Genomic DNA, 57,143 nt, shown 5'->3' on the forward strand with positions numbered 1-57,143 from the left:
TGTACCGGGTGTCGGTGGCGGGCTGCCTCGGCGAGCACCAGCAGCACCTCGGCGTCGGGCGGGGTGGGCTGCCGGACCGGCCCGGTGACGTCCATGGTGACCAGTAGGGCGTCGATGCGCCGGGCAAGGGCGGCTGGCAGTACCCGGCGCAGCTTGGCGGCGGCGTTCTCGGTGGCCGCGTGATCGGTGACCAGTCCCGCGCTGCGGCCGGCGGCAAGGCCGAGGGTGATGGCGATGGCCTCTTCGTCGGTGAGCATGAGCGGCGGCACCTTGTATCCGGGTGCGAGCCGGTATCCGCCGTAGCGGCCGCGGCGTGCCTCGACCGGGATGTCCAGGTCGAGGAGGTGGGTTACGTAGCGGCGGACGGTGCGTTCGTCGACGCTGAGCCGGCGGGCCAGGTCTGGGACGCTGAATGTGCCGCCCGACTGGAGGATCTCCAGCAGGGCGAGGACCCGGGCTGTCGGCCTGGCCAAGGAGATCCTCCTAATCCGGGCGGAAACTGTCCGGTATTGAGCGTAGCGTGCCGGGCATGACGACATTCGTACTGGTCCCGGGGTTCTGGCTCGGCGCCTGGGCCTGGCAGTCGACGGCCGCTGAACTGCGCCGGCACGGCCATGACGTGTACCCGATCAGCCTGACCGGCCTCGGGGAGCGGGCCCACCTGGGTCGTCCCGACACCGACCTCGACGTCCACGTCACCGACGTGGTCAATCTCCTGCGCTACGAGGGCCTTCGCGACGTGGTACTCGTGGGGCACAGCTACGCCGGTAGCGTCGTCACCGCGGCTGCCGACCGGGTCACCGACCGCGTCGCCCAGTTGGTCTATGTCGACACCGGCCCGCTGCCCGACGGGGTGGCCCAGGTCGAGTTCACCCCGCCGGCCGAGCGCGAGCGCAACGCGGCATTGGTGGCCGACCACGGTGCGGGGTGGCGGCTGCCGCCGCCATCCTGGACCGACGTGGCCGCCAGTGTGCCCGACGTAGATGACTCGATCGTCGCGTTGCTGCACGAGCGGTCGGTCGACCAGCCGTGGGCGACCGCCACCGCCCCGGTCCGGCTGACCGGGGCATGGGAGAGTCTGCCCAGACTCGGCGTGCTGTCGAGCTTCACCGCCGAGCAGGCGCAGGGAATGGCGGCGACAATGCCGCTGTACCGCCACATGGCCGGCGACGTGTGGCGCTTTGAGGAACTACCGACCTGGCACTGGCCGATGCTCAACCGGCCGGTCGAGCTGGCCGCGATCCTGCACCACGCGCCGTTGACGGCGTAACCGCCGCTGCCGGGTGACCAACCACCAGCTCACCCGGCAGCGGTGAGCGGTCGACGACGGAACCGAACGACCCGGCCATGCCACCCACGGCGACGTCCTCAACTCGGCTAGATCCGGACGCCGCCGGGTCGACCATCATGACTGACTGTCGTTGATCGCAGAGCAAGCTCGGCCGTGATACCTACCGGATTCCTGCTGAGATCACCCGACGCGCGACGGGCCAGGCGGGGGAGCCCTCCTCAGCGGCAGGGCCGGATCAGCCGCCGTGCCAGGAACGCCACAGGGACGCGTAGACGCCGTCGGCGGCGACCAGGTCGTCGTGCCGGCCGATCTCGGTGATCCGGCCGTCCTCCAGCACCGCCACCCGGTCGGCGTCGTGCGCGGTGTTGAGCCGGTGCGCGATGGCGATGACCGTCCGGCCGGCCAGCACCGCGCCGAGCGCCCGTTCGGTGCGCCGGGCGGTCGTCGGGTCCAGCGCGGCGGTCGCCTCGTCGAGGATGAGGGTGTCCGGGTCGGCGAGGACGATCCGGGCCAGCGCCAACTGCTGGGCGTCGGCGGGGCCGATCTCCCGCACCCCGTCGCCGAGCGGGGTGTCGAGACCGTCCGGCAGGTCGGCGTACCAGTCGGCACCCACCGCGGCCAGTGCGGCCCGCAGTTGGGTGTCGGTGACGCCCGGCGCGGCGAACGCCAGGTTGTCGCGCAGCGAGCCGATGAAGACGTGGTGTTCCTGGGTGACCAGGGCGATCCGGCGGCGTCGTTCGGTCGGGTCGAGGTCGGTGACCGGGACCCCACCGAGGCTCACCACACCCTGGTCGGGCACGTCGATCCCGGCGAGCAGCCGGGCCAGCGTGGACTTGCCGGCACCGGACGGGCCGACCACGGCGATCCGTTCCCCCGGGGTGACCGTCAGGCCGATGCCGTGCAGCACCTGCGGGCCGTCCGCATAGCGGAACGTCACCCCGCGCACCTCCACCGCCCGCCCGGCGGGCAGGGCCGCCCGGCCGCGTGGCTCGGGTGGCACCTGGCCGACACCGAGCACCCGGGCGAACGAGGCGATGCCGCGCTGCGCCTGCTCCACCCACAGCAGCAGCCGGTCCAGCGGGTCGATCGCCTGTTGCAGGTAGAGCGCGGCGGCGACCACCTCACCCAGGCTGACCCGCCCTCGCGACAGCAGGAAACCCCCGGTGAGCAGCACGGCGGCGATCGGGATCGGATAGCTGCCCTCCACCACCGGAAAGAACACCGACCGCAGCGCGAGGGTGGCCCGCCGGGTGGCCCAGACCGCGCCGATGCGGGCGGTGCCGTGGGCGACCCGGTCATGGCCCAGCCGCAGCGCCTCGATGGTGCGTGCGCCTTCGGCGGTCGTGGTCAGCGCCTCGGTCAGCTCCGCCGTCGCCGCCCCCTCGGCCAGGTAGGCCGGGGTGGCCCGGCGCAGATACCGGTGGACCGCCGCCCAGATCGACGGGAACCCGGCCAGCGCGACCAGGCCGAGCAGCGGGTCCAGCAGGAACACCGCGCCGAACAGCAGCGTCAACTGCGTTCCCGCGATGACCAGCACCGGCACCACGTCGCGCAGCATCGTGCCCACCGTGGACACGTCCACCGAACTGCGGGTGGCCAGGTCACCGGTGCCGGCGTGCTCGACCACCGAGACGGGCAGTCCGAGCAGGCGGGTCACGAAGTCCTCGCGGAGCCGGGCCACGGCCCGTTCACCGAACCGGTGCCCGGCGTACTGGGCGTAGCGGGCGAGCAAACCCTGAGCCAGCACGCAGCCACCGATGGCCAGCGCCAACCGGTCCACCGCGCCGGCACCCGAGCCGGCCGCGACCTCGTCGACGATCCGACCGATCAGCCACGGTGCGGCCAGCCCGGCGAGGGCGGCGGCGCCGTGCAGCACCAGCACGACGACGACCGCCTGCCGGTCGCCGGCGAGCACGTCACGGGCGGCCCGCCGGACCACCGTCGGACCCGCGACCGGAAGCTTCGTCATCGGACGGGCCGTCCCGCCGGGGCGTCGTCCGTACCGCTGGTGCGCGACACCAGGTGTCGGTAGCCCGGGTCGGCGGCGAGCAGCGCGGTGTGCGGGCCGCTGCCGGTGATCCGGCCACCGCACAGGTGGGCGACCGTGTCGACGTGGCCGAGCAGCACCGGCGACGTGCTCAGCAACACCGTCGTCCGGCCGGCCCTGGCCTGGCGCAGGCGCTGCGCCACCCGGGCCTCGGTGTGCGCGTCCACCGCCGAGGTCGGGTCGACCAGGATCAGCACCTCCGGGTCGGCGAGCAGGGCGCGGGCCAGCCGGACCCGTTGCCGCTGGCCGCCGGAGAGGGTACGGGCCCGGTCGCCGATCGGCGTGCCGAGGCCGTCGGGGAGCCCTTCGGCGACGTCGCGGGCCGACGCCACGTGCAGCGCCGCGCCGATCCGGGCATCGTCGACGGTCCCGTCGGCGCCGGCGAGGATCTGCCGCAGGGTCCCGGCGAAGAGGTACCCGTCGTGGTCGGCGACCAGGATCCGGGCCCGCACCTCGTCGAGCCCGACGCTGGTCAGCGGCACCCCGCCCCAGGTCACCTGGCTGGTGACGTACCGGCCCAGCCGGTCGGCCAGGGCCACCGCGTCGGCCGGGTCGTCGGCGGCGACGCCGACCAGCTGTCCCGGGGCGACCGTCAGGCCGGTGTCCGGGTCGTGCAACCCGGCCGGGCCGGCCGGGGCGGCGCGGGTCGCCGGACCGCCCACCGGGTCGGGGGTGAGCCGGAGCAGGCCGACGATCCGCCGGGCGGCGACCCGGCCCTGGATCAGCTGGTAGCTGCCCTCCAGCAGGAACCAGACCGGCACGATGAGCACCGCCACGTAGCCGTAGACGGCCACCAGTTGCCCGATGGTGATCCCGCCCTCGGCGGCCATCCGGGCGGCCAGCCACACCACCGCCGCCAGGAAGACCCCGGGGACGACTGTGGTCAGCGCGTCGATCCAGCTGAGCACCGCACCCACCCGGTACCCCTCGGCCCGCAGCCGCTGCGAACGGGCGGCGTACCGGCGGGCGAACAGGTGCCGACCGCCCACTCCGGCGAGCACCCGCAGCCCGGCGACGATGTCGTCGGCCCGGGTGGTCAGCTCACCCTGCTGCTGCCGGTAGACCGACTCGGCCCGCTCCAACCGGCGCAGCAACGGGCCGATGACCACGGCGATCACCGGCACCCCGAGCAGCGTCACCAGCGCCAGCACCGGGTCGATCGACCAGAGCACCACGGCGGCCACCGCGTACGCCAGCACGGCCCCCACCCCGGGGCCGGTCAGCGTGAGCACCTGCGAGGTGCGCACGATGTCGTATCCCCCGACGGTGGCGACGTCACCGGCGGCGAGCCGGCGGGGCAGCACCGCGCCGATCCGGGCGAGCTGCCGCAGCAGGACGGCCGCCGAGCGGGCGCTGGCGTCCTCCCGGATGAACGTCATCGTCCGGTGGCGCATGATGCCCGCCCAGGCCAGCGCCGCCCCGGCGACGACGATCGCGGCCACCCAGCCCAGCAGCGCCCCGGTGTCACCGGCGCGCAGCCCGTCGTCGATGGCCCGGGCGATCAGCAGGGGCCGCACCGCGAGCCCCACCATCCAGACGGTGCCGAACAGCGCGCCGCGCAGCACCCGCCACGGCTGACAGCGGACCAGCCACCAGATGTACCGCAGCGGCCCGGCCGTGTCCGGAGTGCCCGGGTCCTGGTGGGGCAGGCGTGGGGGCATCGATCCAGGCTAGTCACCGGCGGCCGGGCGCACCGGCCCGTCCGGCCGTCCGGCGCGGTGGCGTACGCCTCAGTCCGTCGGCGGCGGTGGCGACATTGACGCGGCGGACGGTGACCGGACAAGCTCCTGTCCTCGGATCTTCGACGGCGGACCGCCGTCGGCGGCACGGCACGGCGGGGGAGAAGCGATGACGCGGCGAGCGGGAACGCGCGCACGGGCCGGCTGGCCGGCCCTGCTCGCCGTGCTCACGATCGTCCCGGGTGTCGCGTCGGTGGCCTTCCCGGGCACGGCACGGGCGGCGGCCCCGACGACCGTGTGCCAGATCCGTGACGAGCGGCTGACCGAGATCTCCGGGATGGTGGCCACCGACTCGGGCTTCGTGCTGGTCAACGACGGCTCGGACGAGGCGTCCCGGCGGCGGATCTTCTTCCTCGACGCCCGGTGCGCGGTGGTGCGTACGGTGGCCTTCCCGTCGCGGCCCCGCGACACCGAGGACCTGGCGGTCGGCGCGGACGGGACGATCTGGGTCGCGGACATCGGCGACAACGACCGGACCCGGTCGACGGTGGCGCTGTGGAAGCTGGCCCCCGGGGCCCGCCGGCCGGTGCTGCACCGCCTGACGTACCCCGACGGCCCGCACGACGCGGAGGCGCTGCTGCTCGGCGGGGACGGTCGACCGGTGGTGGTGACCAAGCAGGGCGGCGAGGCCGGCCTGTACGCCCCGACCGGGCCGCTGCGGGCCGCCGCGACGGTGCCGTTGACCCGGGCCGGGCAGCTCCGGTTGCCGGGCACCACGACCGCGAACCCGTACTCGTTCTTCGGGCGTCGGCTGGTCACCGGCGGGGCCACCGCCCCGGACGGTCGTCGGGTGGTGCTGCGCACCTACGCCGACGCGTTCGAGTTCGACGTCACCGACGGCGACGTGGTGGCCGCACTGACCGGCGGGACACCCCGGGGCGTCGCGCTGCCGGACGAGCCGCAGGGCGAGTCGATCACCTACAGCCGGGACGGCCGGTCGCTGCTCACCGTCTCCGAGACCGCCGGCCAACCCCCGGGCACCCGGCCGACGGTGCTGCGCTACGCCCGGCCACAGCCGTCGGCGACCCCCTCGCCCGCCGGTTCGTCCCCGTCCGCCGGGTCGCCGCCCGCCCCGGCGGTGTCCGATGGGTCGCCGTCGGCCCCGGACGCGACCGCCGCCGACCCCCGGGCCGGCGGCGGTGGCGTCCGGTCGCTGCTGCTGGGGATCGGGGGGATCGGCGTCGGCCTGCTGATGATCGCGCTGGTCGCGGTCGGGCGGGCGCGGCGCACCCGCCGCTGACCCGGGACGGGCGACGGCCCGACATCCGGGTGGGGGATGCTGGACCCGTGCAGATCACCATCCTCGGGCCGCTCGCGGTCGACGGCCGGCCGGTCCGGGGTGAACGGCTCGCCGCGGTGATCCGGGCGCTCGTCGACGCCCGGGGCCGGGCGGTCTCCACGCCGCTGCTGGTGGACGCGGTGTGGGACGGCGCGCCGCCCGACGACGCGACCGGCGCGGTGCAGGCCCTGGTGTCCCGGGTACGCCGGCTCGGGCTGCCGGTGGCCGCCGTGCCGGGGGGCTACCGGCTGCCCGTCGACGAGGTCACCGTCGACGCGGTACGGGCCCGGTCCCTGGTCGAGCGGGGGCGGGCCGCGCTGCGCGCCGGTGACGTGCCGGCCGCCCGGGACACGGCAGATCGGGCCCGGGCCCTGTTCCCGCAGGTGCCGGCGCTGGACACCGCCGAGCACACCCGGCTCCTCGCCGACGTCGTCGCGCTGCGCGCCGAGACGGCACTGGCCGGCACGGGTCCGTACGACGAGGAGGATCTGCGTCGGCTCGTCGCGCGTACCCCACCCGACGAACCGTCGGCCGCCCTGCTGGTCCGGGTGCTCGCCGCCCAGGGGCGCGACGCCGAGGCCCAGGAGGTGATCGAGCGGCTGCGGGCCGAGTTGGCCGACCGCTACGGCACCGACCCGTCGCCGGTGATCACCCAGGTCCACCTGGCGTTGCTGCGCGGCGAGTTGACCACGTCGTCGGGCCGGGTGCCCCAGGCTGGGCCGACGCGCAGCGTCCTGCCGGCGGCGTGGCGGCGGCCGGTGACCGCCCTGGTCGGTCGGGAGCGCGACGTCGAGACGGTGGGCGCGGCGCTCGCCGAGGCGGCCCTGGTGACGATCGTGGCGACCGGCGGCGCGGGCAAGACCCGGCTCGCCGCCGAGGTGGTACGCCGGGCGACGGCAGTCGGCCGGCCGGCCCGGGTGATCGAACTCGCCGGCCTGCGGGCGCCCGAGGAGGTGCTGCCCACCGTGCTCGCGGCCCTCGGCGGGGCGGACACCACGACGGTCGGCGTCGGCACCCTGGGCCTCGATCGTCGGGTGCTCAGCCCCGAGGAACGGTTGCGTGCCCTGGCGCCGGATCTCGACGGTCTGATCGTGCTGGACAACTGCGAACACGTCCTGGACACGGTGGCGGCCGTCGTCGCGGACCTGGTTGCGGTGACCCCACCGGAGGTGGCCGTGCTGGCGACCAGCCGGGCCCCGCTGGGCCTGGCCGGCGAGCGGGTCCACCGGCTGACCGCGCTGCCCGACGCCGACGCGCTCGCGCTGATCGAGTCCCGGGCCCGCGCCGGTGGCGCGGTGTCCACCTGGGACACCACCCGGGTGCGGGCGCTGTGCCACCGGCTGGACAACCTGCCGCTGGCCCTCGAACTCGCCGCCGCCCGGCTGCGGCACATGCCCATCGACGACGTGCTCGCCGGGCTGACCGATCGGTTCGCGCTGCTCGACGCCGCCCTGCGCGGCCTGCCGGAACGACACGCCAGCCTGTGGGCGATGGTCGACTGGAGCCGGGAACTGCTCGCACCCGCCGAGCGTGACCTGCTCCAGCGGGTCGCGGTGATCCCTGCCCCGTTCACCGCCGACCTCGCGGCCGCCGTCGCCGCGACCCCCGACGTCCGACGTGGCCTGGCGACGCTTGTCGAACAGTCCCTGCTGACCCTGGTCGAGGGGGACGGGCCGCCCCGCTACCGGATGTTGGAGACCGTCCGCGAGTACGGCGAGGCCCGCCTCGACGCGGCCGGCGACCGCCCTGCGGCGATGGCCGGCCTGGTCGGCTGGGCCCGGGAACAGGCGGTCGGGCTCGCCGCCCGGTTCACCGGCCCCGACCAGCTCGACGCGTTCGACCGGTGCGCCGTCGAGCAGGACAACCTCGTCGCCGGCCTGCGCTGGGCGCTCGGGCACGACGACGAGCCGGCCATCGTGGACATCGCCACCCCGCTGTTCCACCTGTGGGCGGTGCGGGGCCTGCACCTGGAGGTCTCCGGGTGGGCCCGGGGCCTGCTGCACCTCGACGTCCCCGACCGGCGACGGGGTTCGGCGATCCTGTCCGGCCGGGCCAGCGGTCGGCCGCTGCCCGACGCCGACCGGCTCGCCTGGATGTGCCTGCTGATGATCGTCAACGCCGGTATCAGCGGCCCGGTCCGGCTCGCCGTGCTCGCCCGGCGGGCGCTGCGCCGGCTGCTGGCGGAGCGACCGGGGGAGATCTCCTCCCGGCATCGGGTGCTCAGCTCGGCGCTGCCGGCGTTCGACCGGTTCGACCTGGCCGAGTCGCTGCCGGCCACCACCGCGCTGATCGCCCACCCGGACCCGTACGTGCAGGGGTTCGGCCTGTTCGCCCGCGCGGCGATCCAGGACAGCGGTGGTGTGCCGGACACCGCCGTGGTCGACGCCGAGCATGCCTACCACCGGTTCGAGGCGGCCGGCGACCACTGGGGGATGGCGATGGCGGCACAGGCTGTCGGGCACGGCCTGACCGCCCGCGAGGGCAGCCGGGCCATCGAGTGGCTGGCGTGCGGCGTCCACCACATGGAGTTGATCGGCGCTACCCAGGACGCCCGGGGGATCCGGGTGCTGCTGGACGTGCAGCTCGCCCTGGCCGGCGATACGGCGGCCGAGCGGCGGCTGGGTGAGACCGCGGTGCCCGGGCAGGGGGAGGAGTTGGACACCGCGCAGGCGTCGCTCGGGTTGGCCCGGCTCGCCTGGAAACGCGGCCGGTACGCCGAGGCGCTCGACCACGCCGACGCGGTGGTCCGGGCGTTGGCGGGCTGGGCCGGCCCAACGCCGCAGCCCCGGGTGGTGCTGCGGGTCGCGGTGGCGGTGCTGCACCTGCGGATCGCCGAGGTGTGGCCGGCCGCCGGGCGTGCCGTCGACGCCCGGGCCGCCGGGTTGCTGGCCCAGGCCGGCGGGGAAGCCCTGTCCTCCCGGGACCTGCCGGTGATCGGGACGTGGGCGTTGGGTGGCGCCGAACTCGCTGCGTACCGCGACGAGGACGAGACCGCCCGGGAGTTGTTCGCGCTCGGCACCCGGCTGGGCAGCAACTCGGCGACCTTCTTCCCGCCCGGCGTCGGCGAACGGCTCGCCGCCGCCCTCGGTGGCGAGGAGCGGCGGGAACCGTTGCTGGCCGGGTGGCGGGCGCGACCGCCCATCGCGGCCACCGCCCGCATCCGTGAGCTGATGGACGACCTGCTCGGCCGGGTCACACCCGCCGGCGGTACGCGCGCAGCGCCAGGGGCATGAACACCACCACGAAGCCGGCGCACCACAGCAGCGTCCACCACACGTGGTCGCCGACCGGGGTGCCGAGGAACAACCCGCGCATCGCCGTCACCAGGTGGGTCAACGGGTTGACCGTCACCACCGCCTGCATCCAGCCCGGCAGGGTGCCGGCGGTGACGAACACGTTGGACGCGAAGCTCAGCGGCATGATCAGCGCGAACATCACCCCCTGCACCGCGCCCGGCGTGCGGACCTTCATCCCGACGTAGACCGGCAGCCAGCTCAGGCAGAGCGCGAACAACACCGCGAGCAGGCAACCGGCGAGCGCCCGCAGTGGGCCGGCCTCGATCCGGAAGCCGAGCAGGTAGCCGATCGCCAGGGTCGACACGGTCACGATCACGTACCGCACCACGTCGCCCAGCACCGCGCCGAGCAGCGGTGCGGACCGGGGGACGGGCAGGGACCGGAACCGGTCGAAGATGCCCTTGGCGATGTCGGTGTTGAGGTTGACGCCGATCGCGATGCACCCGGTGGCGATGGTCTGCGCCAGGATGCCGGGCAGCAGGTACTGGAGGTAGTCGTGGGTGGAGCCGGCCACCGCGCCGCCGAAGACGTAGACGAAGATGACCAGGAACAACGCCGGTTGCAGGGTGACGTCGATCAACGCCTCGGGGGTACGCCAGGTCTTGATCAGGCTGCGCTTGGCCAGCGCCAGCGAGTGCCGCACCAGGCGCAGGGGTCGGGGGTTCGCCACGACCGTGGACAGTGTCGGACCCGTCCTCGGCGGGGTACCGGTCAGGGTGCTCATGCGGCGGCCTCCGTACGGGTGGTGGTGTCGTCGTCGGCCGCGGTCCGGCCGGTGAGGGTGAAGAAGACCTCGTCGAGGCTCGGCAGGTGCAGCGAGAGTTCGGTGACGGCGATGCCGGCGGTGGCCAGCCGGGCGACGCTCTCGGTCAACGCGGAGTCGTCGGTGACCGGCACCGCGAGCACGCCCTTGCGGACTTCGTCGGCGGGTGCGCCGGAGCCCACCCGGGACAGGATCGCCGCGGTCGGGGCCAGGTGCGCCGGATCGGCCGGCCGGACCTCCAGGGTCTGGCCGCCGACGACCCGCTTGAGCCCGTCCGGGGTGTCGTGCGCGATCACCCGGCCGTGGTCGATCACCGTGATGGCGTCGGCGAGCGCGTCGGCCTCCTCCAGGTACTGGGTGGTGAGCAGCACGGTCGCCCCGTTGGCGACCAGCGAGCGGACCACGTCCCACATGTCCTCGCGCTTGGCCGGGTCGAGGCCGGTGGTCGGCTCGTCCAGGAAGATCACGTCCGGCGAGCCGACCAGGCTGGCGGCCAGGTCCAGCCGTCGGCGCATGCCGCCGGAGTAGGTCTTGGCCGGCCGGTGCGCGGCGTCGGTCAGGTCGAACCAGTCGAGCAGTTCGACGGCCCGCCGCCGGGCACCGACGCGGCCGAGCTCCAGCAGGGTGCCGAACAGCTCCAGATTCTGCTGCCCGGTCAGGTCCTCGTCGACCGAGGCGTACTGGCCGGTGAGACCGATGGACTGTCGGACCCGCTCGGCCTGGCGGACCACGTCGAGACCGTTGATCCGGGCGGTGCCGGCGTCCGGGGTCAGCAGCGTGGACAGGATGCGTACGGCGGTGGTCTTGCCGGCCCCGTTGGGGCCGAGCACCCCGAGCACGGTGCCCCGGGGCACGGCGAGATCCACCCCTTGCAGCGCCCGGGTGCGCCCGAAGGACTTGACCAGGCCCTCGGCCTCGATCATCAGTTCAGCTGTCATGCCGTGCAGCGTGCGCCGGTCGGCCGACACCACGCCGACACGGCACCGACACCCGCTGACGCCGGCCCGGGGGATGGCGCGGAGACCCGGGGGGATGGTGCGGCGGCCCCACCGCGGGGCGGTGGGGCCGCCCGGGCGCGGGTCGGTCGGTTCAGCAGCGGCTGATCGTCGAGTTGGTCAGGGTGACGTTGCTGATGGTCAGGTTGTCGGCGCAGGGGTTTTCCACGATCCGGTTGTTGACCAGGGTGAAGTTGCGCAGGGTGAGGTCCCGGTTGCCGGGGAACTCGGTGCGTTCGGCCAGCCGCACCTCGCCGCCGCCGCTGATCGTGCCGCCGCTGGTCGCCAGGCTCACGCCGTAGCAGTTCTCGATGAGCACGGCGTTGTTGCCGGTGTTGGCGATGTCGATCCGGTCGATGATCGCGCCGCCGGACTCGGAGACGCAGAACACGCCCCGGCCGCCACCCCAGGCCCGGACGGTGCCGACCCGGATGTTGGTCGGGTAACTGTCGCCGATCCGGCCGTTGCGGTTGGCCATCCGGAACGCGGCGTACCCGGTGCCGGTGCCGGCGTTCTCGGCGTCGACGGTGGACACCGTGGCGTTGATGGTCTGGTTGAGCAGCAGGCCGGACTCGCCGACGTTGCGGGCGGTGACGGTGCCGATGGTCAGCCCGTCGACGCCGTACGTCTCCACCGCGTGCGAGCTGGCGCCGGAGACGTACACGGTGTCGATGCGGACGTTGCGGGTCCACTGGCTGGTGTCGCCCCGGTTGTCGATGCGGACGCCGAGGCCGGCGGAGAGCCGCATGTCGAGTTGCCCGAGCACGACGTTGGTGACGTTGCGCAGAAAGATCCCGTAGAGCGGCGTGCCGGTGAGGGTGAGGTGCTGCACCTCGACCTGGGTGGTGCCCCGGGAGTAGACGGGCGCCTGGTCGCCGGAGCCGGTGCCGGTGACGTTGATCGTGCCGCACACGTCGAGGGTGGTGTAGCTGGGCAGCGAGATGCGGGAGTTGGCACTCATCGTGCCCGAGCCGCGGACCACCACCCGTTGCTTGCTGGTCCGGCCGGCGGTGAGGCTGTTCACCCCGGCCTGCACGGCGGCCCGCAGGTCGGTGCCGGTGTGCACGGTGGTCCCGCCGTTGCGGACGGTCCAGGTGCCGCCGCTGAGCACCGCCTCGGCCTGGAAGGCGCCGCTGCCGCAGTCGGCCGTGCCGCCCGGCCGGGCCAGCTGCCACTGCTGGTTCGCGCCGTCGACATCCTGGTACTGCGAGATCATCGCCCCGTCGGCGGTGGATCTCTCCCACACGTCGAGGGCCTTGCCGGAGTGCCGGTTGAGCAACCGGACGTAGCCGCCGGCGGAGTCGACGAGCCGGAAGTGTTGTCTGGTGTTGCCGCTGGTCGCCGGGTTCTGCACCAGGGCGGTGCCGTCGAGCGCGTTGGGCAGTTCCAGAACCTTGCCGCTGTGCGCCGAGCGGATCTGGTAGTAGCCGCTGCCGACGTCGACGAACCGCCACTGCTGCACGGCGAGATCGTTGCGGGCGTACTGGTTGATCGGGGCGCCGTCGGCGGTGGACCAGCCGTACAGGTCCATCGCCTTGCCGCTGTGCCGGTTGACGAGCACGTAGCTGGCCCCGGTGTCGACGGTGGCCGCCGAGGCGGCCGGTGGGGCGACGGCGGTGGCGGCGGCGACCAGGGCGAGCGTGCCGGCGGCGAGCAGGCCGAGCCGCCGGGGGCGGGAACCTCGGGTGCGGGTGGCAGGTGGCATGGGACTCCCTCGGGGACGGTGGGGCGCCGGGACGGGCGGTTCCCGCCTGCACCATATCGACCCATATGGATGTGCGGCAAACCCTCTCCGGCCCGGACCGCCGGTGGGACCGCCGGGTCGGGACACCGGTCCCACCGCCACGAGAACGGCCGGGCCGGCGACGGTGGCCCGGCGACGGCGCTGTTATCGTCGGCGGCTGGGCGGCGACTGGGCCGCCCGTACGGATGCGAACAGGTGGTCGCCGTGACCCGGGCCCGTACGCTCGTCCCCCCGGTGTTGCTGGGTCTCGTCGTCGGGGCGCTGGTGCTGTCCGGCATCCGACCCCACGACCGGCTGACCTGGCTGTTGGAGACGGTCTGGGTGATCGTGGGGGTGCCGGTGGTGCTGCTGGTGTGGCGGCGCTTCCCGCTGAGCACCCTGCTCTGCTGCCTGCTGGCGGTGCACGCGCTGATCCTCATCATCGGCGGCCATTGGACCTACGCCCGGGTTCCGCTCGGCGACTGGGTACGCGACGCGCTCGACCTCTCCCGCAACCCGTACGACCGGCTCGGCCACTTCGTGCAGGGCTTCGTGCCGGCGATCCTGGTCCGCGAGATCCTCGTCCGGCGCTCCCCGCTGCGGGGCAGCCGCTGGCTCGCCCCGCTGGTGGTCTGCGCCTGCCTGGCCTTCAGCGCGATCTTCGAGATGATCGAGTGGTGGTCCTCGGTGGCCGGGGGCTCCGCCGCCGACGACTTCCTCGGCACCCAGGGCGACGTCTGGGACACCCAGTGGGACATGTTCCTCGCGCTGGTCGGCGCGGTCACCTCGCTGCTCCTGCTCAGCCGGTGGCACGACCGCCAACTGCCGGTCGGGACACCCGTGCGCCCGGCCCCCGCCGTCCCGGTGCCCTGACCACCCCCCACCGCAGGACGGCCCTGCACCGCCGCCGGTCAGGGCCACACCGCCGGCGGGCCACACCCCGGGCCACGACCGGCCGGCCCCGGTCACGGCCCCCGGCAGGTCACCGCCGGCCGGCCCGGTAGGTCACGGCCGGCCCCAGCTCACCGACCGCCGGGTTCACGAGTCACCGACGGTCGGGCCAGCTGTCGAGGACGGTGGTGACGTCCAGCGGGTGCGCCGGGTCCGGAGCCGGTCGCGGTGGTGGCGTCGGTGTCCGCGCGAACCGGGGTGCCGGGGCCGGTTGCGTCTCGTCGCCCACCCGCACGAACGTGCCCCGGGCGGCGTTGTGCGGATGGCGGTGCGCCTCGGTGGGGACGAGCACCGGTGCGACACACCCGTCGAGGTCGGCGAAGAGCGCCGCCCACTCGTCGCGGGTGCGCTCGGCGAACCGGGCGGTGAACCGGCGGCGTAGCTCCGGCCAGCCGACCGGGTCGTACTGGGCGGGCAGGCCCGGGTCGTCGGCCAGGCCCAGTCCGGCCAGCAGCGCGGCGTAGAACGCCGGCTCCAACGCGCCCACCGCCACGAACCGGTCGTCGGCGGTGCGGTAGGTGTCGTAGAACGGTGCGCCGCCGTCGAGCAGGTTGCCGCCGCGCGGCGCGGACCACCGGCCGGCGGCGACCAGGCCGTGCAGGAACGCGGTGAGCAGCGCCGACCCGTCGACCATCGCGGCGTCGACCACCTGCCCGAGGCCGGAGCGTTCCCGTTCCAGCAGCGCGGCCAGCACCCCGGTGGCGAGCAGCATCCCGCCCCCGCCGAAGTCGCCGAGCAGGTTCAACGGGGCGTGCGGGCGCTCGCCGGGGCGGCCCAGCGGCTCCAGCGCCCCGGCCACCGCGATGTAGTCGATGTCGTGCCCGGCGCGGGCGGCCAGCGGGCCGTCCTGGCCCCAGCCGGTCAGCCGGGCGTACACCAGTCGGGGGTTGCGGTCGTGGCAGACCCGGGGCCCGAAGCCGAGCCGCTCGGCCACCCCCGGCCGGTACGCCTCGACCAGCACGTCGGCCTGCTCGACCAGGCGCAGCAGGTCGGCCACCCCGGCGGGGGACTTCAGGTCGAGGGCGGTGACCCGACGGCCCCGGTGCAGCGGGCCGGTCGTCGGGGCGGCCAGCCGTCCCGGGCCGGGGTCGCCCGGCCGGTCGACCCGTACCACGTCGGCGCCGAGGTCGGCCAGCACCATGCAGCCGAACGGGGCCGGCGCGAGGCTGGCCAGCTCCACCACCCGCACCCCGGCCAGTGGCCCGGCGGTGGGCGGGCCGGCGTCAGAGGGCACGGGCGATCAGCTCCTTCATGATCTCGTTGGTGCCGCCGTAGATCTTCTGCACCCGGGCGTCGGCGTACATCCGGGCGATCGGGTACTCGGTGGTGTAGCCGTAGCCACCGAACAGCTGCAGGCAGCGGTCGACGACCTCGCACTGCCCCTCGGTGAGCCAGGACTTCGCCATCGCCGCGGTGGCCACGTCCAGCTCGCCCCGGTCGTGCCGGCCGATGCAGTCGTCGAGGAAGACCCGGCTGACCCGGGTCCGGGTGGCGCACTCGGCCAGCACCATCCGGGTGTTCTGGTGGCCGATCAACGGCTTGCCGAAGGCGGTGCGTTCCTTGACGTACGCGGTGGTCAGCTCCACCGCCCGCTGCATCGCCGCGACCGCCCCGATGCCGATGACCAGGCGTTCCTGGGGCAGTTGCCGCATCATCTGGCCGAAGCCGAGCCCCTCGGCCCCGCCGAGCAGGTGGGTCGCCGGCACCCGTAGGTCGTCGAAGAACAGCTCGGCGGTGTCGTTGCCGTGCAGCCCGATCTTGGACAGCAGCCGGCCCCGCCGGAAGCCGGCCAGGTCGTCGCCGACCTCGCAGACCAGCAGGGAGATGCTGGCGGCCCGCTGCGCCGGGTCGGTCTTGACGGCCAGGATGAGCAGGTCGGCGAGGCCGCCGTTGCTGATGAACGTCTTGGCCCCGGTGACCAGGTAGTCGTCGCCGTCGCGGACGGCCCGGGTCCGCATCGCCTGGAGGTCGGAGCCGCCGTCCGGTTCGGTCATCGCGATCGCCCCGACCAGGTCGCCGCGGCACAGGGCGGGCAGCCAGCGCCGCTGCTGTTCCGCGCTGCCGTAGGCGACCAGGTAGCCGGTGACGATGCCGCTGTGCACGCCCAGCCCGAGGGTGCTCTCCCCGGTGTGTGTCTGCTCGTGCAGCAGGACCGCCTCGTGGGTGAAGCCACCGCCGCCACCGCCGTACTCCTCGGGCACGGAGAGGCCGAGCAGGCCCAGTTCACCGGCGCGCCGGTAGTGGTCGCGGTCCGGGTGGCCCTGCGCCAGCAGCCGCTCGGTGTGCGGCAGCACCTCGCGGGTGAAGAAGCTGCGGGCCAGTGCGGCGAGGTCGTCGTGCTCGGGCTCGCGCCACGGTGAGGTGTAGTTGTCGAGTCCAGGCGTCGGCATGGATACACCCTCACGCCCTGTTGGCGGCCTGTCAACAATCCTTGATCACTCTCGGGCGGCGGCCACCCCGCAGCGACCGTCGCCGATCGCTGCGCCCGGCTGGCGGGACCGGCCCGACCCGGGGCGCACGCCGCTGACCGGCCGATAGGGTCGATGGGTGAGTGTCGACACGGAATCGCCGCGACGGCGGCTGGAGCCCGACGCCCGGCGGGGACAGATCCTCGCCTGCGCGGTGCGGCTGTTCGGCGTACGCCCGTACGCGGACGTGTCGACCACCGACATCGCCCGCGAGGCCGGGGTGGCCCGGGGCCTGATCAACCACTACTTCGGCACCAAGAAGCAGCTCTATCTGGAGGTCATCCGGGTGATGGTGACCGTCCCCGAGGTGGCCGTCGAGCGGTTGCCGGCCGGTGACCTGCGCACCCGGGTCGATGCCAGCGTCACCTGGTTCCTCGACGTGGTCTCCCGGCACCGCACCTCCTGGCTGGCCGCGGTGACCGCCGGGGGGATGGGCCACGACGCCGACGTCGCCCAGGTGCTGACCGGGGCCGAGGAGGTCGCGGCGGACAGCGTGCTCGTCGCGGTGGGGCTGGCCGACGTCACCGCGTACCGGGCCGAGTTGCGCGGCATGATCCGGGCGTACGGCGGGCTGGCCACCTCGACCGCCCGGGAGTGGCTCCAGCGGGGCACCCTGGACCGGGGTCAGGTGCACCTGCTGCTGACCGCCACCCTGCTGACCATCGTGGAGCAGGTCTTCCCGGCGATAGTCGGCAACCGTCCGGGGTGGGCCGCCGGCTGCTGCGGGGCACCCGGTCGGCGACCCGCACCCGGGTCGAATCCGGTTGCGTGACGACCGGTGGCTCTGAGTGGTTGCAGGCCATGTCGAGCCCTGAGGCAGCCAAGGTGGGGGCTTTCGGTCACGCCGTCAGCCCCCTGAACCACTGAGTTCACCGCCCGCGTCCCCGCAGCCCGTGCTGCCGGAGACCGTCGCGCGCACCCCTGGGCGCTGACCGCGTGGTGACGAGACGTCTTCCCGTTCTCTCCCACCTCGGAGCTCCTCGCGCCCCTGTCGCTCTACCTGCTTGCCCTGGCGGTCTTCGCCATGGGCACTCGGAATTCATGCTCGCCGGCCTGGTGCCGGACATCGCCACGAGCCTCGACGTGTCGGTCGGGGCCGCCGGGCTTCTGACCTCGGCCTTCGCCGTCGGGATGATCGTCGGCGCGCCGCTGATGGCGGCGCTCGCGCGCCGCTGGCCGGCCCGGACCAGCCTGCTGGGCTTCGTGCTGGCCTTCGCCGTGGCTCACGTGGTGGGCGCTCTCACCACGAGCTTCGCGGTGCTGCTCGGCACCCGGGTGGTCGCCGCCCTGGCCAACGCCGGCTTCCTCGCGGTGGCACTGAGCACGGCGGCCACGCTCGTCGCCGCCGACCGGAAGGGGCGTGCGCTGGCGGTGCTGCTCTCGGGGACGACCGTGGCCGTCATCGCCGGAGTTCCTGGCGGTGCGTTGCTCGGCATGCTGCTGGGCTGGCGGGCGACCTTCTGGGCGATCGCCCTGCTCTGCCTGCCCGCCGCCGGTGGGGTCGTCATGGGCCTCCCGGCCCGGGTCGCAACGAGCCCTCGGGGCGCTCCGGTCGGCTCGTCCCTTCGGGGCGAGATCGCGCAGCTGGCAAGGCCCAGGCTGGTGCTGGTCATGCTGGTCGGCGCCCTCGTCAACGCCGCCACCTTCGCCACGCCAGCTGTTTCCTGGTGGCGATCGCCCTGCTCGTCGTCCTGCCGCTCCGGCGTTTCGGGGCAACCCGCGTTCGCCAGCCGGCTCCTTCGCCGGCCTTCGGGACGCCGCGGTGGCGACCGACCGGATGCCGGCGGCCAGGTCCTGGTCGGCCAGGGCCCAGCCGCGCGCCCGCACCTCGCGCAGTTCCCGGTCCAGCTCGGCGCGTTCCGGCTGCCAGCGGGCGGCGATGCCGGAGCGGCCCGGGACGGCCAGCACGGCGGTGAGTTCGGCCGGGGTGAGGGCCGGCACTCCATGAGCGTGCGGTTACCCGTCGTGGGCCGGGGCGGTCCCGGGTCGTGCCAGCACCGACCGGGCCGACCTCGCCTTCGGATGACGCACGACCAGGCAGAAAGAACGGTATGCCGACTTTACTGTTAACAAACTTTAATTTACGGTGGAGTCAATCGCCTGACGTCTATCCCCGCGGAGCGGCGCAGGGCAGCCGGTGCCCGTCCCCATCGTCCGACGACCGCCCCCAGCTTCGAGGAGTCCCCATGCGTCGAACCCTCACCGTCCCCCTGGTGGCGACAGGTGCCGTCGTCACCTCCCTGGGCCTCGCCGCGCCCGCCCAGGCCCACGGCTACGTCTCCGCCCCACCCAGCCGCCAGGCCCTCTGCGCCCAGGGGAAGGTGCCCGACTGCGGCCAGATCCGGTACGAGCCGCAGAGCGTCGAAGGCCGCAAGGGGTTGCGTAGTTGCAGCGCCGGGATCACCCAGTTCGCCGTCCTCGACGACGACGACCGGGGCTGGCCGGCCACCCCGGTCGGCAGCACGGTCACCTTCACCTGGGTGAACACGGCCCGGCACGCCACCAGCAACTGGGAGTACTTCATCGGCGGCACCCGGGTCGGTGTCGTCGACGGCGGCGGCCGGCAACCCGAGGCCACCGTCTCGCACACCGTCAACCTGGGCGGTTTCTCCGGCCGGCAGAAGATCCTCGCCGTCTGGAACATCTCCGACACCGCCAACGCCTTCTACGCCTGCGTGGACGTGCAACTCGGCGGCGGTGGCCCGACCCCGAGCCCCAGCCCGACGCCGACCCGCACCCCGGGCCCGACCCCGACCCGGACCACCCCGCCCCCGACCACCCCGGCCCCCTCGCCGACCGTCGGCGGCACCTGGGCCGCCGGTCGCAGCTACCAGGTCGGCGACCTGGTCACCTACCAGGCGGTGAGCTACCGGTGCCGGCAGGCGCACACCGCGATCCCGGGCTGGGAACCGCCGTACGTGCCCGCCCTGTGGACCCAGGTCTGACCGGAGTCGACCGTGCCCGACCGACGATCACCAGCCGCGCTCCTGCCTCGGCGGGCGGGTGTCGGGGGTCCACCGTCCACCGTTGACCGCTCCCGCCCCGGCCGCCACCGACCCCGCGGTGTGCCGCGACGCCTGGCCGTCGTGGTCGCCGCGGTGCTGCTGCTCGCCGGGTGCGCGCCCGCCGCATCCCCGGCCACCCCCGTGCCGTCCCCGTCGAACGGGTCAGGTGCGTCGACCGTGGTCGGCGGACTCGACCGGGTGTTCCTGCACGCCATGACGGCCCACCAGGAGCGGACCCTGGCCATCGTCCGGGTCGCGCCACAGCGGATTCGGCAGCCGGGACTGCGTACCCTGGTCGCCGCCGTCGAGGCGACCGAGACCGACGAGGTCGCCCAGGCCCGCGAGTGGCTCCGCGCCGCCGGGCCGGACCCCGGCGGGCACCGGCACGAGCATCCCGACCCGAGCGGCGCACCCGACCCGGTGTCCCGGCTGCGGGACACCCCGGCCGCCGGATACGACGCCGTCCTGGTGGCGGTGCTGGTGGCGCAGCAACGGCAGGCGGCGGAACTGGCCCGGGCCCACCTGGCGCTGGCGGCCTCCCCGGCCGTCCGCGACCTGGCCCGACGCATCGACGAGTCCCGTACCGCGCAGATCCGCCTGCTCACCGCGCTGCCGGTCGCCCGGGTCACACCCTGACCCGGGCCCGGCGGCCGGTGGACGCCTCGGCGTCGTCGCCATAGCGCAAGCGGCTGATTTCACCACCCGTACGGCCAGCGGGTGGAGTCGTTCGGCCAGCCCGTCGGCATCGATGTTCCTCGTGTTCCTCGGGCCCCGGTATAGTCCCGTCGATCCCCATTGGAGTGTCGCAGGGAAAGCACGTGATCTGCGTGATGGCAGCCGGGCTGGAGAATGTGGTGTCCGGCCCACCATTCGTCGGACGGCGGTCGGAGGTCGCGCGTATCCGCGCCGCTCACGTCGACAGCGTGCGCACCGGAACGCAGGTGGTCTGCGAGGTGGTCGGCGACCCGGGAATCGGCAAGACCCGCCTGGTGCACGCCGCGTTGGCCCGCTGCGCGCCGACCCTGCCCCTCGTCGTCGGCACCGGTGTGGAGGCCGAGCAGGGCATCCCGTTCCACGTCTTCCGGCACGCCTTCGGCGCCGCCCGGCCGCCCCGTGCCGACCCGCGGCGGCACCCCGGCGGCGGGGCCGAACCCGACGGTGCGCTGCTGCCCCGTGTCGCCGGCCCGGTCGACGTGCGGCTGTTCCGCACCTACCAACTGGCCCGTCGGTTGCTCGCCCTGGCTGCCCGGGACGGGCTGACCCTCGTCCTGGACGACCTGCACTGGGCCGACGTCTCCTCCATCGGGCTCGTCACCCACCTGCTGCGCTACCCGGTGCCCGCACCGCTGCTGCTGATCCTGGCCTACCGGCCCCGGCAGATGGCGACCGCGATGCCGTTCGGCCCGCCCGACACCGGCGTCCCCGCAGGCGGGTGTCGGGAGCGGATCGAGCTGGGGCCACTCAGCCTCGCCGAAACCGTCGAGATGTACCCGCAGGACGACCCGGGCGAGCTGGACGAACGCCATGACCGGGCCGCCGGCAACCCCGGCTACCTCGCCGCGCTGGCCGTCGTCGAACCGGCCGGCGGCGACCGGGACGCCCCGTCGACCGGCCCGCCCCGGCTCACCGACCGGGCGGTGGCCACCCTGCGCGCCGAATGGGCCGGCCTGCCCCCGGCCGACACGGCGTGCCTGCGCGCCGCGGCCGTGTTCGACACGCCGTGCGCGGTGGAACTGCTCGCCGAGGTCGCCCAACTGCCGGCGCAACTGGCCGGCGAGTCCGCGTGGCGGCTGGTCCGTCGCGACCTGCTGCGGGTCGTCCCGGCGACGGCACGGTTCACCTTCCGACATCCGGTGCTGCGCTCGGCGGTCCGTCAGGACACCGATCCGGCCTGGCGGGTCGAGGCCCACCACCGGGCACTGACCGCGCTGCTCGCCCGGGGCGCGCCTCCGGCGGAGCGGGTGGCACAGGTCGACCAGCTGCTCGGCCTGCCCCACGACCGGCCGGTCGAACCGTACGTCGAGGTGCTCTGCCGGGCCGCCCGGGAGATCCGCCGCGATGCCCCGGAACTGGCCGTCCGCTGGCTGCGGGCGGCGTTGCGCGCACTGCGGCCACCGGCCGGCTCCCCCGACAGCCGGCACGACGTCACCCTGCTGCTGGCCCGGATCACCGGGGAGGCGGGGAACCTCGCCGAGAGCCGGACGCTGTTGCGGGAGGTCGTCCCCGAGCTGCCCGTCGACCCGACCGGCCGTCGGGCCGCCGCCGTCGCCCAGTGGGTCCGGGTGGAACGGCTGCTCGGCAACTACGCGGAGGCCGCCGCGATCAGCCGCCGTGAGCTGATCGGCATGCCGACGCCGACCGCCGGGGCGTACCAGCTCGCCACCGAACTGGGCGCCGTCGGCATCCTGTCCGGCCACCCCTCGCCGGTGCCCGGCGGTGCACCCGACGGCGAGGCCAGCGGCATCGACCGGGCCGGTCTGCTCGCGGTACGCGTACTCGCCGCCGCCCACGACGGCGACGTCGACATCGCCCGCGGGCTGCTCGCCACGGGTGTGCCGATCATCGACGCGCTGCCCGACCGGGACCTGCGCGACCATCCCGACTGCCTGCTGGCGCTCGGGCTGGCCGAGCTGTTCCTGGAGCGACCCGCCGACGCCACCCGGCATCTGGACCGGGGGATCGCCCTGGTCCGCGACGCCCACCGCGACGACGGTCTCTGCCAACTGCTGCTCGGTCGGAGTCAGGTGGCCTACCACCGGGGTCAGCTCGGCACGGTGATCGCGTTGGCCACCGAGGCCGGGGCCGTCGCCCGCCGGATCGGCAGCCGCTCCCTGCTCAGCTTCGCGCTCGCCTTCGAGGCGCAGGGCACCGCCTGGCGGGGCGGCCCCCGCGACGACGAACGCGCGGTGGCGTTGGCCCGCAGCGCGGTGGAGCTCGCCAGTGACCTGGACAGCTGGTCCGGACGTACCGCGGCGACCGCGTTGGCGACCGCGACCCTGCTCGCCGGCGACCCGGCCACCTGTCGGGAGATGCTCACCGACGCCGGTGGGGACGGCCGGCTGACCCGCCTCCAGGCGTCCCTGCGTCCGATGTGGCACGAAGTGCTCTGCACCGCCGCGCTGGCCGCCGGGGACCTGCCCGAGGCGCAGCGGCGGGCCCGGGCCGCGTTGGCGGCCGCCGACCTGATCGGTCTGCCGGGGCAGCGCGCCTTCGCCGAGTCGGCGTACGGGGAGGTGCTGCTCGCCCAGGGGGAAGTGTCGGCGGCCATGCCCTACCTGCGCGCCGCGGCGGACCGGTTCCGGGCCGCCGGCATGGTGCTGCGGCACAGCCTGGCCCTGGTCTCGATCGCCCGGGCGTCGGAGGCGGTGGACCAGGGCGGCCCCGCCGCCGCCCGGGCCCGCCACCGGGCACTGGAACTGGCGGCCCGGTGTGGCACCGAACGGGTCGCCCTGCGGCTGGCCCGACCGTTGCGGGCGCTCGCCGAGACCGCACTGACCGACCGGGAGTGGCACATCGCCCGGCTGGCCACCACCGGCGTCACCAACCGGCTGATCGGCCGTCAGCTGCACATCAGCCCGCGCACCGTGGAGGCGCACCTGACCCGGATCTACCGCAAGGCGGGGGTGGAGTCCCGGTCCGGTCTGGTTGCCTGGGTGTCCCGTTTCGATGACACCGACCGGTGACCGGGTGGCGGTGTGGACGACCGTCCGGTGCGTCGTCGCCGGCCCCGTGCCCGGGCCCGGGTCAGCCGTTGTCGCCGGACGGCTCGGGGCCGGGCTGATTCTCCAGCAGTTCGGCGACGTGCGCCTCGGCCTGGCTCTCCACGGCCAGTCGGAACGCCTCGGTGAGCACGTTGACCACACCCTGGGTCAGCAGGATCGTCTCCCGGTCGGCGTCGGACCACGACGGGCGGGACCCGGCGCCACCCAGTTCGGGGGCGAGGGCCAGCATCCGGGCGGTGACGGCCGCGACCAGCTCGTCGGCGAGGGGCTTGACGCTGTCCAGCACCTCGCTGAGCGCCTGCAACGCCGGCACCGTGCCCATCCGCACCCGGTGCAGGTCCAGCGCGGCCCGCAGCGGCCGGGGCCGTACGGTGCGGACCGTCCCGTCCGGGGCCCGTCCGATCACCCCGTGCCGGGTCAGCGCATGGGTCAGCGCGGGCCGTTCGGTGGCCAGCCGTTGCAGCATCGCGGTCAGTCCGTCGGGTGCCTCGTCGCCGTTGCGCACGCCGAGCATCGCCTCGATGGAGACCAGGTTGAAGCCCTGCCGTTGCAGGGTCAGGATGGCCTCGAGGCGGCGGACGTGCGTGTCGTCGTAGAGCGCGACCCGACCTCGGCGCACCGGTGGGGCCAGCAGCCGGCGGGCCTGGTGGGCGCGGATGTTGCGCGCCGACATCCCCACCTTGCGGGCGAGCTCCTCCACGGTGTATCCGACCGCGGTGCCGGCGGTAGCCGGCCCGGTCGTCACCCGGTCGATGGTCACGGTGGCCTCCGCAGGCGTCGGGGACGGGGTACGGCGACCTGCCGGCCGGTTGCGGCGGACGGCGGGCTCCCCGGGGCCGAGCGTATGGCCGGGTAACTACCGGGCGACAGGAGGGGAACCACTACTTGTCCGCACCGGCGATCAACCACTATCCTCCGTGATTGCGCGATCACTGCCTTCCGTATTGCCCGGATCTCGCCGCTACTGCCCCGATCGCCGGGCCGACCGGTCAGCCGGCGTGGGCGGGCGCGGTGAACGGCAGCAGCACCCGGAACACGGTCGACCCCGGCACGGTGTCGACCCGGATGTCTCCGTGGTGCTTGTTGACCACGATCCGGTACGAGATGTCCAACCCCAGCCCGGTGCCCTCACCGACGCCCTTGGTGGTGAAGAACGGTTCGAAGATGCGCGGCCGGACCGCCTCGGGAATGCCCGGTCCGGTGTCGGCGACCTCGACCGTCAACAGGTCGCCGGCCCGCCCGGTGCGCAGCGTCAGCACGCCGTCCGCGCCCATCGCCGACAGGGCGTTGTCGATCAGGTTCGTCCACACCTGGTTCAGTTCCGCCGCGTACGCCGGGATGGGCGGCAGGTCCCGGTCGTACTCCCGGACCACCCGCACCCCGGGTGGGATCTTCGCCTTGAACATCACCAGGGTGGCGTCGAGCAGGTCGTGCACGTCCACCACCTGGTGCGGGGCCCGGTCCAGCTGCGAGTACTGCTTGGCCGCGCCGACCAGGGTGGAGATCCGGGTGACCGCGTCGTCGATCTCGGCCATCAACTGCTCGGTGTCCAGTGTGTACGACAGCCACCGCACCGCCGACTCCATGTCCTGCGGGCCGACCACCTCGCGTACCTGCTCCAGCCAGCCGGTGTCCAGGCCGGCGGCGACCAGCGTCGGCGCCAGGTCCCAGCCGGCGGTGACCTGGTGTTCGTCCAGCCAGTCGGCCAGCTCGTCCTCGGCGTCGCTGGCGGCCATCGGGGACAGTTGCGGCGCGCGGGCGGCCCGCTTCACCGCCTCCTCCTGCAACTCCACCAGGGTGTGCAGCCGGCGGCCGTCGAGCCGGCCGTCGGCGATCATCGCCAGCTTGTGCCGCATCCCGGCGACCCGGTCGCGGAGCGCGGAGGTGGCCCGTACGGCCGCGCCGGCCGGGTTGTTCAGCTCGTGGGTGAGCCCGGCGGACAACGAGCCCAGGGCGAGCAGCCGTTCCCGTTCGCCGATGATGGTCTGGGTGTCCCGCATCCCGAAGAACAGCCCCTCCAGCAGGTGCATCGCCATCGGGAACCAGGTCCGCACCGCGTGGGCGAACGTCTCGGCGGGCAGCACCAGGAACTCGGCGTCGGTGATCGCCCGCAGGGTGTTCAGGTAGACCTGGTCGACCTGCCCGCCCAGGTACGCCTGGGTGGCTCCGCCGTACACCCCGCGCTGGTCGGTGCGGTTGACCTCCAGGTCGTCGCCGTGCACCCGCCGACTCATCGACACCGTGCCGGACAGCAGGGTGAAGAAGCAGCTCGCCGGCTCACCCTCGGCATAGACGACGGTGCCGCCGGCCCGCTGCTCGACCCGGCCGTGCTCGGCCAGCCAGTCGAGCTGTTCGGGGTCGAGGGCGGCGAAGAGGAACAGCTCCCGTAGCTGGTCCGGGGTGAGTCGTTCGTCGGTGTCGCTCACTGTGCCTCCAGATAGCGGTGTACCAGCGAGACGGCCATCGCGCCCTCACCGACCGCCGAGGCGACCCGCTTGACCGACGAGGCCCGCACGTCACCGGCGGCGAACACCCCCGGCAGGCTCGACTCCAGGTGGTACGGGTCGCGGGCGAGGGTCCAGCCGGGTGGTTTCCGGCCGCCCGCGGTGAGGTCGGGACCCGCGACGATGAAGCCCCGCTCGTCGCGGGCCAGCACCCCGTCCAGCCACTCGGTGCGTGGCTCCGCGCCGATGAAGATGAACAACCAGGAGGCGTCCACCTCGCGGACGTCGCCACTGCGGGTGTCGCGCAGCCGCAGCCGTTCCAGATGCCCGTCACCCGCGCCGCCGACCACCTCGGTGTGCGGGTGCACCACGATCCGGTCGTTGCGCTCCAACTGCTGGATCAGGTACGACGACATCGACGCGGTGAGGTCGGCGCCCCGGATCAGCAGGTGCACCCGGCTGGCGTACCGGGAGAAGTGCACCGCCGCCTGGCCGGCCGAGTTGGCCCCGCCGACGATCCAGACGTCCTGGTCGACGCAGCTCGGGGCCTCGGTGGACGCCGCGCCGTAGAACACCCCCAGACCGGTCAGGTCGGCCAGACCGGGCGCGTCGAGCACCCGGTAGGACACTCCGGTGGCGAGCACCACCGTGTGCGCGGCGATGGTGCTGCCGTCGCCGAAGTGCAGCAGCCGGGCCGCCCCGGCGCTCTCCAGCCCCACCACCTCGCGGGTGCTGAGCAACTCCGCACCGAACTTCAGCGCCTGCCGGCGGGCCCGGTCGGTGAGCTGGGCGCCGGACACCCCGTCGGGGAAGCCGAGGTAGTTCTCGATCCGGCTGCTCTGCCCGGCCTGGCCGCCGGTGGCCCGCCGCTCCACCAGCACGGTGCGCAGCCCCTCCGAGGCCCCGTAGACGGCGGCACCGAGCCCGGCCGGCCCGCCACCGACCACCACCAGGTCGTAGAAGTCGGCTGCCGGGGCGACGGTGAGCCCGGCCACCGCGGCCAGTTCCGCCTCCGTCGGGGCGACCAGCGCCTTGCCGTCCGGCGTGACCACCAGCGGTACGTCGGTCGCGTCGGCCCCGGCGGCGGCGAGCAGCCGGCCGCCCTCCGGGTCGTCGGTGAGCAGCCAGCGGTAGGGCACCAGGTTGCGGGCAAGGAAGTCCCGGACCGCGAACGACGGCGCCGACCAGCGGTGCCCGACCACCCGGATCTCGTCGCTGGCCTGGTCGGGGCTGGCCGCCCAGGCTTCCAGCAGGGTGTCGACCACCGGGTAGAGCTTCTCCTCCGGCGGGTGCCACGGCTTGAGCAGGTAGTGGTCCAGGTCGACCACGTTGATCGCGTCGATCGCCGCGTCGGTGTCGGCGTACGCGGTCAGCAGCACCCGGCGGGCGGCCGGGAAGAGGTCCATCGCGGCCTCCAGGAACTGGATCCCGTTCATCTCGGGCATCCGGTAGTCGGCCAGCAGCACCGCCACCCGTTCACCGCGCAGCTTGATCTCCCGCAGCGCGTCCAGCCCGCCGGAGCCGGAGTCGGCCCGGACCACCCGGTACCGGTCGCCGTACCGGCGGCGGATGTCCCGGGCCACGGCCCGGGAGACGGCGGGGTCGTCGTCGATGGTGAGGATCACCGGCTGTGCCATGGTGCCCATGTAAGCACAGCCGGCGGTCCGGGCCGCCGCGCCGCCGATGGCGGTCCGGCGGCGGGTGTCCGTGGCGTTATCCGTTGGCTTTCCTCGGGGCGCGGCCTATGGTGGGCCTCATGTCCCTGGCCGTTCGACTGCGCCGTCCCGCCGCCACCGGTTCTCCGGTGACGGCGGTCGTGGTCGGCCGGTTCGAGGCGGTGGTGCCCGGTGCGGCACAGTCCGCCGTGGTGCCCACCCAGGGGCGGCCGAGCCCGATCCCCGCCGGGCGTGGCCCACCCGGAGAAACGCTCCTCCTCCGGATCGGCCACCAGGGCGAAGCCATTTCGGCTTCGGCCCTTTTTCTGTTTCCGTCCCTTTTTCTGCCCGTCGTTCCCCGCTTCCCGAAGCGCGGTGCCCCGAAAGGACACACCATGAGCACCGACCTGCACCACCAGGCCGAACAGCACCGGCTGACCATGCTCCGCCAGGCCCTCACCGATCAGTTCGCGACGCAGACGGCCCGGTTGACCGAGCTGACCGCCGACACCGGCGACCCGGCCGAGGCGCACACCCGGGGCGCGTTGATCGCGGCCACCCGGCAGAGCCTGGACCACCTGGCCGCAGCGCTGCGACGGCTGGCCGAGGGCGGCTACGGCCGCTGCGAACGCTGCGAGGCGGCGATCCCGGCGGAACGGCTGGAGGTGCTGCCGCAGGCCCGATTCTGCGTCCCCTGCCAGCAGAAGGCGCACGGCTGACCGGCCGTCCGTAGCCGGCGGTGGGGCGTGACGGGGTCGGGGACCCCATCCGCTGATTGCCCTTTCCGATCGATGGCCTCGCCGGTGGCCGGCCTTTCCGATCGACCGCCTCGCTGGTGCCGGGCCGGCACCAGCGAGGCGGTCGCCCCGGCGGGCGGCTTCTTCCCCGGCCTCCCGGCAACGGTGTCCTGCCGGGAGGCCGGAAGGAGGCTCGGAACCCCACTGCGCCCCCGCCACGATGCCGGGGAACCCACCCACCGGCCGCCGGGCCCGACGACCGCCCCACCAACCACCTAGCTACCTAGGATGTGTTACGCGAGGTGACCCCCGGAGCGTGGTACGAACGGGTACGGTGCTCGCCGTGACCGCAGACGATCACCGGGCGGCCGGCCCGGTCGCCGTGCTCGCCAATCCCACCGCCGGCCGGGGCCGCCATCGGGGTCTGCTGCCCCGGGTGCTCGACGGCCTCGCCACGGCCGGTCGGCCGGTGGAACTGCTCACCGCGCACACCCCGGCCGAAGCGGAGGCGGCCTGCCGCGCGGCGGTCGCCGCCGGAGCGTCCGCGCTGGTCGCGGTCGGCGGTGACGGTACCGTCCACCAGGCCCTCCAGGTGGTCGCCGGCACGGCCGTGCCGTTCGGCCCGGTGCCGGCCGGCACCGGCAACGACTTCGCCGCCGACACCGGGTTCCCGGCCGACCCGCTCGCCGCCGTCGAGGTGATCGCCGCCGCGCTGCGCGCCGGTCGCACCCACCCGGTCGACCTGGCCCGGATGTCCACCGCCGGTGGCGCCGACCGCTGGTACGGCGCGGTTCTCGCGGCCGGCTTCGACGCGATCGTCAACGAGCGCGCCAACCGGATGCGCTGGCCGCGCGGCCCCCGCCGGTACGACCTGGCGATCCTGGTCGAGTTGGCCCGGTTGCGCCCGCGTCGCTACACGCTGCGCCTCGACGGCACGGAACACCACGTGGACGCCGTGCTGATCGCCGTGGGCAACTGCGCCAGCTACGGCGGTGGGATGCGGATCTGCCCCGCCGCCGACCCCACCGACGGGCTGCTGGACGTGGTGGTCGGCGGCCGGTTCGACCGGCGCACCCTGATCCGGGTCAAGCCGCGCATCTACGCCGGCACCCACGTGGCGCATCCGCTGGTGCGCAGCTACCGGGCCCGTACCGTCGAGGTGGCCGCCGAGGGCATCACCACGTACGCCGACGGCGAGCGGTCCCTGGACCTGCCGGTGCGGATCACCGCGGTGCCCGGGGCGGTGCGGCTGCTGCGCTGAGCGGCCCCTGCGGCGGCAGCGCTGATCGGACCGTCCACCGGCGGCACCGGTCTGGGCAGGGCAGGACCGCCCCACCCGCCGGCCACCTACCCGCCGGGAGGGGCGGCGACGCGCGGGGCGGCGGCCCGGACCGCGCCGATGCTGGCGACGACCACCAGGCCGATCGCCAGCACCTCGACCGGGTGCAGGTCCTGGCCGAGGATCAGCCAGCCGGCGAGCGCGGCGAGCGCCGGCCCGAGGCTCATCAGCACCGCGAAGGTCGAGGTGGCCAGCCGGCGCAGGGCCAGCAGTTCCAGGGTGTAGGGCAGCACCGAGGCGAGCAGCGCCAGCCCCGCGCCGAGCGCGAGCACCCCCGGGTGCCACAGCCGGGCCCCGGCGTCGATCAGCCCGAGCGGCAGGGTGAGCACGGCGGCCAGGGCCAGGGCGAGGGCCAGCCCGTCGGTGCCGGGGAACCGGCCGCCGACCCGCGCGGAGCAGACGATGTACGCGGCCCACAGCGCGCCCGCCCCGAGCGCGAGGGCGACGCCGACCGGGTGCAGCCGGTCGAATCCGCCCTGGCCCAGCAGGACCACCCCGGCCAGCGCCAGCCCGGCCCAGCACCAGGCGGTCCACCGGCGGGCGGTGAGCACCGACAGGGTGAGCGGCCCGAGCACCTCCAGGGTCACCGCCAGGCCGAGCGGGATGCGTTCGATGGCCTGGTAGAAGACCGAGTTCATGCCGGCCAGGGCGAGCCCGAAGGCACCGACGGCGAGCCAGTCGGCCCGGTCGTGCCCGCGTAACCGGGGTCGGCACACCAGCAGCATGAGCAGGGCCCCGATGGCCAGCCGCAGGGTCACCGTGCCGGCCACCCCGACCCGGGGGAAGAGCAGCGCGGCGACGGCGGAGCCGAAGTGCACCGACAGCGCCCCGCCGAGCACCAGCCCGACCGCCGCGGTCCGGCCGGAAGTGTCGATCATGGGGATGGCAGGACCAGGTCGAGCACGGCGCCGAGACCACTGGGACGACCAGGGCCGGCGGCCGGCAGCACCAGCACCCCGCAGCCGGCGGCGACCGCCCCGGCGTCGGCGGGGGTGTCGCCGACCATCAGGGTCCGCTCGGGGTCCACCCGGAGCATCCCGCAGGCCCGCAGGAAGATGCCCGGGTCCGGCTTGCACCGACCCACCTCGTACGACAGCGCGTAGGCGTCGATCAGGTCGGCCAGCCCCCAGGCGGCGAAGAACGGCCGGAGGTCGAAGCCGATGTTGCTCACCACCGCCACCGGAATCCCGGCGGCCCGCAGCGCGGTCAGCACCGGCGCGGTGTCCGGGTAGGGAACCCAGCCCTGTGGCACCAGCACCCGTTCGTAGAGCGCCTCGGCGAAGCCCTCGATGCCGGCGTCGACCGTCTCGGCCAGCCCGGTGTAGGCGGCCCGGTGGGCGTGCTCGTAGAGATCCCGGTCGGCCCAGAGTTCGGCCAGTCGGGGCGGCACCCGGGCCGGCAACGGACCGCCGGCCCGACCGGCGGTGAGCAGCCGGTCGGCCAGCGCGGTGGCCCGCATCCGCTCCAGGCTCACCCCGCATGTCGCCGCCGCGGCGACCACCCAGTCGTGGGCCTGTTCGACCTGGGCGAGGGTGCCGTGGAAGTCGAAGAGCACCGCCTCCACGGGGCGGCGGGACGCACCCGCGGGGGTGGCGTCCCCGACGCCGTTCGAGGCGTCGGGCGGTTCGGCATGATCCGGCACGTCGTGCACCCTACCGACCCGCCCCGAGCCCGTTGCCGGACGGCCTTGGCGGGTGGTCGTCGGTGGTACCGATTAATCTTGCTGACATGTCGAGCCCCGCCGAGCGGTACGCCGAGGCACGCCGCCGGGCTGCCCAGGCCGCCCAGTTCCCGGCCCTGGAAGAGTTCGCCCTCGACCTGGGGTTCGATCTCGACGATTTCCAGCGCGAGGCGTGCCAGTCCCTGGAGCGGGGCAGCGGGGTGCTGGTCTGTGCCCCGACCGGGGCGGGCAAGACGGTGGTCGGCGAGTTCGCCGTACACCTGGCGTTGCGGGGCACGCCTGCGGCGGTGTCGGCGGCGGCCGACGAGCCGGCGACGCCACCGGTGCGGCGCAAGTGCTTCTACACCACGCCGATCAAGGCGTTGTCCAACCAGAAATACCACGACCTGGTGCAGCGCTATGGTGCCGCACAGGTCGGCCTGCTCACCGGCGACAACGCGATCAACGGGGACGCCCCGGTGGTGGTGATGACCACCGAGGTGCTGCGCAACATGCTCTACGCCGGCTCGGCCACCCTGGCCGGGCTGGCCTACGTGGTGATGGACGAGGTGCACTACCTGGCCGACCGGTTCCGGGGCGGGGTCTGGGAAGAGGTGATCATCCACCTGCCCTCCTCGGTCACCCTGGTGTCGCTGTCCGCGACGGTCTCCAACGCCGAAGAGTTCGCCGACTGGCTGGTCACCGTGCGCGGTGAGACGGCGGTGGTGGTCAGCGAGCACCGGCCGGTGCCGCTGTGGCAGCACATGCTGGTCGGCAAGCGGATGTTCGACCTGTTCCACGACGCCGACGCGGCCCGCAAGCACGACGTGCACCCCGAGCTGTTGCGCTACACCCGGGACCAGACCCGGCGGCTGGAGCTGGGGGAGGGGCGCAGCGCCGGCCCCGGCGGCGGGCGGCGTGGCCCGCGCTGGCGGGGCCCGATGCGCCCCGACATCGTCGACCGGCTGGACCGGGAGGGGCTGCTCCCGGCGATCCTGTTCATCTTCAGCCGGGCCGGCTGCGCCGCCGCCGTGCAGCAGTGCCTCGCGGCCGGTCTGCGGCTGACCTCGGCGGAGGAACGGGCCGAGATCCGCCGGGTGGTGGAGTCGCGGGTCACCGCGATCCCCGGTGAGGATCTGACCGTGCTGGGCTACTGGGAGTGGCTGGACGGGTTGGAGCGTGGTCTGGCCGCCCACCACGCCGGGATGCTGCCGGTGTTCAAGGAGGTCGTCGAGGAGCTGTTCGTCCGGGGTCTGGTCAAGGCGGTCTTCGCCACCGAGACCCTGGCGTTGGGCATCAACATGCCGGCCCGGTGCGTGGTGCTGGAACGGCTGGTGAAGTTCAACGGCGAGGCCCACGTCGATCTCACCCCGGGGGAGTACACCCAGCTCACCGGGCGGGCCGGCCGACGGGGCATCGACGTCGAGGGGCACGCCGTGGTGGTCTGGTCGCCGGAGACCGACCCCCGGCACGTGGCCGGCCTGGCCTCCACCCGTACCTACCCGCTGCGGTCGAGCTTCCGGCCGTCGTACAACATGGCGGTGAATCTGGTCGGCAGCGTCGGCGTCGAACCGGCCCGCGCGCTGTTGGAGTCGTCGTTCGCCCAGTTCCAGGCGGACCGGTCGGTGGTCGGGCTGGCCCGCCAGGTGCAGCGCAACACCGAGACCATCGACGCGTACGGCGCGGAGGCGGTCTGCCACCAGGGTGACTTCGACGAGTACTTCGCGTTGCGGGTGGCCATCGCCGACCGGGAGCGGGCCATCGCCCGGCAGGGGCAGACCCAGCGCAAGGCCGCCGCGGTGGCCGCGCTGGAGCGGCTGCGGGTCGGTGACGTGATCCGGGTGCCGTCGGGGCGGCGGGCCGGGCTCGCGGTCGTCCTCGACCCGGCGACCGGGGGGTTCGGTGAGCCCCGGCCGCTGGTGCTCACCCAGGACCGGTGGGCGGGCCGGGTCAGTCCCGGCGACTTCACCACTCCGGCCGAGGTGCTCGCCCGGATCCGGGTGCCCAAGCACTTCAACCACCGTTCGCCGGCCGCCCGCCGGGATCTCGCCGCCGAGGTCAGCGGCACCGGGCTGGACCGGCACGGTGGTCGTCGGGGTGGGCGCTCCCGGCAGGCCGCCGGTGAGGATCACCGGCTCAGCCAGCTCCGCACCGAGCTGCGTCGGCATCCCTGCCACGCCTGCCCGGAGCGGGAGGAACACGCCCGCTGGGCGGAGCGGCGACGGCGGTTGGAGAACGACACCGAGGAGCTGCGGCAGCGGGTCTCCGGGCGGACCGGTTCGTTGGCCCGGACCTTCGACCGGATCGTCGCGTTGCTGACCGCGCGGGGTTACCTGTCCGTCGAGGGCGGTGTCACCGACGCCGGGCGGATGCTCGGCCGGATCTGGACCGAGGCGGACCTGCTGGTCGCCGAGTGCCTACGTCGGGGTGTCTGGGACGGTCTGTCCCCGTCGGAGTTGGCCGCCGCCGTGTCGGTGGTGGTCTTCGAGGCCCGCCGGGACGCCGACGAGCGGGCGTCGCTGCCGCGTGGGCCGGTCGCCGACGCGGTCGACGAGACGCTCACGTTGTGGAGCGAGATCGAGGCCGACGAGGCACAGCGCGGCCTGACCGTCACCCGCGAGCCGGATTTCGGGTTCGCCTGGCCGATCTACCGGTGGGCACGGGGGGAGACGCTGGCCAAGGTGCTCGCCAGCGGGCACCAGATCGACGGCGAGATGCCCGCCGGTGACTTCGTCCGGTGGGCCCGGCAGGTTGCCGACCTGCTCGGTCAGCTATCCGACTCCGGCGGTGCGCCGACCGAGCTGCGGGCCACCGCGCGGCAGGCGATCGCCGCCGTGAACCGGGGCGTACTCGCCCATTACACCTCCACCTGATCATCACTTTCGGTCACCGGAGGGCGGTGAATCGACGCATCGGAAGGTCACCGTGACGGCACCCGCCAGAAAACCGGGGGGTCGATGTTGCGCCTGCTCGGAGCCTCCCCGATCATTGCTCGGGCGCGGTCTCCTACGCGCCGGTAATGAGTGGGGGGAAGGCCGCCGTGGCGGAGATCAATCACTTTGAGTACGGGTGGATCACACCCGCCCTGAGTTACGCGCTGTCCGTGCTCGGTTCGTTCCTCGGTCTGGTCTGCGCCGGGCGGATCCGCACCGCCACCAGCTCCGGCCAGAGCGTCTGGTGGGGCCTGCTGGCGGCGTGGGCGATCGGCGGCACCGCGATCTGGGCGATGCACTTCATGGCCATGCTCGGCTTCGCGGTCACCGGCACCCGGATCCGGTACGACGTCCCGCTCACCGCCGCCAGCACGGTGATCGCCGTCACCGCGGTCGGGATCGGCCTGGCCATCGTCGGCACCGGCCGGCTCGGCGCGGCCAAGGTCCTCGGCGGCGGCCTGTTCACCGGCATCGGTGTCGCCGCCATGCACTACACCGGGATGGCCGCGATGCGGCTCAACGGTGACCTGGACTACGACGGCGCCCGGGTGGCCCTGTCGGTGGTCATCGCCGTCGTCGCGGCCACCGTGGCGCTGTGGCTGGCGATGACCGTCCGCCGGGGCCTGGCGATCGCCGGCTCCGCGCTGGTGATGGGGGTCGCCGTCAACGGTATGCACTTCACCGGCATGAGCGCCCTGTCGGTGCACCTGCACGGGCAGCGCGGCGAGGTGAACGGGGCGGGGGTGAGCACCCTGCTGGTGCCGATCGTCCTTGCGGTGATCTTCGTGGTGGTGGGGCTGGTCTACGCGTTGCTCGCCGCCCCCACCGACGACGACCGGGCCGCCGCCGCCTACCTGGACGCCCGGCAGGTCACCCCGCCGGCCGCCGCCCCGGAGCCCGCCCCGGACCCGGTGGGCCTGCGCAGCCGGTCGGCCACCCTGGGCCGCCCGGGCACCCCGTTCCCGTCCCGCCGGGACGTCCCACCGCCGCGCTGACCGGGTCCGTCCGTCCGGCTGGCGAGCCGGACGTGCGGGTTGCCGGGCCGTGCGGGGCTGGCGGCCCGGCCGGGACGGTGCGGCCCGGTGACCCAGCCCTGACCGGCCGGGTCACCGGTCAGGGCTGGGTGGCGAGGGCGTCGACCAGCCGTCGGCAGGAGCCGGCCAGGTTCCACAGTTGCGCCAGCTCCAGTAGCCGGTCCGGGTCGACCGGTGCGGTCGGCAGCGCGGTGGACAGCGTCGGCAGCGGCACATCGGTGGCGACCCGGACCACCTTCGGGGCCACCGCCAGGTAGTCGCGGGCGCCGTCGAGCTTGGCCCGCAGCCCGGGGGCGAAGCCGGAGCCCGGGTCGTCGAGCGCGGTGAGGATGCCGGGCAGGCCACCGTAGCGGTCGATCAGCCGGGCGGCCGTCTTCTCGCCCACCCCGGGGACCCCGGGCAGCCCGTCGCTCGGGTCGCCGCGCAGTGCGGCGAAGTCGGCGTACCGGTCGGCGGGCACGCCGTAGCGGGCCCGGACCGCCGCGTCGTCGCAGTCGTCGAGCTTGGCCACCCCGCGACCGACGTAGAGCAGCCGGACCCGGCGGGCGTCGTCGATGAGCTGGAACAGGTCCCGGTCTCCGGAGACCGCCTCCACCGGACCGGGTTGGGTGACCGACAGGGTGCCCAGCACGTCGTCGGCCTCGTAGCCGGTCGCCCCGACGGCGGGGATGCCGATCGCGGCCAGCACGTCGAGGATCACCGGCACCTGGGGGGAGAGGGTGTCGGGCACCTCCTCACCACCCTCCGGGGCGACCCGGTGCGCCTTGTACGACGGCAGCAGCTCCACCCGCCAGGCGGGCCGCCAGTCGTGGTCGAACGCGCAGACCATCCGGTCCGGCCGGCGGGTGCGGACCAGTTGGGCGAGCATGTCGAGGAAACCGCGCACGGCGTTGACCGGCTGGCCGTCCGCGGTCCGCGCGGCCGACTCGGGCACGCCGAAGTAGGCCCGGAAGTAGAGGCTGGGGGCGTCGATCAGCAGGATCGGGGGTTGGTCTGCCACGCCCGACAGCCTGGCACAACCCACCGACGAGAGGGGGGATGACCGCCCCCGCCCCCGCAGCGCGCTGCGGACGGCGTCGAGGTCGTCTCCCGTACCCGGCGGGGCCGGGTCACCAGCGCACCGGCGCGGTGGCCAGGAACGCGCCGAGCCGGTCGGCGATCAGCTCGTGGTCACGCCGGGACGGGTGCCACCGGCAGCCACCGTGGTCCAGGCCGGTGCTGTCCTGGTACCAGTAGCGGACCCGGTCGTGGCGTTCCCGGACCACCTGCTCGGCGGCCTCGGCGAACGCGGTGGTGGTCCACTTGCTGCGCGGTCACCACGATGAGGGTGTTGCGGCCGCACCGGGCCCGCAGCCGGTCGAGGAAGCCGTGGTAGGCGTCCCGGTAGGCGCGACGCAGGGTCTGCGGCGTCCACGCCTCGTCGCGGACTGGACCAACGCCACCGGGCTGCCGCGCCGGTCGGGTCCACGGCCCGGCCCTTCCACGGGCGGTCCTTCCTGGTGCTCGACGCGCCTCGCCTCGCCGCCGCGCTGCGGTCGGCGGTCGTCGACCCGGCCCTGCGGGACCGGCCGCTGGTCGGGGCCGTGGACCAGTACGTCGACAGCGTGGACGTCCTGACCCACCCCGACCGGGCCCGCCGGGTCGCGGGGGCCGTCACCGGCTGACCGGCGACGGCGGTCGTGCCGCTGCTCCGGCCGGGGCAGCCGCCCGCGCCACCCCGGCCGGAGCCGACGGTCAGCCGGCCGTGCCCCGGATGCGGGTACGGATGAACTCGCCCGACTCGGTCAGCACGGCGGTCCCGGTGAAGTCGGTGCCGGCGCAGGTGCCCTGCCGGAAGACCGAGTTGCTCTCCGGTCCGTCGGAGTAGCTCCACATCGCGTAGCTGACCTTCAGGCTCTTGAGCAGGTCCAGCCAGGCGGTGGCGCTGTCCAGGTCGTTGGGGCCGTCCCCGGTGAAGGTCTGGGTGCCGAACTCGCTGACGAACAGCGGCAGGCTCCGGGCGGCGCGGGCCACCGTAGCGCGTTGCAGGTCCCGGTGGGACGCGGCGTAGAAGTGGAAGGTGTACATGATGTTGGCGGCGTCGACCGGGTCGTCGAGCACCTCGGTCTCGTCGGCGCCCTCGGAGACGCCGAGCGAGGAGAATCCCCGGGTGCCGACCAACACCACACTGTCCGGGTCGGCGGCCCGGATCACCGGGATGACCTGCTCGGCGTAGCTCTTGATGTCGGCCCAGCCGACCCCGTTGGGCTCGTTGGCGATCTCCCAGAGCACGTTGGTCCGATCGGCGTGCCGGGCGGCGACCTCGGCGAAGAACGACTGGGCCCGCTCCAGGTTGAACCGGGGGTCGCCGGGGGTCAGGATGTGGAAGTCGACCACCACGTAGAGGCCGAGCGCGCTGGCGGCCACCACGGCCTCGTCGACCTTGCGGGTGAAGCCGGCCGGGTCGGTCTCGAAGCCACCCTCCTGGACGTACATGGCCACCCGGACGAAGTCGGCCCGCCAGTCGGTGCGCAGCGCGGCCAGCGAGTCCGGGTTGAGGCAGTTCGGAAAGAACTGGAGGCCGTGGCTGCTCATGCCGCGCAGCTGGATCGGCTCGCCGGCCTCGTCGCACAGATTCACCCCGCACACCCGCAGCCGGCCGTGCACGGCCACCGGGGAGCCGGCGGGCGCGGTGGCCGGTGGCCCGGCGGTCGGCGATTCGGTGGTCGTGGCGTCGGCGGTGGCCGGTGGCCCGGCGGTGGCGACCGGGCCCGCGGTGGCCGGCGGCGTCGGCTCGGTGTCGGCGCTGGCGGTGGGGATGGCCAGGGCCGCCCAGCCGGCGACGAGCGCGGCGAGGGCCACCCCCGTCGAGGTCAGTACTGCGCGTCGGTGCATCGGAGACTCCGGTCGGGCTCGTCGGGACCGGGGAAGGCACCCGGTGGTACGCAATCGCCGCAGCCTCGGTTCACCGGATCGCCGTCGGTCCCCGACCACCGGACTGGGCCGCGGCCCAAACGACCGTTAAGCTGACGGGGTGGCGCCCGACGACGGGCAACGGCTCACCACCACCCCTGGAGCTCATCGCAAAATGACTGTCGACCGGATCCTTCCCACCGACGAGGCCCACGACCTGCTCGCCCTCGCCACCGAACTCGCCGACCGGGAGCTCGCGCCGAGGGCCGTCGACTTCGAGGAGCGCGCCGAGTTCCCCCGGGAGGTGCTGCGCACCCTGGGCCGGGCCGGCCTGCTGGGTCTGCCGTACGCCGAGGAGCACGGCGGCGCCGCCCAGCCGTACGAGGTCTACCTCCAGGTGTTGGAGATCCTGGCCGGGCGCTGGCTCGCGGTCGCCGAGGCGGTCAGCGTGCACACCCTGTCCTGCTACCCGCTTGCCGAGTTCGGCACCGACGCCCAGCGCACACTGCTGCCGGACCTGCTGGGCGGGGAACTGCTCGGGGCGTACTGCCTCTCCGAGCCGCAGGGGGGCTCGGACGCGGCGTCGCTGACCACCAGGGCGGTCCGCGACGGCGACGACTACCGGGTCACCGGGGTCAAGGCGTGGATCACGCACGCCGGGGTGGCGGACTTCTACAACGTCTTCTGCCGCACCGGCGAACCGGGCCCGAAGGGCATCTCCTGCCTGCTGGCCGACCGGGACACGCCGGGCATCGTGCCGCAGGCGGCCGAGCGGACCATGGGACTGCGCTCCTCGCCGGTGGCGCAGGTCGCCTTCGACGACGCCCGGGTGCCGGCGGACCGGCTGATCGGCGGCGAGGGGGCGGGGTTCACCATCGCGATGTCCGCGCTGGACTCGGGGCGGCTCGGCATCGCCGCCTGTGCGGTCGGCCTGGCCCAGGCGGCGCTGGACTACGCCGTCGGTTACGCCCGGGAACGGCAGCAGTTCGGCCGGGCGATCATCGACTTCCAGGGGCTGGGCTTCCTGCTGGCCGACGCGGCCACCCAGATCTCCGCCGCCCGGGCGCTCACCCTGGCCGCCGCCCGGCTGCGCGACGCCGGCCGGCCGTACTCGATCGAGGCGGCCAAGGCGAAGCTGTTCGCCACCGACGTGGCGATGCGGGTGACCACCGACGCGGTGCAGGTGCTCGGCGGGTCCGGTTACGTCTCCGACCATCCGGTCGAGCGGTACATGCGCGAGGCGAAGGTGCTGCAGATCGTCGAGGGCACCAACCAGATCCAACGGCTGGTGATCTCCCGGGCGTTGGCGAAGGACTAGCCTGTGCCGGTGACCTTTCCCCGGATCACCATCGACCCCGAGGTGATGGGTGGCGCACCCTGCGTGCGGCAGTCCCGGATCCCGGTGGCGACCCTGCTGGCGATGATGGCGGAGGGGATGTCGGTGACGGACATCCTCACCGATCTGCCCTTCCTCGACGAGGAGGATCTGGCCGAGGTGTTGACCTTCGCGGCGGACGCGGTGCGCGACCGGGCGGCCCGCTGAGCGTCACATCCGGCGGGACGTCGTCGCCAGGGGAGCGCTCCACCGGGTAGGTTGCACGCGTGGAGGAGATCGACCGTGCCATCGTCGCCGCGCTGACCGCCGACGGCCGCCTGTCGTACACGGACCTGGCGGAGAGGGTCGGCCTGTCGGTCTCGGCCGTGCACCAGCGGGTCCGCCGGCTGGAACAGCGCGGCGTGATCAACGGGTACACCGCCCGGGTGTCGTTCGAGGCGCTGGACCTGCCGATGACGGCGTTCGTGGCGATCCGGCCGTTCGACCCGTCCCAGCCGGACGACGCGCCGGAACGGCTGGCCCACCTGCCCGAGATCGACTCCTGCTACTCGGTGGCGGGGGAGGACTTCTATCTGCTCCTGGTGCGGGTGGCCGGGCCGGGCGACCTGGAACGGGTGCTCCAGGAGATCCGTACCGCCGCGAACGTCACCACCCGCACGACGGTGGTGTTGTCGACCCCGTACGAGGGTCGGCCCCCGAAGGTCACCGTCGGTGAGCTGCGGACCCGCGCCCGGGGCGGCGCGGAAGCGTCGACCTGAATCCTGACCGGTGTCCTGCGGGTCCGTGGTCGACGGGGCTGACGTCGACGAACCGACGGCGGTGACCGGGGCCGTGCTCAGCGGCCGTTCCAGCGCAGGATCACCGGTCGGCCGTGTTCGTGGCCGAGCACGCTGACGGTGGCGGTGTCCAGGCGGAGTTTGCCGCCGCCCGCAGCGGGCAGGCCGATCCACCGGGCACCGACCACCCGCAGTTGGTGGGCGTGTCCGACCAGGCCCACGCTGCCCCGCTCCAGCAGCGGAGCGAGCCGGGCGAGCAGCCGGTCGACCCGGATGCCGATCTCGTCAGGGGACTCCCCGTCGGGGCAGCCGTCGGTCCAGATGTCCCAGTCCGGCCGGTCGGTGTGGATGTCGGCGGTGGTCCTGCCCTCGTACCGGCCGTAGTTCCACTCGACGAGGTCGTCGTCGGTGCGGTCGACGGTGAGGTCGGCGAGCTGCGCGGTGCGCAGCGCCCGTAGCCGGGGGCTGGCGAGCACGGTGGCGGGGTGCTGGCCGGCCAACACCCCGGCCAACGCGCGGGCCTGCCGCTCGCCGTCGGGGGTCAGCTCCAGATCGGTGTACGAGGTGTGCTGCCGGCTGGCGCTCCACGTCGTCTCGCCGTGCCGGATCAGGATGATCTCGCTCATCTGCCCAGTCAACCAGCATCCGTCGGCACCGGCCCGGCCGCGCCCGCAGTTTCCGGCGGAGGGACGCCGATCCGTTTCCTCTTGGTGCAGGTGGCCGGCACCGCATCCGGGAGCGCAGAGCGTGCCGTCGTCCTCCGGGTTCCTACCGGTGGCGGGAGGGGATCGTCACCCCGCCGGTCGGGCGAGTTTGGCGGCCACGGCGTCGAGGACCCAGTCCAGGCCGGTCGCGAAGGAGACCTCGGCGGCCACCTCCGTGCCGTCGTGCACGGCCCTGCTCAGCGCCGGGAAGCGGCCGGTGGCCAACATCTTCGTCACGTGCGGGCCGGAGGCACGCTGCCAGTCGCGCTTGGACAGGCCGGTGGCGCGTTCGGCCCGCAGGTCGGCGACCTCGCGCCTGATCGCGCCGGTGAAGTAGGCGCTGACCGTCTCCACGGCGCGCATGACGGTGTCGACGTCGGCGAGGCCGTCGAGGGCGGCCAGCGTGGCCTCGGTGACGGCGAGGCTGTTCGGGCCCAGGGCCGGGCGGCCGCCGAGCAGGTCGGCCAGCCATTCGTGCCGCAGCGCGGCCTGCCTGGTGCGGTGGGCGAGGCCGCGCAGCGCCTCCCGCCAGTCACCGGGCCGCTCCCCGGGAACGATCTCGGCGTACACCTCGTCCACCATGAGGTCGAACAGTTGGTCCTTGGTGGAGATGTAGCCGTACAGCCGCATCGGGCCGGCGTTCAGCCGGGCGGCGACCTTGCGCACCGACACCGCCGCCAGCCCGCCCTCGTCGGCCAGCGCGATGGCGGCGGCGATGATCGACCCCCGGTCGAGCGGCACGGGGGGATGCGGCGGCTCGGGCCGGTCCCAGACACTCATGATCACTCCCTGTCGTTGCGCTGCATTGTACGGGCGCTATACGGTGTATCGCCATGAGACATCGTATAGCTGTGGTCGGCGGCGGCCCAGGGGGCCTGACCTTCGCCCGTGTCCTGCACCGTCACGGCCACCCCGTCGCCGTCCTCGAACGCGATCCCGCACCCGAGGCCCGGCCGCCGGGCGGGACGCTGGACCTGCACGAGGGGTTGGGTCAGCTGGCCCTGGACAAGGCGGGGTTGCTGGCGGAGTTCCAGGCGCTGTCCCGTCCCGAAGGGCAGGCGATGCGCATCCTGGACGCGGCGGGGACCGTGCTGCGGGACTGGCGGCCCGCTCCGGACGAGCGGGCCAACCCCGAGATCGACCGCGGGCAACTGCGGGACCTGCTGCTCGGCTCCCTCGACGTGCGGTGGGGGCGGGCGGTGACGCGGGTGGTGCCGGTGCCGGGGGAAGGCGTCCTGGTGCATTTCGCCGACGGGCGGCCGGAGACGTTCGATCTCGTGGTGGGCGCGGACGGCGCCTGGTCCCGGGTCCGTCCGGCGGTCTCGCCGGTGACGCCGCAGTACACCGGCGTCACCTCGGTGGAGACCTCCCTCGACGACGTCGACATCCGTCACCCTGACCTCGCCCGGCTGATCGGCGACGGTTCGGTGTCCGTGTACGGCGTGAACCGGTCTCTCGTCGCCCAACGCAACAGCGGCGGTCACGTCAAGGTGTACGCCAGGCTCCGCGCGCCGCTGGACTGGCACGCGCACCTGGACCTGACCGACGTCGAGGCCACGCGATCCGGTCTGCTGGCGCTGTTCGACGGCTGGGCCGCTCCCGTGCGCGACCTGCTCGGCCACGGCACCGCCTTCGCCCACCGACCCGTGTACGTCCTACCCGGGTCCCACACCTGGGCCCACGTCCGGGGGGTGACGCTACTGGGCGACGCCGCCCACCTGATGCCGCCGTTGGGGGCAGGCGCGAACCTCGCGATGCTGGACGGTGCCGAGCTGGCGGAGGCCATCGCCGCCGACCCGGAGAATCTGGACGAGGCAGTCCGTGCCTTCGAGGAACAGATGTGGGCCCGGGCCGCCAGCTGGTCGAGGATCACGACGGCCGGTCTGGAACGCCTGGTGAGCCCGGACCCCGCCGAAGCCCTCGCCCTCTTCGACCAGGTCCAGCCCTCCTGATCGCCAGCAGCAGGGCGCCGCGACCGCACGGGCACGGTGCCGTCGCGGCGCTCCGCACCGAACCACCGCGCGACGAACGCGGCCCGCCGCGCGGGATGGCAGGCCCCGCCGGAGCGACCCGGTCAGTCGGCCGGCGCACCGACACTGCGCACGCCCGCCGCCAGCAGCAGCCCGCTGCCGCCTATTGTCCTAGGATGCCTTACCCGTGGTGTGCCAGGGCACACCACGAACACCAGCGCCTACGGCGCAAATTCGTTTCGGGCCGGACAGAACGGGGACCCCATGGACCCGGGGCGTCGGCCCCGGGTAACCGCCGGAGCGACAGGAGGCGACATGAGCTTCACCGACAAGGCGAAGAACAAGGCCCAGGAGCTGACCGGCGCCGCGAAGGAACGAATCGGCGACGTCACCGACAACGAGCGGATGCGGGCCGAGGGCGCCACCGAGCAGAGCGAGGCGAAGGCCCGGCAGGCCGGTGAGCACGTCAAGGACGCCGGTCGTGACGTCAAGGACGCCATGCGCTGAGCAACGTCGCCGCAGCGGATGGCCCCCTGGAACGCCCGGGGGCCATCCGCGTTAGCGTGCGGTCATGCTGGTCGCCCGTTCGCTGGTGTTGTTCGTCCTGGCCGCACTCGCCGAGATCGGTGGCGCATGGCTGATCTGGCAGGGCTGGCGGGAGCACCGCGGGCTGTGGTGGATCGCCGGCGGCGTGGTCGCGCTGGGCGGGTACGGCTTCGTGGCGACGTTCCAGCCGGACGCCCACTTCGGCCGGATCCTGGCCGCGTACGGCGGGGTCTTCGTGGCGGGCTCGCTGGCCTGGGGAATGCTGGTGGACGGTTTCCGGCCGGACCGGTGGGACCTGACGGGCGCGGCGATCTGCCTACTCGGCGTCGCTGTGATCATGTACGCCCCACGCGGGGCGTGACGCCCGCCGCCCCCGTGACCGGTGGGGTCACGGGGGCGGCGGGGTAACGGCGTGGGGTCAGTCGTCGCGGTGTGCGGCCCACCACTGCTGGCCGGTCTCGGGGAGGGTGTCGATCGGGTCGTAGTAGGCGTAGCGCTTGTTGAGCGCCTCCAGGTCGGCCGACTCGATGGAGGTGCGGTAGTTCTTGGTCCAGTAGGAGATGCCGCGCTCCCGGTCGTACTCGGTGAGCATGTGCACCCAGCGCTTGCCGACGAAGGGGACGTCGCAGACGATCCGGGGGGTGGCGTAGCCGGGCAGGTAGCCCATGATGTCGTGCTGGAGCTGCTGGGCGTGCCAGACCGGGACCCGCCAGTGTTCGGCGTTGGGGATCATGTCGCACATGTAGAAGTAGTAGGGCAGGATGCCGGCTTCGCCCTGGAGGGCGAAGCAGAGGTCGAGCAGGTCCGGGGCGGTGGCGTTGACGCCGCGCATGAGCACGCCCTGGTTGCGGACGTCGCGGACGCCGACGTCGAGGGCGGTCTGGGTGGCCCTGGCGACCAGCGGGGTGATCGACTGGGCGTGGTTGACGTGGGTGTGGATGGCCAGGTTGACGCCGCGGCGGGCGGCGGTGCGGGCGACCCGTTCCAGGCCCTCGACGACGTCGTTCTGGAGCCAGTGCTGGGGGAGGCCCATCAGGGCCTTGGTGGCGAGCCGGATGTCGCGGACGGTTTCCAGTTCGAGCAGCCGCATGAGGTACGACTCAAGGTTGCGCCAGGGGACGTTGGCCACGTCGCCGCCGGAGACGACCACGTCGCGGACGCCGGGGTGGGCCTTGAGGTAGCTGATGTGGGCGTCGTAGCGGTCGACGGGCTTGAGGGTGAGCTTGAGCTTGTCGACGGCGGGGGTGGAGTTGCCGACCAGGTCCATCCGGGTGCAGTGCCCGCAGTACTGGGGGCAGGTGGAGAGCAGTTCGGCGAGGACCTTGGTGGGGTAGCGGTGGGTGAGGCCCTCGGCGACCCACATGTCGTGTTCGTGGAGTGAGTCGCGGCTGGCGTAGGGGTGTGACGGCCAGTCGGTGCGCCGGTCGGCGGCGACGGGGATCATGTAGCGCCGGATGGGGTCGGCGCGGAACGCCTCGGTGGTCATCGGGGCGAACGGCACCATCGTGTTGATCATCTGGGGTGGCACCAGCATCGACATGGTGGCCAGGGCCTGCTGGTCGGCGACCAGGTCGGCGTAGAAGGTCTCGTCGACGGTGTCGCCGAGGACGGCGCGCAGCTGCTTGATGTTCTTGACGCAGTTGACGCGTTGCCACTGGGCGTTCTCCCACTGCTCGCGGGTGATGTGACGCCAGCCGGGGAAGCGGGTCCAGTCGGGTTCGACCAGGGGGCTGCGGCGGTATTCGTAGGGCTGTCCGGCGGTCGGCACGGTGACCGGGGCGGGGCGGGGCCCAGGGATGGTCGCCATCGGTTGGGTCTGGGTCACGGCCCCTCCTCGTGGTGTGCGTGGCCGGGGTGACCGGCGAGCGGTGATCGGCAGATTCGAAGGCTACTGGAAAATATCCGGCGAAGAAATTAGTCTGCCGTAAGTTTTCCCGCGATGCGAGTCCTGGCCGGGGCTTCGGGCGGTGGAGAGGGGGAGGTTGGTGTGACATCACCGGTGGGCCTGCACCGCGTCGTGGAACCGGCGGGGGTGCTGCCGCAGGCGGCCTGGCGGCTGGACGCCGACCCCCGGATCGCCCCGAACGAGGTGCGCATCCGGGTCGAGCGGCTGAATCTCGACGCGGCGAGCTTCCGGCAGTTGGCCGAGAAGCACGGCGGGGACGGTGCGAAGGTCCGCGCCGAGGTGCTGGAGATCGTGTCGACCCGGGGCAAGATGCAGAATCCGGTGACCGGGTCGGGTGGGATGCTGATCGGCACCGTGGAGGAGGTCGGTCGCCGGTCACCGCTGGGGTTGACGGCGGGTGACCGGGTGGCGACGCTGGTGTCGTTGACGTTGACGCCGTTGACCATCCTCGACGGGTTGGCCCGTTGGGACGGGCGCAGCGAGCAGGTGCCGTGCGACGGGTACGCGATCCTGTTCGCCCGGTCCATCGCGGCGGTGCTGCCGGCGGATCTGCATCCGGAGTTGGCGCTGGCGGTGCTGGACGTGTGTGGGGCGCCGGCGTTGACCGCCCGGGTGGTCGCCGAGCAGGTGGCGCGGCGGGAGCGCGCCGGTGACCGGTCGGCGGTGACGGTGGCGGTGATCGGTGGGGGCGGTAAGAGCGGGTCGTTGTCGTTGGCGGCGGCGCGGCGGGCGGGCGCGGGTCGTACCGTCGGGGTGGTGCCGGTGGCGGCGGAGCGGGACGCGCTGGTGGCGGCCGGTCTGGCGTCGGTGGTGGCGTTGGCCGATGCCCGGGATCCGGTGGGGTTGTCGTCGGCGGTGACCACGGCGTTGGGTGGGCCGGCGGACGTGACGGTGGTGTGCGTGGACGTGCCGGGGTGTGAGCACGGGGCGGTGTTGGCCACGGCGGACGGCGGCACGGTGATCTTCTTCTCGATGGCGACGAGTTTCGCGGCGGCGGCGTTGGGTGCGGAGGGGCTGGCGGCGGACGTGACGATGCTGGTGGGCAACGGTTACGTGCCGGGGCACGCGGATCTGGCGTTGGGGTTGTTGCGCGCGGAGCCGGGGGTACGTGGTCTCTTCGAGTCCCGGTTGGCGGCAGACTGAGTGCCATGACGAACCCCTCGACGTTGTACTGCGGTGGAGTGCTGCACTGTCCGGCGGAGCCGAGCGCGACGGCGCTGTTGGTGCGGGACGGGCGGATCGCCTGGTTGGGTGGTGACGCGGATGCGCCGGCTGCCGATCGGGTGGTGGAGTTGGACGGGGCGTTGGTGACGCCGGCGTTCGTGGACGCGCACGTGCACGCCACGGACACCGGGTTGGTGTTGTCGGGCCTGGATCTGTCGTCGGTGCGGTCGTCGGGGGAGTTGCTGGCGTCGGTGTCGGCGTTCGCGGCGGGTCGGCCGGGTGACGCGGTGGTGTTGGGGCACGGCTGGGACGAGTCGACGTGGGTGGATCCGCGGCTGCCGGGGGCGGTGGAGCTGGATCGGGCGGCGGGTGGCCGGCGGGTGTACCTGTCGCAGGCGTCGATCCATTCGGCGTTGGTGTCGCAGGCGTTGCTGGCGGCGTGTCCGGAGGCGGCGGGGGTGCCGGGTTTCGACGCTTCGGGGTGGTTGCGGCGGGACGCGCACCATGTGGTGCGGGTGGCGGCGCAGGGTTCGGTGGGTCGGGCGCAGCGGGTGGCGGCGCAGCGGGTGGCGTTGGCGCATGCGGCGTCGTTGGGGATCGCGGCGGTGCACGAGTGTGGTGGTCCGCAGATTTCCGACGAGGAGGACTTCACCGGGTTGTTGGCGTTGTCGGGTGCGGGGTTGCCGGAGGTGTACGGGTACTGGGGTGAGTTGTCGGGGGCGGCGCGGGCCCGGGAGTTGGGTGCGGTGGGTGCGGGTGGTGATCTGTTCGCGGACGGGGCGTTGGGGTCGCGGACGGCGCACGTGTCGCGGGACTACGTCGATGGTGAGGGTTGCGGGCACGGTTATCTGAACGCTGTTCAGGTGCGTGACCATCTGGTGGATTGTGCGGCGCACGGGATGCAGGGCGGGTTCCATGCGATCGGGGATGCGGCGATCTCGACGGTGTTGGCGGGGTTCGCTGCGGCGGCGGCGGTGTTGGGGACGGACCGGGTGCGGGCGGCCCGGCACCGGGTGGAGCACGCGGAGATCATGAGTAAGCGGTTGATCGCGGGGTTCGTGGAGTACGGGGTGGTGGCGAGCATGCAGCCGGCGTTCGACCGGTTGTGGGGTGGTGCGGGTCGGATGTACGAATCGCGGCTGGGTCTGGCCCGGTCGTTGGAGTCGAATCCGATGGGGGCGATGCACGGTGTGGGGGTGGCGTTGGCGTTCGGGTCGGATTCGCCGGTGACGCCGTTGGATCCGTGGGGGTCGGTGCGGGCGGCGGCGGCGCATCACAGTGCGGCGCAGCGGATGAGTGTGCGGGCGGCGTTCGCGGCGCACACCCGGGGCGGGTGGCGGGCGGTGCACCTGGACAACGAGGGTGTGCTCGCGTTGGGGGCGCCGGCGACGTTCGCGGTGTGGGACACCCCGGTGGGGGTGGAGCGGGGGTTGCCGGTGTTGCAGGCCGACGATCCGGAGTTGCGGGGGCCGGCGGATCCGACGCCGTTGCCGGTGTGTCGGCGCACGGTGTTGCGCGGTGAGGTCATCTATGAGGAAGGCATTTCGTGAGCGAGCGATCCATCGGTACGGCGCGGCAGGGCGGGTCGGGCAAGCTTGGTCTTGATCCGGTGTTGGTGGGGCGGGCGCGGGAGTTGGCGCGTCGGGCCGGGCAGCCGGTGGTGGATCTGGCGCGTAGTCACACGACGGTGTCGGTGGAGCGGGCGGTGTTGAGGCTGGCCGGGGTGTCGGGTGCGGATCCGGATGGGATTCCGTGGGTGAACCGGTTGGTGGATGCGGTGGTGGCGGATGTCGGTCTGGGTCACGGGGTGGCGTTGCCGGTGTTCGACGCGCTGGTCCGGGAGGGTGTCCCGGATGTGACGTTGTTGGCGCAGAAGGCGGCGGCGGGGTCGGTGCGGTTCGTGGTGCCGTCGGGGAAGGCGGCGACGGCGGCGCGGCGGGCGTCGCGCCGGGCGGTGGCGGCGGGTGTGCGGCAGGTGGATCGGCGGCGGGCGGAGCGGGAGCGTCTCGTCCGGCGGTACGGGGATCCGAAGCGGCGGCCGTGGATCTATCTGATCGTGGCTACCGGGGACATCTATGAGGACATTCCGCAGGCGCAGGCGGCGGCGCGGGCGGGTGCGGACGTGATCGCGGTGATCCGGTCGACGGGGCAGTCGTTGTTGGATTATGTGCCGGAGGGGGCGACCCGGGAGGGGTTCGCGGGGACGTACGCGACGCAGGAGAACTTCCGGTTGATGCGGGCGGCGTTGGATGAGACGTCGAAGGAGTTGGGCCGCTATGTGCGGTTGACGAATTACGCGTCGGGGTTGTGTATGCCGGAGATGGCGACGTTGGCCGGTCTGGAGCGGCTGGACATGATGCTCAACGATTCGATGTACGGGATTCTGTTCCGGGACATCAATCCGATTCGGACGTTCGTGGACCAGCGGTTTTCGCGGCAGGTGCACGCGCGGGCGGGGATCATCATCAACACCGGTGAGGACAACTATCTGACCACGGCGGATGCGGTGGACGAGGCGCACACGGTGACGGTGTCGCAGTTGCTCAACGAGTTCTTCGCGCATGAGGCGGGGTTGGCGGACTGGCAGTTGGGTCTGGGGCACGCGTTCGAGATCAACCCGGATGTGCCGGAGTCGTTCCGGTTGGAGTTGGCGCACGCGTTGTTGGCGCGGGAGTTGTTTCCGGATGCGCCGTTGAAGTGGATGCCGCCGACGAAGCACATGACCGGTGACGTGTTCCGGGGGAATCTGTTGGACGGGTTCTTCAATCTGGTGGGCGCGATGACGGGGCAGGGGATCCTGTTGGTGGGGATGATGACGGAGGCGGTGGTGACGCCGTGGTTGTCGGATCGGGACATCGCCCTGCAGAACGTGCGGTACGTGTTGGGTGCGGCGGGTGGGTTGCACGAGGATTTCGTGCCGGCGCCGGGTGGGTTCATCCAGCAGCGGGCGCACCGGGTGCTGGGTGAGGCGGTGGATCTGCTGGAGCGGATCGGGGACCAGTCGTTGTTGACGGCGATCGCCGAGGGCACGTTCGGCATCATGAAGCGGCCGGCGGACCGGGGTAAGGGGCTGGCGGGGGTGGCGCGGCACGAGGCGGCCTACTACAACCCGGCGACGGAGATCCTGGAGCAGGTGGCATGAGCGGGCGCACCGAGCGGAGCGAGGGCCGCGAGAGCATGACCGGCGAGCCCGGCGTGGGCGTCGTGGAGTCCGGTGGGAAGCGGGTGGTCCGGCCGTACGGGGACACCACCGGTGACGGGATGGTGCAGGTGTCGTTCACGTTGCCGGTGCCGCATGACAAGCGGGCCGAGGGTGCGGCGGTGCAGTTGGCGAACCGGATGGGTATCGATCCGGCGATGCTGGTGCACGCGAAGCCGATGAGTGACGGGTTCACCTTCTTCGTGGTGTACGGGCGGGTGCACCATCTGGTGGACCTGGATCGGGTGCAGGTGGTGGAGCGGGACTTTCCGTTGCTGGGCGCCAAGGAGGTCAATGCGGTGGTGAAGCAGCGGTTGCGCCGGAAGTTGTCGGTGGTGGGGGCGTGTATCGGCACGGACGCGCACACGGTCGGTATCGACGCGATCCTGAATGTGAAGGGCATCGCGGGGGAGAAGGGTCTGGAGTATTACCGGGAGTTGAAGGTGACCAATCTGGGTGCGCAGGTCAGTGTGCCGGAGTTGGTGGAGGCGGCCCGGCGGGAGCGGGCGGATGCGGTCCTGGTGTCGCAGGTGGTGACGCAGCGTGATGCGCATCTGCACAACACGCGGGAGATGTCGGCGGCGTTCCGGGAGGCGTTGCCGGCGGGGAAGCGGCCGTTGCTGATCGTGGGTGGGCCGCGGTTCGACGAGAAGATGACCGCCGAGTTGGGGGTGGACCGGATCTTCGGTCGGGGGACCACGCCGGGTGAGGTGGCGTCGTATCTGGTGCATGCGTTGGTGACGGACAGGAAGGCGAGGGTATGAGTGACTCCCGGGTCGGGTTGACGGTGACGCACCGGCGGTACGTGCCGTATGCGCACGCCCATTACGCGGGGAACCTGGTGGACGGGGCGTACGCGTTGGGGTTGTTCGGGGATGTGGCGACGGAGGTGTGTATCCGTACCGATGGGGACGAGGGGTTGTTCGCGTCGTACGCGGATGTGCAGTTCCTGGCGGCGGTGCGGGCGGGTGACGTGGTCGAGGTGACGGCGACGGTGGTGCGGGTGGGCACCCGGAGCCGGACGATCGACTTCGTGGCGCGGGTGGTGTGTCGGGGGCGGCCGGAGCGGGGTGGGTCGGCGGCGGAGGTGTTGGCGGAGCCGGTGGTGGCGGTGACGGCGACGGGCACCGTGGTCGTTCCCGGGGCGGCGTGAGTCTGGTGGTCTGCGCCGACGTCGGGTCGACCTGGACGAAGGCGGCGGTGGTGGACCTGGACGCGGGGCGGTTGGTGGGGGCGTCGTCGGCGCCGACGACGGTCGGCACGGATGTGCTGCACGGTCTGGATGCGGCGGTCGGCGTGGCGGTGGGCCGCGCCGGTGTCACGGCAGACCCCCACCGCCTGCCGTGGTACGTGTGTTCGTCGGCCGGGGGTGGGTTGCGGCTGGCGGTGGTGGGTTACGAGCCGTTGGTGACCGCGCAGGCGGGGCGTCGGGTGGGGTTGTCGGCGGGGGCGAACGTGGTGCACGTGGCGGCGGGCCGGTTGGCGGCGGCGGATCTGGCGGCGATGCGGGCGGCCCGGCCGGATGTGGTGTTGCTGGTCGGTGGCACCGATGGTGGGGATGTCGACACGGTGACGCACAACGCGACCCGGTTGGCGCGGGCCCGGTGGCGGGTGCCGATGGTGTTGGCCGGCAACGTCGATGTCCGGGACGGGTTGCGGGAGGTGTTGGCGGCGGCGGGGGTGCCGGTGACGGTGGCGGACAACGTGCTGCCCCGGATCGGGGTGTTGGCCCCGGCGTCGGCGCGGGCGGCGATCCGGGAGGTGTTCCTGCGGCACGTCATCGGGGGTAAGCGGTTGTCGCGGGGGCCCCGGTTCGCCCGGTTGGTGCGGGCGGCCACCCCCGATGCGGTGTTGACCGGGGTGGAGGTCCTCGCCGACGTGGTGGGTGGGGATCTGGCGGTGGTGGACGTGGGTGGGGCGACGACCGACGTGTATTCGGTGCTGACGCCGGACGAGCGGGCCGGTGGGCCGGGTGGGGAGGTGGCCGGGGTGTTGTGGCGGGCCCGCACCGTGGAGGGTGATCTGGGGATGCGGTGGAGCGCGCCGGGGGTGGTGCGGGCGGCGGTGCAGGAGCGGCTGCTCGATGCGGCCGGGCAGGAGGCGTTGGCGGCGGCGGCGGCGGTGCGGGCGGCTGATCCGGGGTTCCTGCCGGCTGACGGGGAGGGTCTGGCGGTGGACGGGCGGATCGCGGCGTTGGCGGCGACGGTGGCGTTGCGGCGGCATGCCCGGGGTGCGGCGACGGGGGAGCGGGCCGGTCGGGATCTGCGGGATGTGCGGCTGCTGGTGGGTTCCGGTGGTGTGTTGCGTCACGCGCAGGCCGGTGCGGCGGTGGGGGTGTTGACGCAGGTGCTCACCGATCATGCCGGGGGGTGGCCGTTGCCGCGGGCGGCACGGCCGGTGGTGGACGTGGATTACGTGCTGGCCGCCGGTGGGTTGCTCGCCGGGGAGCATCCGGTGGCGGCGGGGGCGTTGCTGGGTCGGCATCTCGGTGGGGAGTGAGCCGCGCCGACGCGACACGCCGGGTTGGTGGGTGCGACTGGCCGGGGGTGGGTTGACAGCGGCGGGGGTGTAGGCCGTACCGTCTTTGAGTCCTACTACGGGAAGCGGCTGTTGTTCGCTTCGTCCCTTCGTCCGCTGGCCGAGCGACATTGTTGGTGCGTCTCGTCGCGGCGGCCAGGTCCAGCGGGCGGGGGTCGGCGGGGCGGCGCGAACCGGCCGCGGTTACCGGTGTACGGGCAGGGTGAGGGGTACGGCCAGTAGACAACGGCCGGGCGGGGGCAGCCAGTCCACCGTCAGGTCGGTCCGAAGGTCGGCGCCGCTCATTCTCGCCCCACCGGCCGGGAAGGGCCTGGGAGCATCGGGGCGCGGCTTAGGCCGCGCCCCGATTTTGTGTCCGCCCGTGGTGGCCCGCTACCGGTGTCCGTTTTCCCGGTGGCGCGGTGCGGTCCGGCCTTCGGTGGGCGCGGTGGTGGTTGGTCGGGCTGCCCATCCGTCGCCTGTTGCGGCGGCCCCTGCTCGGGGGTTCCGGGGTGTCGGGGTGGGGCGGGTAGCCTTCGGCCCGTGATCGTGGTGAGGTGCCGGTGACGACGCTCGACCGGGATGAGACGCGTACCCCGATGGTGGTGCGGGCGACCAGTGGGCCGTTGCCGGTGCGGGTGGCGGTGCCGGTGGCGGTGGCGGCCGGGGTGGCGCTGTTGGTGGCGTTCCCGCCGTACGGGTGGTGGCCGTTGGCGCCGGTGGGGGTGGCCGGGTTGGCGGTGGCGGCGCACCGGCGGCGGCTGCGCGCCGGTGCCGGGTTGGGGTTCCTGACCGGGGTGGCGTTGTTCGCCCCGTTGTTGGCGTGGACCAACCTGCACACCGGTTTGTTGCCATGGGTGTTGCTGTCGTTGTTGCAGGCCGGCTACCTGGCGGTGCTGGGGGCGGCGACGGCGTGGGTGTCGCCGGTGGTGGACCGGTGGCGGTGGGCGTGGCCGGCGGTGACCGGGGTGTTGTGGGTGGGGCAGGAGGCGCTGCGCGACCGGACGCCGTTCGGGGGGTTCCCGTGGGGGCGGTTGGCGTTCAGCCAGGATGCGTCGCCGTTGCTGGGGTGGGCGTGGCTCGGTGGTGCTCCGCTGGTGACCGGGGTGGTGGCGGTGGCCGGCGGGTTGCTGGTGGTGGGGTGGTGGCGGCGGTGGCCGGGTCCGGACGGGGTGTGGCGGCCGGTGGCCGGGGTCGCGGTCGGGTTGTTGCTGCTGGTCGGGGTGGGGGTGGCGGTGCCCACCGGTGCTCCCGGCGGCGGCCGGTCTTTACAGGTGGCGATCGTGCAGGGCAACGTGCCGCGGTTGGGCCTGGATTTCAACGCCCAGCGGCAGGCGGTGCTCAACAATCACGTCGATGCGACGGTGACGTTGGCCGGGCAGGTCGCCAGCGGGGCCGTGCCGCGTCCCGACCTGGTGGTGTGGCCGGAGAACTCCTCGGACATCGATCCGTTGCGCAATGCCGCCGCCGGGGCGCGGATCTCCGAGGCCGCTGACGCGATCGGTGCGCCGATCCTGGTCGGTGCGGTGCTCGCCGGTCCCGGTGCCGGTGAGGTCCGCAACGCCGGCATCCTGTGGCGGCCCGGCACCGGCCCGGATCTGACCCAGCTGTACACCAAGCGGCATCCGGTGCCGTTCGCCGAGTACGTGCCGATGCGGTCGCTGGCCCGGAAGGTGTCGTCGCAGGTCGACCGGGTGCGCGCCGACTTCGTGGCGGGGACGACCCCGGGGGTGGTCGACGCGGGCGCGGTGGTGCTCGGTGACGTGATCTGCTTCGAGGTCGCCTACGACGGCCTGGTGCGGGACACCGTCGACGGTGGGGCGCAGCTGCTGGTGGTGCAGACGAACAACGCGACCTTCGACGTGGCGGAGGCCCGACAGCAGTTGGCGATGGTGCGGTTGCGGGCGGTGGAGCACGGTCGTGCGGCGTTGATGGCCTCGACGGTCGGGGTGTCCGGGTTCGTCGCCCCGGACGGGCGGGTAAGCGACGCCACCGGGTTCAACACCCGGGCGGTGGTGGTGCGGCAGGTGACGCTCTCCGACGGGCGGACCCCGGCCACCCGGGCCGGGAGGTGGCCGGAGTTGGCGTTGGCGGGCCTGGCGGTGGCGGCGTTGGCCGTCGCGGGGGTGCTGCGCCGTCGACGGGAGGTCACCGCCGCCGGTTGAGCCGGCAGGAACGGGGGAGAGGCGTGGGTCAGGCAGTCGCGGGGCAGCCGGGGGTGGGTCGGGTGCTGGTGGTGATTCCCACCTACAACGAGGCCGACAACGTGGCCGACGTGGTGGCCCGGGTCCGCCGGGCGGCTCCGGCGGTGGACGTGCTGGTCGCCGACGACAACAGCCCCGACGGTACGGGGGTGCTGGCCGATGCGATGGCCGCCACCGACGGGCAGGTGCACGTGCTGCACCGGCCCGGCAAGGAGGGGTTGGGTGCGGCGTACCTGGCCGGGTTCGGGTGGGCGCGGCAGCGCGGCTACGACGCGGTGGTGGAGATGGACGCCGACGGTTCGCACGCCCCGGAGGATCTGCCCGCCCTGCTGGCTGCGGCCCGTGACGCGGATGTGGTGATCGGGTCGCGGTGGGTGGGTGGGGCGCGGGTGGTGAACTGGCCGTGGCGGCGGTTGGTGCTGTCGCGGTGCGGGAATCTGTACGCGCGGTTGGCGTTGGGGATGCCGGTGTCGGATGCCACCGGCGGTTTCCGGGTGTACCGGTTGTCGGCGTTGCGGGCGATGCGCCTGGAGTCGGTGTGCTCGCAGGGGTATTCGTTCCAGGTGGAGTTGTCGCGGTTGGCGTACCGGGCGGGCGTGCGGATCGTGGAGGTGCCGATCACGTTCGTCGAACGGGAGCGGGGGGCCAGCAAGATGAGCCCGTTGATCGTGGCCGAGGCGTTGTGGCGGATCACCACCTGGGGGTTGCGGGACCGGCGGCCGGGTCGACGGCGTCGCGGTCATGACCGGTGGCCGTGACGTGGGGCGTGGCATGCTGGAGGGGCGGTCCTGTCGCCCCGGGTTCTGTCCGGCCGGTGGTGGTGAGCGGGTGCCGCGCGATGCGGATGAGGTGAGATGCGCCGATACCTGAGGTTCGTGCCACCGGCCCTGCTGCTGGCGGTGGTGGCGGAGTTGGCGGTGTTCATCGGGGTGGGCCGGGCCGTCGGGTTCGGCACGGCGGTGCTGCTGGTGTTCGCCGCGTCCCTGGTGGGTCTGGTGTTGCTGCGCCGGGAGGGGATGCGCGCCTGGCGGGGGTTCCGCACGTCGGTGGAGTCCCGGCAGCCGCCGGGCCGGCAGGTGACCGACGGTCTGGTCGGGTTGGCCGGCGCGTTGCTGCTGGCGATCCCGGGCCTGCTCAGCGGGGTGGTGGGGCTGGTGCTGCTGGTGCCGCCGGTGCGCCGGTTGGTCCGGTCCGGGGTGCAGCGGGCCACCGAGCGGCGGGTGTCGTCGATGGTCGCCGGTGACCTGTTCGGTCCGCGTACGGTGCGGGTGCGTCGGGGTGAGCCGGCGGCGTCGCCGCCGGTCGACGGTGACGTGGTGGCCCCGCCGGTGGTCGACGAGGGGCGGGCCATCGAGGGTGAGATCGTGGAGCCCCGCCGGCCCTGACCGGTCGGCGGTCCTGCGTGCGGGGCTGCCGCCCGACGGTGACGAAGCGGTGGTGACGCGTGACGGCGCCCCCGGGAGTAGCTCCCCGGGGGCGCCGTCGTTGCGGTACGTCAGGCGCGACCGCGGCGGGTGCGGACCTCCTGGAGCCGTTCGGCGAGGATGTCCTCCAGTTCGGCGATGGAGCGCCGTTCCAGCAGCATGTCCCAGTGGGTGCGCGGCGGCTTGGCCTTCTTCTGCTCCGGTTCGGTGCCGTCGACGAGCCGGGCGACACTGCCGTCGAACTTGCACTCCCAGGTGCTGGGGACCTCGGCGTCGACGGCGAAGGGGACCTCGAACTGGTGGCCCTTGGCGCAGAGGTACTCGCGGGTCTGGCGCGGCGCGAGCTCCGTGTTGCGGTCGGATTCGTAGCTGACCGCGCCCAGACGGCTTCCGCGCAGCATGCGCTCGCCCATGATCGACTTCCCCTCGCTCGTGGTGCTGGTCTTCCGGTGTAACGGCCGGTCACCGCCGGGGCATTCCCGCCCGACGGGTGGGACGACCCCCGCAAGGGTAGCCGGCCACCACACCGACCCGGCGGGTTCGTTTCCGGCCGGGTCGACATCGGTGCCGTGTCTCGGTGTGCACCGCGATGGTAACCGCCGCCGGGGGTTGCCGCGCCGACGACGGGCCATGCGGCGGCGGCCGGTGGCGATAGCATCCGCGGCATGGCCACCACCGTGCATCCCGGCGCGTGCCCCCTGGACTGTCCGGATACCTGTGTCTGGCAGCTCACCGTCACCGACGGCCGGCCGGTGGCGCTGCGCGGTGATCCGGGGCACCCGTTCACCCGGGGCGCGTTGTGCGGCAAGGTCAACCGTTACCTCGACGCGGTCACCGGGCCCGACCGGCTGACCACCCCCCTGGTGCGGGTCGGCCCCAAGGGGGTCGGGCCGGTGTCGTACCGGCCGGCGAGCTGGGAGGAGGCGGTACGTCGGGTCGCCGGCGGGTTGCGCGCCAGCATCGACATCAACGGCCCGGAGTCGGTCCTGCCGTACTACTTCGCCGGCACGATGGGGTTGGTGCAGGGCTGGACGATGGGTCCCCGGCTCTTCGCCCACCTGGGGGCGTCCCGGTTGCGCACCACCATCTGCACCGCCGCCTCCCGGGCCGCCCTGGGTTCGGTCTACGGCGGGTCCGTCGGCTTCGAACCGGAGTCGGTGGTCGAGGCGAAACTGATCGTCCTGTGGGGGGCGAACCTGCTCTCCACCAACCTGCACCACTGGCCGTTCGTGCGGCAGGCCCAGCAGCGTGGCGCGTACGTCGTCACCATCGACCCGCTGCGTACCGACACCGCGGCCCGCAGCGACGCGCACGTGGCGCCGCTGCCCGGCACCGACGCCGCCCTCGCCCTGGGGTTGATGCGGCACGTGCGGGACCTCGGTGGTGTCGACCGGCCGTGGCTCGCCGCGCACACCGTCGGCTGG

At 73.5% G+C, this 57,143-nt stretch carries 49 protein-coding genes and 1 pseudogene (2 of these 50 only partly in view); 30 read left to right on the forward strand and 20 right to left on the reverse strand.

Features of this window, described 5'->3' with window-relative positions; all coding sequences use genetic code 11:
- Positions 1–473 carry the 5' portion of a helix-turn-helix transcriptional regulator gene (locus GA0070216_RS05915; RefSeq protein WP_091240120.1) on the reverse strand. It extends 487 nt beyond the left edge of the window, so 473 of the gene's 960 nt are visible here — the first part of the coding sequence; it begins with the start codon at positions 471–473; its stop codon lies off the left edge, out of view.
- 56 nt (positions 474–529) lie between these two features.
- Here GA0070216_RS05915 and GA0070216_RS05920 point away from each other — a divergent pair, with 56 nt between their 5' ends.
- A complete protein-coding gene (locus GA0070216_RS05920; RefSeq protein ID WP_091240124.1) occupies positions 530–1,270 on the forward strand; it encodes an alpha/beta fold hydrolase in 741 nt (246 codons plus the stop codon).
- 256 nt (positions 1,271–1,526) lie between these two features.
- Here the strand turns inward: GA0070216_RS05920 and GA0070216_RS05925 are convergent, their stop codons facing one another.
- Positions 1,527–3,260 (reverse strand): ABC transporter ATP-binding protein, encoded by a 1,734-nt coding sequence (locus GA0070216_RS05925; protein ID WP_091240127.1) that lies wholly within the window; start codon positions 3,258–3,260, stop codon positions 1,527–1,529.
- A complete protein-coding gene (locus GA0070216_RS05930; protein WP_091240130.1) occupies positions 3,257–4,999 on the reverse strand; it encodes an ABC transporter ATP-binding protein in 1,743 nt (580 codons plus the stop codon). The genes GA0070216_RS05925 and GA0070216_RS05930 overlap by 4 nt, the downstream gene beginning before the upstream one ends.
- Before the next feature lie 187 nt (positions 5,000–5,186).
- Between GA0070216_RS05930 and GA0070216_RS05935 the strand changes: the two genes are divergently transcribed.
- Positions 5,187–6,317, forward strand: coding sequence for a hypothetical protein (locus GA0070216_RS05935; RefSeq protein ID WP_176738848.1), 1,131 nt, complete (start codon positions 5,187–5,189; stop codon positions 6,315–6,317).
- Between the two features lie 47 nt (positions 6,318–6,364).
- Positions 6,365–9,589, forward strand: a complete 3,225-nt coding sequence (locus tag GA0070216_RS05940; protein WP_091240133.1) for an ATP-binding protein — start codon at positions 6,365–6,367, stop codon at positions 9,587–9,589.
- Here the strand turns inward: GA0070216_RS05940 and GA0070216_RS05945 are convergent.
- From GA0070216_RS05945 to GA0070216_RS05955, 3 genes are all read right to left on the reverse strand, one after another.
- Positions 9,549–10,376: an ABC transporter permease gene (locus GA0070216_RS05945; RefSeq protein WP_091240136.1), complete on the reverse strand. Its 828-nt coding sequence runs from the start codon at positions 10,374–10,376 to the stop codon at positions 9,549–9,551. The two genes, GA0070216_RS05940 and GA0070216_RS05945, sit on opposite strands and share 41 nt — an antisense overlap.
- Entirely contained in the window at positions 10,373–11,353 is a 981-nt protein-coding gene (locus GA0070216_RS05950) for an ATP-binding cassette domain-containing protein (RefSeq protein WP_091240964.1), read from the reverse strand. Before GA0070216_RS05950 ends, GA0070216_RS05945 begins: the two co-directional genes overlap by 4 nt.
- A 151-nt stretch (positions 11,354–11,504) precedes the next feature.
- Complete coding sequence (locus GA0070216_RS05955) at positions 11,505–13,115, reverse strand: RICIN domain-containing protein (protein ID WP_091240140.1); 1,611 nt, start codon at positions 13,113–13,115, stop codon at positions 11,505–11,507.
- Between the two features lie 243 nt (positions 13,116–13,358).
- On the opposite strand from GA0070216_RS05955, the gene GA0070216_RS05960 reads away from it, so the two are divergent.
- On the forward strand, positions 13,359–14,006 hold the full coding sequence (locus GA0070216_RS05960) for a DUF2238 domain-containing protein (protein ID WP_245722327.1): 648 nt from the start codon (positions 13,359–13,361) through the stop codon (positions 14,004–14,006).
- A gap of 172 nt (positions 14,007–14,178) precedes the next feature.
- Here GA0070216_RS05960 and GA0070216_RS05965 read toward each other — a convergent pair whose 3' ends face one another.
- Positions 14,179–15,318: a CaiB/BaiF CoA transferase family protein gene (locus tag GA0070216_RS05965; RefSeq protein ID WP_091240143.1), complete on the reverse strand. Its 1,140-nt coding sequence runs from the start codon at positions 15,316–15,318 to the stop codon at positions 14,179–14,181.
- Positions 15,308–16,474: an acyl-CoA dehydrogenase family protein gene (locus GA0070216_RS05970; protein WP_091240146.1), complete on the reverse strand. Its 1,167-nt coding sequence runs from the start codon at positions 16,472–16,474 to the stop codon at positions 15,308–15,310. The genes GA0070216_RS05965 and GA0070216_RS05970 overlap by 11 nt, the downstream gene beginning before the upstream one ends.
- A gap of 157 nt (positions 16,475–16,631) precedes the next feature.
- Here GA0070216_RS05970 and GA0070216_RS05975 point away from each other — a divergent pair, with 157 nt between their 5' ends.
- The 5 genes and pseudogenes from GA0070216_RS05975 to GA0070216_RS06000 all read left to right on the forward strand — a co-directional run bounded on the left by GA0070216_RS05975 (position 16,632) and on the right by GA0070216_RS06000 (position 23,240).
- Positions 16,632–17,324, forward strand: coding sequence for a TetR/AcrR family transcriptional regulator (locus tag GA0070216_RS05975; RefSeq protein ID WP_091240149.1), 693 nt, complete (start codon positions 16,632–16,634; stop codon positions 17,322–17,324).
- A gap of 252 nt (positions 17,325–17,576) precedes the next feature.
- Positions 17,577–18,205: pseudogene (locus tag GA0070216_RS36555) on the forward strand (MFS transporter); the annotation flags it as partial.
- A gap of 533 nt (positions 18,206–18,738) precedes the next feature.
- Complete coding sequence (locus tag GA0070216_RS05990; protein ID WP_091240153.1) at positions 18,739–19,497, forward strand: lytic polysaccharide monooxygenase; 759 nt, start codon at positions 18,739–18,741, stop codon at positions 19,495–19,497.
- Positions 19,498–19,617: 120 nt separating this feature from the next.
- Positions 19,618–20,193, forward strand: a complete 576-nt coding sequence (locus GA0070216_RS05995) for a DUF305 domain-containing protein (protein ID WP_091240156.1) — start codon at positions 19,618–19,620, stop codon at positions 20,191–20,193.
- Positions 20,194–20,387: 194 nt separating this feature from the next.
- Positions 20,388–23,240 carry an ATP-binding protein gene (locus GA0070216_RS06000; RefSeq protein ID WP_281190402.1) on the forward strand — a complete coding sequence of 951 codons (2,853 nt, stop codon included), beginning with the start codon at positions 20,388–20,390 and terminating at the stop codon, positions 23,238–23,240.
- 61 nt (positions 23,241–23,301) lie between these two features.
- Here GA0070216_RS06000 and GA0070216_RS06005 read toward each other — a convergent pair whose 3' ends face one another.
- From GA0070216_RS06005 to GA0070216_RS06015, 3 genes are all read right to left on the reverse strand, one after another.
- The gene (locus GA0070216_RS06005) at positions 23,302–24,039 is read right to left on the reverse strand and encodes a MerR family transcriptional regulator (RefSeq protein ID WP_091240163.1); all 738 of its coding nucleotides are present in this window, start codon (positions 24,037–24,039) and stop codon (positions 23,302–23,304) included.
- A gap of 229 nt (positions 24,040–24,268) precedes the next feature.
- Positions 24,269–25,705: an ATP-binding protein gene (locus GA0070216_RS06010; RefSeq protein ID WP_091240166.1), complete on the reverse strand. Its 1,437-nt coding sequence runs from the start codon at positions 25,703–25,705 to the stop codon at positions 24,269–24,271.
- Positions 25,702–27,360 (reverse strand): NAD(P)/FAD-dependent oxidoreductase, encoded by a 1,659-nt coding sequence (locus GA0070216_RS06015; RefSeq protein WP_091240969.1) that lies wholly within the window; start codon positions 27,358–27,360, stop codon positions 25,702–25,704. Before GA0070216_RS06015 ends, GA0070216_RS06010 begins: the two co-directional genes overlap by 4 nt.
- Before the next feature lie 413 nt (positions 27,361–27,773).
- Between GA0070216_RS06015 and GA0070216_RS06020 the strand changes: the two genes are divergently transcribed.
- Complete coding sequence (locus GA0070216_RS06020; RefSeq protein ID WP_091240169.1) at positions 27,774–28,097, forward strand: TraR/DksA family transcriptional regulator; 324 nt, start codon at positions 27,774–27,776, stop codon at positions 28,095–28,097.
- A 352-nt stretch (positions 28,098–28,449) separates the two neighbouring features.
- Complete coding sequence (locus tag GA0070216_RS06025; protein ID WP_091240171.1) at positions 28,450–29,376, forward strand: diacylglycerol kinase family protein; 927 nt, start codon at positions 28,450–28,452, stop codon at positions 29,374–29,376.
- Between the two features lie 86 nt (positions 29,377–29,462).
- Here the strand turns inward: GA0070216_RS06025 and GA0070216_RS06030 are convergent, their stop codons facing one another.
- Both GA0070216_RS06030 and GA0070216_RS06035 read right to left on the reverse strand, forming a co-directional pair.
- Positions 29,463–30,332 (reverse strand): EamA family transporter, encoded by an 870-nt coding sequence (locus tag GA0070216_RS06030; protein WP_091240173.1) that lies wholly within the window; start codon positions 30,330–30,332, stop codon positions 29,463–29,465.
- Complete coding sequence (locus GA0070216_RS06035) at positions 30,329–31,096, reverse strand: HAD family hydrolase (protein WP_091240975.1); 768 nt, start codon at positions 31,094–31,096, stop codon at positions 30,329–30,331. Before GA0070216_RS06035 ends, GA0070216_RS06030 begins: the two co-directional genes overlap by 4 nt.
- Before the next feature lie 86 nt (positions 31,097–31,182).
- Here GA0070216_RS06035 and GA0070216_RS06040 point away from each other — a divergent pair, with 86 nt between their 5' ends.
- Both GA0070216_RS06040 and GA0070216_RS06045 read left to right on the forward strand, forming a co-directional pair.
- The gene (locus GA0070216_RS06040) at positions 31,183–33,987 is read left to right on the forward strand and encodes a DEAD/DEAH box helicase (protein WP_091240175.1); all 2,805 of its coding nucleotides are present in this window, start codon (positions 31,183–31,185) and stop codon (positions 33,985–33,987) included.
- Positions 33,988–34,133: 146 nt separating this feature from the next.
- Entirely contained in the window at positions 34,134–35,042 is a 909-nt protein-coding gene (locus GA0070216_RS06045) for an MHYT domain-containing protein (protein ID WP_425413130.1), read from the forward strand.
- A 118-nt stretch (positions 35,043–35,160) separates the two neighbouring features.
- On the opposite strand, the gene GA0070216_RS06050 is transcribed toward GA0070216_RS06045, so the two are convergent.
- Positions 35,161–36,081: a 5'-3' exonuclease gene (locus GA0070216_RS06050; RefSeq protein WP_091240180.1), complete on the reverse strand. Its 921-nt coding sequence runs from the start codon at positions 36,079–36,081 to the stop codon at positions 35,161–35,163.
- A gap of 109 nt (positions 36,082–36,190) precedes the next feature.
- Positions 36,191–36,346 (reverse strand): hypothetical protein, encoded by a 156-nt coding sequence (locus GA0070216_RS34395; RefSeq protein WP_176738850.1) that lies wholly within the window; start codon positions 36,344–36,346, stop codon positions 36,191–36,193.
- A 234-nt stretch (positions 36,347–36,580) separates the two neighbouring features.
- On the opposite strand from GA0070216_RS34395, the gene GA0070216_RS06055 reads away from it, so the two are divergent.
- Positions 36,581–36,745 carry a hypothetical protein gene (locus GA0070216_RS06055; protein WP_245722330.1) on the forward strand — a complete coding sequence of 55 codons (165 nt, stop codon included), beginning with the start codon at positions 36,581–36,583 and terminating at the stop codon, positions 36,743–36,745.
- 70 nt (positions 36,746–36,815) lie between these two features.
- Here the strand turns inward: GA0070216_RS06055 and GA0070216_RS06060 are convergent, their stop codons facing one another.
- Entirely contained in the window at positions 36,816–37,955 is a 1,140-nt protein-coding gene (locus GA0070216_RS06060; RefSeq protein WP_091240185.1) for a glycoside hydrolase family 5 protein, read from the reverse strand.
- A 193-nt stretch (positions 37,956–38,148) separates the two neighbouring features.
- On the opposite strand from GA0070216_RS06060, the gene GA0070216_RS06065 reads away from it, so the two are divergent.
- From GA0070216_RS06065 to GA0070216_RS06075, 3 genes are read left to right on the forward strand one after another with little or no spacing between them, the layout of a single operon-like run.
- On the forward strand, positions 38,149–39,291 hold the full coding sequence (locus GA0070216_RS06065) for an acyl-CoA dehydrogenase family protein (RefSeq protein ID WP_091240188.1): 1,143 nt from the start codon (positions 38,149–38,151) through the stop codon (positions 39,289–39,291).
- A gap of 9 nt (positions 39,292–39,300) precedes the next feature.
- Positions 39,301–39,516 (forward strand): DUF433 domain-containing protein, encoded by a 216-nt coding sequence (locus GA0070216_RS06070; RefSeq protein WP_091240979.1) that lies wholly within the window; start codon positions 39,301–39,303, stop codon positions 39,514–39,516.
- 59 nt (positions 39,517–39,575) lie between these two features.
- Positions 39,576–40,067, forward strand: a complete 492-nt coding sequence (locus tag GA0070216_RS06075) for an Lrp/AsnC family transcriptional regulator (protein ID WP_091240192.1) — start codon at positions 39,576–39,578, stop codon at positions 40,065–40,067.
- A 77-nt stretch (positions 40,068–40,144) separates the two neighbouring features.
- On the opposite strand, the gene GA0070216_RS06080 is transcribed toward GA0070216_RS06075, so the two are convergent.
- Positions 40,145–40,711 (reverse strand): histidine phosphatase family protein, encoded by a 567-nt coding sequence (locus GA0070216_RS06080; protein WP_091240196.1) that lies wholly within the window; start codon positions 40,709–40,711, stop codon positions 40,145–40,147.
- 165 nt (positions 40,712–40,876) lie between these two features.
- Entirely contained in the window at positions 40,877–41,569 is a 693-nt protein-coding gene (locus GA0070216_RS06085) for a TetR/AcrR family transcriptional regulator C-terminal domain-containing protein (protein WP_091240982.1), read from the reverse strand.
- A 53-nt stretch (positions 41,570–41,622) separates the two neighbouring features.
- Between GA0070216_RS06085 and GA0070216_RS06090 the strand changes: the two genes are divergently transcribed.
- The 3 genes from GA0070216_RS06090 to GA0070216_RS06100 all read left to right on the forward strand — a co-directional run bounded on the left by GA0070216_RS06090 (position 41,623) and on the right by GA0070216_RS06100 (position 43,666).
- Positions 41,623–42,741: an FAD-dependent oxidoreductase gene (locus tag GA0070216_RS06090; RefSeq protein ID WP_091240200.1), complete on the forward strand. Its 1,119-nt coding sequence runs from the start codon at positions 41,623–41,625 to the stop codon at positions 42,739–42,741.
- 333 nt (positions 42,742–43,074) lie between these two features.
- Positions 43,075–43,266: a CsbD family protein gene (locus tag GA0070216_RS06095; protein WP_091240203.1), complete on the forward strand. Its 192-nt coding sequence runs from the start codon at positions 43,075–43,077 to the stop codon at positions 43,264–43,266.
- A gap of 64 nt (positions 43,267–43,330) precedes the next feature.
- Positions 43,331–43,666, forward strand: a complete 336-nt coding sequence (locus GA0070216_RS06100; RefSeq protein WP_091240206.1) for a YnfA family protein — start codon at positions 43,331–43,333, stop codon at positions 43,664–43,666.
- Positions 43,667–43,723: 57 nt separating this feature from the next.
- Here the strand turns inward: GA0070216_RS06100 and GA0070216_RS06105 are convergent, their stop codons facing one another.
- On the reverse strand, positions 43,724–45,130 hold the full coding sequence (locus GA0070216_RS06105) for a KamA family radical SAM protein (RefSeq protein WP_425413131.1): 1,407 nt from the start codon (positions 45,128–45,130) through the stop codon (positions 43,724–43,726).
- A 114-nt stretch (positions 45,131–45,244) separates the two neighbouring features.
- Here GA0070216_RS06105 and kdd point away from each other — a divergent pair, with 114 nt between their 5' ends.
- The 9 genes from kdd (at position 45,245) to GA0070216_RS06150 (ending at position 55,680) form a co-directional block, all read left to right on the forward strand.
- On the forward strand, positions 45,245–46,354 hold the full coding sequence (gene kdd / locus GA0070216_RS06110; RefSeq protein ID WP_176738851.1) for an L-erythro-3,5-diaminohexanoate dehydrogenase: 1,110 nt from the start codon (positions 45,245–45,247) through the stop codon (positions 46,352–46,354).
- 5 nt (positions 46,355–46,359) lie between these two features.
- Positions 46,360–47,925, forward strand: coding sequence for an amidohydrolase (locus GA0070216_RS06115; RefSeq protein ID WP_091240212.1), 1,566 nt, complete (start codon positions 46,360–46,362; stop codon positions 47,923–47,925).
- The gene (gene kamD, locus GA0070216_RS06120; protein WP_245722331.1) at positions 47,922–49,517 is read left to right on the forward strand and encodes a lysine 5,6-aminomutase subunit alpha; all 1,596 of its coding nucleotides are present in this window, start codon (positions 47,922–47,924) and stop codon (positions 49,515–49,517) included. Before GA0070216_RS06115 ends, kamD begins: the two co-directional genes overlap by 4 nt.
- A 35-nt stretch (positions 49,518–49,552) precedes the next feature.
- Positions 49,553–50,338 (forward strand): lysine 5,6-aminomutase subunit beta, encoded by a 786-nt coding sequence (gene kamE / locus GA0070216_RS06125; protein ID WP_091240992.1) that lies wholly within the window; start codon positions 49,553–49,555, stop codon positions 50,336–50,338.
- Entirely contained in the window at positions 50,335–50,727 is a 393-nt protein-coding gene (gene kal, locus GA0070216_RS06130; protein WP_091240215.1) for a 3-aminobutyryl-CoA ammonia lyase, read from the forward strand. The genes kamE and kal overlap by 4 nt, the downstream gene beginning before the upstream one ends.
- A complete protein-coding gene (locus GA0070216_RS06135) occupies positions 50,724–52,073 on the forward strand; it encodes a glutamate mutase L (RefSeq protein ID WP_091240219.1) in 1,350 nt (449 codons plus the stop codon). Before kal ends, GA0070216_RS06135 begins: the two co-directional genes overlap by 4 nt.
- Positions 52,074–52,690: 617 nt before the next feature.
- Positions 52,691–54,256 carry an apolipoprotein N-acyltransferase gene (lnt, locus tag GA0070216_RS06140; RefSeq protein ID WP_091240995.1) on the forward strand — a complete coding sequence of 522 codons (1,566 nt, stop codon included), beginning with the start codon at positions 52,691–52,693 and terminating at the stop codon, positions 54,254–54,256.
- Between the two features lie 23 nt (positions 54,257–54,279).
- Positions 54,280–55,053, forward strand: coding sequence for a polyprenol monophosphomannose synthase (locus GA0070216_RS06145; protein WP_091240222.1), 774 nt, complete (start codon positions 54,280–54,282; stop codon positions 55,051–55,053).
- Between the two features lie 96 nt (positions 55,054–55,149).
- A complete protein-coding gene (locus tag GA0070216_RS06150; protein ID WP_091240227.1) occupies positions 55,150–55,680 on the forward strand; it encodes an FxsA family protein in 531 nt (176 codons plus the stop codon).
- A gap of 110 nt (positions 55,681–55,790) precedes the next feature.
- On the opposite strand, the gene GA0070216_RS06155 is transcribed toward GA0070216_RS06150, so the two are convergent.
- On the reverse strand, positions 55,791–56,132 hold the full coding sequence (locus tag GA0070216_RS06155) for an RNA polymerase-binding protein RbpA (protein WP_091240230.1): 342 nt from the start codon (positions 56,130–56,132) through the stop codon (positions 55,791–55,793).
- Positions 56,133–56,384: 252 nt separating this feature from the next.
- On the opposite strand from GA0070216_RS06155, the gene GA0070216_RS06160 reads away from it, so the two are divergent.
- Positions 56,385–57,143, forward strand: the 5' end (the start) of a protein-coding gene (locus GA0070216_RS06160) for a molybdopterin-containing oxidoreductase family protein (RefSeq protein WP_091240234.1). Its footprint extends 1,371 nt past the window's final position; the window shows 759 of its 2,130 coding nt (coding positions 1–759); it begins with the start codon at positions 56,385–56,387; the stop codon falls past the right edge of the window.

The sequence above is a fragment of the Micromonospora matsumotoense genome (genome assembly GCF_900091525.1).
GTDB classification, from domain to species: Bacteria; Actinomycetota; Actinomycetes; order Mycobacteriales; family Micromonosporaceae; genus Micromonospora; species Micromonospora matsumotoensis.

Bases quoted from the DNA above. Each gene is read 5' to 3' on its own strand.
- GA0070216_RS05920 (WP_091240124.1), top strand. From the start codon at position 530: ATGACGACATTCGTACTGGTCCCGGGGTTCTGGCTCGGCGCCTGGGCC.
- GA0070216_RS05925 (WP_091240127.1), bottom strand. From the start codon at position 3,260: ATGACGAAGCTTCCGGTCGCGGGTCCGACGGTGGTCCGGCGGGCCGCC.
- GA0070216_RS05930 (WP_091240130.1), bottom strand. From the start codon at position 4,999: ATGCCCCCACGCCTGCCCCACCAGGACCCGGGCACTCCGGACACGGCC.
- GA0070216_RS05935 (WP_176738848.1), top strand. From the start codon at position 5,187: ATGACGCGGCGAGCGGGAACGCGCGCACGGGCCGGCTGGCCGGCCCTG.
- GA0070216_RS05945 (WP_091240136.1), bottom strand. From the start codon at position 10,376: ATGAGCACCCTGACCGGTACCCCGCCGAGGACGGGTCCGACACTGTCC.
- GA0070216_RS05950 (WP_091240964.1), bottom strand. From the start codon at position 11,353: ATGACAGCTGAACTGATGATCGAGGCCGAGGGCCTGGTCAAGTCCTTC.
- GA0070216_RS05955 (WP_091240140.1), bottom strand. From the start codon at position 13,115: ATGCCACCTGCCACCCGCACCCGAGGTTCCCGCCCCCGGCGGCTCGGC.
- GA0070216_RS05970 (WP_091240146.1), bottom strand. From the start codon at position 16,474: ATGCCGACGCCTGGACTCGACAACTACACCTCACCGTGGCGCGAGCCC.
- GA0070216_RS05990 (WP_091240153.1), top strand. From the start codon at position 18,739: ATGCGTCGAACCCTCACCGTCCCCCTGGTGGCGACAGGTGCCGTCGTC.
- GA0070216_RS06000 (WP_281190402.1), top strand. From the start codon at position 20,388: ATGGCAGCCGGGCTGGAGAATGTGGTGTCCGGCCCACCATTCGTCGGA.
- GA0070216_RS06015 (WP_091240969.1), bottom strand. From the start codon at position 27,360: ATGGCACAGCCGGTGATCCTCACCATCGACGACGACCCCGCCGTCTCC.
- GA0070216_RS06020 (WP_091240169.1), top strand. From the start codon at position 27,774: ATGAGCACCGACCTGCACCACCAGGCCGAACAGCACCGGCTGACCATG.
- GA0070216_RS06030 (WP_091240173.1), bottom strand. From the start codon at position 30,332: ATGATCGACACTTCCGGCCGGACCGCGGCGGTCGGGCTGGTGCTCGGC.
- GA0070216_RS06040 (WP_091240175.1), top strand. From the start codon at position 31,183: ATGTCGAGCCCCGCCGAGCGGTACGCCGAGGCACGCCGCCGGGCTGCC.
- GA0070216_RS06045 (WP_425413130.1), top strand. From the start codon at position 34,134: ATGAGTGGGGGGAAGGCCGCCGTGGCGGAGATCAATCACTTTGAGTAC.
- GA0070216_RS06060 (WP_091240185.1), bottom strand. From the start codon at position 37,955: ATGCACCGACGCGCAGTACTGACCTCGACGGGGGTGGCCCTCGCCGCG.
- GA0070216_RS06065 (WP_091240188.1), top strand. From the start codon at position 38,149: ATGACTGTCGACCGGATCCTTCCCACCGACGAGGCCCACGACCTGCTC.
- GA0070216_RS06080 (WP_091240196.1), bottom strand. From the start codon at position 40,711: ATGAGCGAGATCATCCTGATCCGGCACGGCGAGACGACGTGGAGCGCC.
- GA0070216_RS06085 (WP_091240982.1), bottom strand. From the start codon at position 41,569: ATGAGTGTCTGGGACCGGCCCGAGCCGCCGCATCCCCCCGTGCCGCTC.
- GA0070216_RS06090 (WP_091240200.1), top strand. From the start codon at position 41,623: ATGAGACATCGTATAGCTGTGGTCGGCGGCGGCCCAGGGGGCCTGACC.
- GA0070216_RS06095 (WP_091240203.1), top strand. From the start codon at position 43,075: ATGAGCTTCACCGACAAGGCGAAGAACAAGGCCCAGGAGCTGACCGGC.
- GA0070216_RS06100 (WP_091240206.1), top strand. From the start codon at position 43,331: ATGCTGGTCGCCCGTTCGCTGGTGTTGTTCGTCCTGGCCGCACTCGCC.
- kdd (WP_176738851.1), top strand. From the start codon at position 45,245: ATGCGAGTCCTGGCCGGGGCTTCGGGCGGTGGAGAGGGGGAGGTTGGT.
- GA0070216_RS06115 (WP_091240212.1), top strand. From the start codon at position 46,360: ATGACGAACCCCTCGACGTTGTACTGCGGTGGAGTGCTGCACTGTCCG.
- kamE (WP_091240992.1), top strand. From the start codon at position 49,553: ATGACCGGCGAGCCCGGCGTGGGCGTCGTGGAGTCCGGTGGGAAGCGG.
- kal (WP_091240215.1), top strand. From the start codon at position 50,335: ATGAGTGACTCCCGGGTCGGGTTGACGGTGACGCACCGGCGGTACGTG.
- lnt (WP_091240995.1), top strand. From the start codon at position 52,691: ATGGTGGTGCGGGCGACCAGTGGGCCGTTGCCGGTGCGGGTGGCGGTG.
- GA0070216_RS06150 (WP_091240227.1), top strand. From the start codon at position 55,150: ATGCGCCGATACCTGAGGTTCGTGCCACCGGCCCTGCTGCTGGCGGTG.
- GA0070216_RS06155 (WP_091240230.1), bottom strand. From the start codon at position 56,132: ATGGGCGAGCGCATGCTGCGCGGAAGCCGTCTGGGCGCGGTCAGCTAC.